A 56,280-nucleotide genomic window follows, 5' to 3' on the forward strand; every position below is an offset into this window, starting at 1 on the left:
GGCGCCTTCGCGTCCGACGTGACCGCGGTGTGCGTCGGATCGGTGACGGCGGGGCCGCTGACGCGGCTCGGTGTGCCCACGGTGCAGCCCGAACGGGCGCGACTCGTCGCGCTCGCGGACGCCGTGGCCGCCGCGCGTGGCTGACGGACCACCGGATCGTCTCGAGCTGGTCAGATGATCTCGAGTGGCGTCGCGCGTGTCGGTGGCGGAAAGAGCCGGTCGAGTTCGGCGAGGACGTCCGTGCCGAGGTCGAGGTCGAGGGCGCGCGCATTGTCGGCGACATGTTCGATGCTGCCCGCCTTCGAGATCGCCAGGACGTGTCCGCTGCGGATCACCCACGCCAGCGCGAGGACCGCTGCCGTGACACCGAGTTCGCCCGCCACACGCTCGATTTCGGGGTGGGCGAGTACACGCCCCTCGTCGACGGGGGAGTACGCCATGGCCGGGATCGCGCGGTCCGCCAGTGCGGGCAGCAGATCGAACTCGGGTCCGCGGCGCAACAGGTTGTAGAGGATCTGGTCGGTCGCGGGCGCGGTGGGCAGGGCGTCGAGGCCGTCGAGGTCCACATTGCTCACACCCCAGTCGCGGATCGAGCCGTCCGCGACGAGCCGGTCGAACCCCGCGACGGTCTCCTCGATCGGGACGTCGCCGGGCCAATGCAGCAGATACAGGTCGAGGTGATCGGTGCCGAGCCGGTCGAGGCTCGCGTGGCACGCCGCACGGACCCCGTCGGCCGTGGCGTGCGACGGCAAGACCTTGCTGACGAGGAACACGTCGTCGCGCCTGCCGCGGAGCGCGTCGCCCACGAGTCGTTCGGACGCACCCGAGCCGTACATCTCGGCGGTGTCGACGAGCGTGAGTCCGGCGTCGAGACCGGCGCGCAGCGCGGCGATCTCGTCGTCGCGTCGTGCCGGATCGTCGCCCATGTGCCACGTGCCCTGACCGAGCGCGGGCAAGGTGATACCGGACGGGAAATCCACGGTGCGCGTCATGGTGTCAGTGTGGTCGATACGGCGGCGCGTGCGCCAGCGGGCACCCGGGTCACCGGGCCGGGGTGGCGGGTACGCCTGCCGCCGCGGCCGCGTCGCGGAGCACCTGCTCGAGCATCTCGGAGGTGAGCCGGCCGGTGAACGTGTTCTGCTGGCTCACGTGGTAGCACCCGAACACGTGCAGCGGTTCGGACACGGTGCCGGAGTCGTCGGGGTCGAGCACCACGTGCGTGCCGTGGCCGAACTTCGGCCGCGGCCGCGGGATATGCCAGCCCGCCCGGTCGAGAACGGGAAACAGTGCCTGCCAACCGAATCCACCGAGAACGACGACCGCGCCCAGGCCCGGGGACAGGAGGTCGAGCTCCGACGCGAGCCAGTGGTTGCAGTTGTCGCGCTCGGCGGGAGTGGGTTTGTTGTCGGGCGGCGCGCAGTGCACGGGCGACGTGACACGGGTGCCGAACAGTTCGAGGCCGTCGCCGATCTCGACCGCGGTGGGCTGGCTCGCGAGCCCCACGGCGTACATCGCGGCGTAGAGGAAGTCGCCGCTGCGATCGCCCGTGAACATGCGGCCGGTGCGGTTGGCGCCGTGCGCGGCGGGTGCGAGCCCGACGACGGCGAGTCGCGCGTCGTGCGGGCCGAAGCCGGGAACCGGCCGCGCCCAGTAGGTCTGGTCGCGGAATGCGGCGCGTTTGACGCGGCCGACCTCTTCGCGCCACGCCACCAGGCGGGGGCATGCGCGGCAGTCGACGAGGTCCGCGTCGAGCGCCGGGATGGTCGAGTACTCGGCGGGTCGTTCGCGAGGCGTCACGGTCGCCCCCAGCGGTCGGTGGCGCCGGGGGTGACCGCCTCGACGAGGGACCACGCATCGTCGGCGGGCAGGTCGACGACACGGTAGCTGCCGGTACCCGCAGGCGTCGCCGCGACAACGGTCGCAACGCCTGCGCGGCGCTGGAACAGCGACTGCCGTACGGTCCAGCCGATGATGCCGTCGGCGTCGAGGCTGTCGCGGGTGCGGTCGAGCGAGCCGTTGCGCGTGACGAGCCAACCCGGCGCGACGGCATGGCCCAGACCGCGGTACCGGTCCCACGCGAGCGCCGCGCCGCCCGCGAACAGCACGCCGGTCGTGATCCACACCGCTGCGGGCGGCGGGCCGGAGAACACCGTGTATCCGAGCGCGACGGCGAGCGCGAGTGCCGCGGGCGCGAGTGCCCGGACGAACCGCCGCCGGGCCGCGGCGCGGCCGTGTCGCACCAGCGGCATCGCGGGCTGCCGGCCGCCGCCGATCACGATGTTCATGACGCGCGCCGCCTCCGCCGCGGGGCCCTGCGGCAACAGCAGCGACGACTGTCCCTTCGACGCGCTCACACCGGTCATGATCGCATCGAGCCGGGCGCCGCCGACGAGCCGCAGCAACAAGGGTTCCTTCAGCGTCGCGCCGCGCAGTCGGTCGCGAGTGAGCGTCACCTGACGGGTCTTGACGAGGCCGTGCGAGACCACGATCGTGCGCCCGTCGTCGACGACGGTCATGTTCCCGAAGGCCACGAGGTAGGCGACGCACGCGACGACGCTCGCCGCGACCCACAGGGCGACCAGACCCGCCGCCACCGCGACGGCGACACCGAGGCTGCGGACGGCGTCGAGTCCCGAACCGATCGTCCCCGATTCGAGGAGCCGCTCGCCGAGCCCGTACTGGAACAGCACGCCGATCAGTGCGCCGATGGTCACGAGGCCGGTGAGCGAGAACGGCGCGTAGCGCACCCAGCCGGGGGACCAGTGCCCGATCTCGAGGCCTTGCTCGGCAGGTGCGGCGTCGCCGTCGAGCGGCTCGTGGGGGTCGCCCTCGTGGGGACCACCGTCGAGCAGAGCGCGGCGCAGCGCGGGCACGACGGCGGTGCCCAGTGCGTCGAGTTCGAAGGTGGACGCGCCGCGCGCGGCGCCTGCGTGCCTGCCCGTGCCGATGCGGACCACGGACAGGCCGAGCAGTCGGTGCAGGGCGGTCGCCTCGACGTCGACAGACCGGATCCGGCTGCGCGGCACCGACAGTGTGCGTCGGCGCAACAGGCCACGGCGCAACTGCACATGCACCGGTCCGATCCGGTAGGTCGTGGTGAACCAGCGGCTCAGGCCGAGCGCCACCAGCACCGCCAGCGCGACGAGGCCCCACGTGTGGTTGCCGCTCTGCGACCCGACGACGACCGAGACGACCAGGACCGGCAGCAGTTTCACGGCCTCGGTGACCGGATGCACCAGGAGCATGCGGGCGTCGAGTCGTCGCCACGGCAGTTCGGCCTCGGCGGCGAGCGATTCGGGGGTCTCGTCTCGGCGCGGTGCGACGGGCGGGAGGTGCTCGGTGCTCATGTCGCGTCCTCCCCGGTGCCTGCCGCGACCGCGGTGAGGTCGGCCACGACGCGGTGCGCGGTCTCGACGTCGAGTGCGGTGATCTCGACCGCGCCCGCAGCGGACGCGGTCGTGACGGTGACCGTCGCGAGGCCGAGCAGGCGATCGAACGGCCCGCGTTCGGTGTCGACGGTCTGGATGCGGGAGATCGGGGCGATGCGATGTTCCTGCACGAACCACCCGGTGCGGGTGTAGACGGCGGTCGCACTCACGTCCCAACGGTGCACGCGATATCGCCACACGGGCACGACGACGATCGCCACCGCGGCGGCCGCCACCGACACCGCGAGCACGACCGCGAAGATCCAGCGCGGCCACCGTTCCAGTGCAGGCAGTGCGCTACTCGTCGCGGCCACCGTGAGAGCCACCTCCACGACGAGGACAGGTACCCACACCGACGCCGCGGTCAGCGCCCACAGTCGGGGCGCACGCGGGCTCGGACGCCGTCGGGGCTCGTCCATTCGCATGTTCACCGTCTCGCTTCTCGCGCACGCCGCGGTCGGATACTCGGCCCCGTACGCGGTCGCCCGCGCGGGTCCCCGATCAACGCTATCGTGGGGTCACGACCCGCAACCGGAAGGAGTGCAGTCATGTCCTTTCCCGATTCGCTCGGTGCTGCCGACGTGCCGCCCGACGAGGTGCTCGAGGCGCAGGCGGAGGCCGACGAGGAGAAGCAGGTCAGTGAGTCCGACGAGGTCGCGTCGTCGGTGGCCGACATCGACATGACGTCGAAGGAGGCGAACGCCGCCGACGTCCTCGAACAGCACCGCGAAGTTCCGGTGGACGAGGACTATCCGCATGAATGAGGCGGGTGGCGACGGCTTCGCCCGATGGTCCATGATCGGGCTGTGATGTCCGACGGCTCCGGCGCCCCCACGATCCTGCCCGTCCCCGCGATGCCTCCCACTCCCGATATGCGGAGGTCGGGCGGGCGTGCGGGGCAGCGTCCCGACGCCGCTCGCGTCCGTGCCGCGCTCGACCGGGCAGCGGACGCGCACGCTCTCACGCTCGACGACACGACGACGTTGCTGCAGGTACAGGGCGACGATCTCGCCGAACTGTGCGCGCTCGCGGCCCGGGTGCGCGACGAAGGGCTCGACGCGGCGGGCCGTCCCCGCACGATCAGCTACTCGCGCAAGGTGTTCGTGCCGCTCACCCGGCTGTGTCGGGACCGATGCCACTACTGCACGTTCGTCACGGTCCCCGGCAAGCTGCGCGCCGCGGGCCAGGGCATGTACCTCGAGGCCGAGGAGGTGCTCGACATCGCACGCCGTGGCGCCGAATCAGGTTGCCGCGAAGCGCTCTTCACGTTGGGTGACCGGCCGGAGGCACGCTGGCCGGAGGCGGCGCGCTGGCTCGCCGACCGCGGCTACGCCTCGACTCTGGACTATGTGCGCGCGATGGCGCAGCTCGTCCTCGAGGACACCGGGTTGCTTCCGCACCTGAACCCGGGAGTGATGAGCTACGAAGAACTTTCGGTGCTCAAGCCGTACGCGCCGTCGATGGGCATGATGCTCGAGACGACGTCGAGGAGGCTGTTCACCGATCGCGGCGAGGCCCACTACGGCAGCCCCGACAAGGACCCCGCGGTGCGTCTGCGCACACTCGCGGACGCGGGGCGACTGGCGATCCCGTTCACCACGGGAGTGCTCGTCGGTATCGGCGAAACCGTCGCCGAACGCGCCGACTCGATCCTCGCGATCCGCGATATCCACGCCGAGTACGGCCACGTGCAGGAAGTGATCGTGCAGAACTTCCTCGCCAAACCCGACACCGCGATGCGCGACGCCCCCGACGCGGAGCTGGGCGAGTTCCTCGCGGCGGTCGCCGTCACGCGGCTCGTGATGGGCCCGGACGTGCGGGTGCAGTCGCCGCCCAATCTCGTGTCCACCCGCGAGTGCCTCGCGTTGCTCGGTGCGGGCGTCGACGACTGGGGTGGCGTGTCGCCGCTGACCCCCGACCACGTCAACCCCGAGCGGCCCTGGCCGGACCTCGAGGTGCTCGAGTCGATCACCGCGGAGGGCGGGTACACGCTCGTCGAGCGCACCGCGGCGCAGCCGCGCTACGTCCTCGAGGGCGAGCCGTGGCTCGACCCGCACATCGTGCCGTATGTCGAGGCGCTCAGCTCGCCCACCACGGGTCTCGCCCGCACCGACGTCCTTCCCTCCGGCAGACCGTGGGCGCGGGTGTCGTGAACGTCCGACTGTCCGACCACTCGGTCGCCACGGTCCTCGGCCGTGCGGCCGGGGGAGTCGAGCCGGTCCTCGACCTCATCGCGTCCGATCCGCTGCGGATCAAGGCACGGACGTTCTCGTCGCGCGATCCCGACCGTTCGGCGCTCGACGCGGTGCTCGACGCCGCCGCGGCAGTGCTCGACGCGTTCACCGTCCCTGGAACCGCGGCGTGGGAAGCCGCCGACGCGGATCGGCGGTCCCGATGGTGGGTCGCACGTCTCGGGGCACTCGGCACGCTCGCGGTCGCGTCGCCGAGCGTGTTCGGCGCCGCACTGAACCGGCTGCCGCTGCAGGACCTGTTGGCGCTCGCGAACCAGATCCTCGTCGTGGTCGCCGTGGCACGCGAGCACGGCGTGCGCGACCGCGACCGGCAGGTCACCCTGCTCGCGGCTGTGCTGCTGGATCGCGACGTCACGGACTCCGATGCCGACGTCACGGACTCCGATGCCGACGTCACGGACTCCGATGCCACTGTGGACGACGGGCAGGCGGCCCGCAGCTCGGGCCGCGCCTTCGCGGTTGCCCGCCTGCTGTGGCGCACCGCCCGTGCGGTACGCGCGCTGTCGGCCGAACTCGACCGTCGGCCGCGGCCGGGCCGCACGATGTCGCTGCTCGCCGCGATACCGGTCGTCGGTGTCGCCGCGCGCTATGTCGGCGAGTACGCGGCGCTGCGGCGCGCGGTGGGTGCGTCCGTCGAGCGAGCGCACTCGGCCGCGAGCCGATGATCTGCGCATGTGAGCTGACGACTAGTATTCGAGCCGGTCGCGGAGCCGCGTCGGCGCCGCCGTATCGACCGGTCCCCGTCGAGTTGCCGCGTCGAACGAGAAACCAGCGTCGAACGAAGAAAAGGGTGGACCGGTGACGTACACGATCGCAGAGCCGTGTGTCGACGTGCTGGACAAGGCCTGCATCGAGGAGTGTCCGGTCGACTGCATCTACGAGGGTGCGCGAATGCTCTACATCCACCCCGACGAGTGTGTCGACTGCGGCGCATGCGAGCCGGCGTGCCCGGTCGAAGCCATCTTCTACGAGGACGACGTCCCCGACGAGTGGTCCGAGTACACGAAGGCCAATGCCGACTTCTTCGACGACCTCGGCTCGCCGGGCGGGGCCGCGAAGCTCGGCAGGATCGACGCCGATGCACCGCTCGTGAAGAACCTCCCCCCGATGGGCGAGGAGTGACCGGAGTGGCTCGCACGCGCGTCGCGTCGGCACTGCCCGACTTCCCGTGGGACTCGCTCGAGGGCGCGAAGGCGACGGCCCTCGCACACCCTGGCGGCATCGTCAACCTGTCGGTCGGCACACCGGTCGACCCGGTCGATCCGTTGATCCAGGACGCGCTCACCGCGGCCGCCGCGGTGCCGGGCTACCCGGCCACCGCGGGCACACCGGAGCTGCGGGTCGCGGCGGCGCAGTCGCTCGACCGCCGCTTCGGCATCGCCGGTGTCGCACAGGACGCGATCCTGCCGGTCATCGGCTCGAAGGAACTCATCGCGTGGTTGCCACGCCTGCTCGGTCTCGGCGCGGACGATCTCGTGGTGATCCCCGAACTCGCGTATCCCACCTACGAGGTGGGCGCGAAGCTCGCAGGCACGCGTGTGCTGCGCGCCGACGGGCTCGGCCGGCTCGGACCCGAACGCGCGTCGCTCGTGTTCGTCAACTCGCCGTCCAATCCGACGGGCAAGGTGTTGCCGGTCGAGCACCTGCGCAAGGTGGTCGACTGGGCGCGCTCGCGCGGCGCGATCGTCGCGTCCGACGAGTGCTATCTCGGCCTCGCCTGGGACGCCGAGCCGGTCTCGATTCTCGACGAGCGGGTCAGCGGCGGCGACCACACGGGCCTGCTCGCGATCCACTCGCTGTCCAAGACGTCGAACCTCGCGAGCTACCGGGCGGGCTTCGTCGCGGGCGACAGGGCGCTGGTCGCCGAGTTGCTCGAGGTCCGCAAGCACGCAGGGATGATCGTGCCCTATCCGGTGCAGGCGGCGATGACGGCCGCGCTGTCGGACGACGTCCACGCGGACGCGCAGCGTGAGCGCTATCGCGCTCGCCGGGACGTGTTGCTCGCGGCCGTGCGCAGCGCCGGTTTCACGGTGTCCGACTCCGAAGCAGGCCTGTACCTGTGGGCGACGCGGGGCGAGAACGGCCGCGACACGGTCGCGTGGCTCGCCGAGCGGGGGATCCTCGTCGCACCCGGCGACTTCTACGGGCCCCGCGGGGTCGACCACGTGCGCATCGCGCTCACCGAGACGGACGAACGCATCGAGGAGGCCGCCGCGCGGTTGCGCGCGTGACCTCCACCTCCTCGTGCGTGATGTCGGCTCCTCGTGCGTGATGTCGGCGTGCGGGGACTCGTCGAGTGCTCACGAGGGGGAGCGGGTGAACTCGGGCTGATCGAGCACCCGCAGCCAGCTCCCGTCCGGTTGCCGACGCGCCACCTGGGCGCGGGCCCCGGTGCCGTCGCGCGGCGGTGTCGACGTCAGCGCGAGGTCGCCGCTCACGAGCGTCGGCAGCGGCGGTTCGGGCACGAACTGCGGCCGGTGCTCGAGCACCGACGCCCAGAGCTTCTCGATGGCCGCCCGGCCGACGGTGACCTCGCCCGGTGGGTACGCCATGACGGCGTCCTCGTCGTACAGCGCGGCGACTCCCGCCGCGTCGCCCGCATTGCTGCGCTCGACGAACAATCGTGTGAGGTCTTCGGGACGCAGCGCCTTCTCGCGGTGTGCGGTCATGGTCGGTCTCCTTCGGGCTCGGGTGTGGCTGGTGTGTGTTTGTCGCACCTTCGACGTTCGTCGCCCAGGGGCGAGAAGTCCAACAGATAGTTCGTATGAGAACTAGAATCTTCGATCATGGAACTGCGTCAGCTCGAGTACCTCGTCGCCGTCGCGGAGGAAGCGAACTTCACGCGCGCGGCGGAACGCGTGCACGTCAGCCAGTCGGGCGTGAGCGCACAGATCCGGCAACTCGAACGCGAGGTCGGTGCCGAACTGTTCGACCGGTCGAGCCGCGTGGTGGTGCCCACTCCTGCGGGCAAGGCGGCACTCGCGCACGCCCGCGCCGCACTCGGCGCGGTCCGCGAACTGACGGCCGCCGTCGACGACGTCACGGGGGCGGTACGCGGCGAGCTCGCCGTGGGCATGGTCACGGCCTGCACCGTCACCGGGCTGTTCGACGCGCTCGCCCGCTTCCACGCGGCGCACCCCGGAATCGAACTGACGGTCAGCGAGGACCACTCGTCGGTGCTCGTCGACGGTGTGCGCGACGGCGCGCTCGATGTCGCCCTCGTGGGGGTGCCCGGTGAGGTGCCTGCCGATCTCGAAGGTGGTGTGCTCGTCGACGAGCCGATCGCCCTCGCCGTGCCGTCCGCACACCCGCTCGCGGGCGCGGAGTCGGTCGCCCTCGCGGACGCGCTCGCGTACCCACTCGTCACGATGCCGCCGGGCACCGGTGTGCGCGACACCTTCGAACTCGAGTGCGCCGCACACGGACTCACTCCGACCGTCGCATGCCAGGCCAGCGCGCCCGACGCCGTGGCCGATCTGTGCGGGCGTGGCCTCGGGGTCGCGGTGCTCAGTGAATCGATGGTCGCTGCGTATCCGCTCGTGCGAGTCCGCGTCGCCGACGCGGCGCATCGCGCGCTGCTCGCGCTCGTGTGGCGCCCGGGAGCGGGCCTTGCGGTGCGCAGACTGGTCGACGAGTGCTGCACGGCCTTCCCCACGTTGCGGCTCTCCGCCGCGTGAGGACCTTCGGGGCCTGCGATTGTTAAAGTTCGACCATGTCGACGGGTCCCATGGCGAGTGTTCTGCTCGCCGTTGCGCTCGTGTCGTGCCTGTACGTCGGCGGTGCCCGTACGCTCGCCGACCTTCGGTTCGACGACGTTTCCCGTGCGGGCAAGGGCCTGTGCGCGGTCGTCGTCGCGGTGTCGATCGCGCAGTGGATCTTCCCCGTGCTCGGCACGTGGTTCGCGCGCGATCCCGTGCTGGTGCGCGACGGTCAGTGGTGGCGCGTCGTCACGTCGGCATTCGTCCAATCCGGGGGTGTCGTCGCCACCGTGCTCGGTCTCGCGGCGCTCGTCGTCGTCGTGCCGGTCGCCGAACGCGCGTGGGGCGCGCCGCGGGCCGCGCTGCTGCTCGTCGCGGGCCAGGTCGTGTTCGGTCTCGCGTCGACATTCGTGTTCACCGGTGCCTCGGGTGCGGGCACGGGAGTCGCGGGCGCGGTGGGTGCCCTCGCCGGCTCCCTCGTCGGGGTGGCCGCATTGTCGGGCCCGCCGCGTCGCACCGCGGTCGCCGCGATCGTCGCCTTCGCGATCGGGCTCGGACTCGTCGTCGCCGACGACGTGCGCGGGTTCGCGCTCCTCGCGGGCATCCTCCTGGGGGCGGCGCTCGCCACGGTGTCGCCACCCCGTCACGAACGGCTTCCGCAGGCGTGGCGAACGGCCCAGAGGGTGCCGCCGCAGGTGTGAGAAGGTGGAACGGTGCTGCTGAGGTCACTCGATCCACGGAACGCCGATTCCGCCGATGCGGTCGTCGTGGGCGACGAGACGCTGTCGCGCAGTGATCTCGTCGGGGCCGCGACTGCGGTCGCGGAACGCGTCGCGGGCGCCGAGCGGGTCGCGGTGTCGGCGACCCCGTCGGTGTCGACGGTCCTGGCCGTCGTCGGCAGTCTGATGGCGGGCGTGACGGTGGTGCCCGTGCCACCCGATTCCGGTCCGGCCGAGCGCGAGCACATCGTGCGGGACTCGGGTGCGGTCGCGTGGCTCGGCGCCGTCGACGCCGACCCGTGCGGGCTGCCGGTCGTCCCGGTGCGGGTGCACGCGCGCTCGTGGCACACGTTTGCCGAGCCGCCCGCGTCGCACACCGCCCTCGTCCTGTACACGTCCGGCACGACCGGCCTGCCGAAGGGTGTGCTGCTCTCCCGTGGCGCGCTCGCGGCGGGTCTCGACGCACTCGCCGAGGCGTGGCAGTGGACGCCCGAGGACCTTCTCGTGCACGGGCTTCCGTTGTTCCACGTGCACGGGCTCGTATTCGGGATGCTCGGCGCGCTGCGGGTCGGCTCACGTGTGCGGCACACGATCCGGCCCACCCCCGACGCGTACGCCGCCGCCGGTGGGTCGCTGTACTTCGGCGTGCCCACCGTGTGGAGCCGCATCGCCCGGGACGCGGAGTCGGCGCGGGCGCTCGCGTCGGCGCGCCTGCTGGTGTCCGGGAGCGCGCCGCTGCCGGTGCCGGTCTTCGAGCAGTTGCACGCGCTCACCGGCAGCGCACCCGTCGAGCGCTACGGCATGAGCGAGACACTGCTGACCGTCAGCACGCGTGCCGACGGCGAACGCAGGCCCGGCTGGGTCGGCACACCGGTCCGTGGAGTCGAGACCCGCTTGCGCGGCGAGTACGGCGCCCCCGTGCCGCACGACGGCGAGTCGATCGGCGGGCTCGAGGTTCGCGGCCCGATGTTGTTCGACGGCTACCTCGGTCGCCCGGACGCGACGGCGCAGGCGTGGACCGACGACGGGTGGTTCCGCACCGGCGACGTCGCGGCGATCGAGGGGGGCGGCTTCCACCGGATCGTCGGCCGCGAGTCCACCGATCTCATCAAGACCGGCGGATTCCGGGTAGGCGCAGGCGAAGTCGAGTCGGTCCTGCTCGCACATCCCGACGTGCGCGAGGTCGCGGTCGTCGGCGTGCCCGACGACGACCTCGGGCAGCGCATCGTCGCCTTCGTCGTGGGCGAGCGCACGTCCGCGTCGACGCTCACGGACCATGTCGCCACGGTCCTGTCCGTGCACAAACGCCCCCGCGAGATCCGTTTCGTCGAGTCGCTGCCGCGTAATGCGATGGGCAAGGTGCAGAAGACTCTCCTGTCCTGAAGACGTCCCGGCACCGGCCGGGCCGAGAGAACGAGTAGGTGTCCCATGAGTGTTCAGAGCACACGGATCGTCCTGGCGTCGAGGCCCGACGGCGCGCCCACGCGCGACAACTTCCGGCTCGAGGCGGCCACCCTCCCCGACCTGCGGGAGGGGCAGGTACTGCTCCGCGTCGTCTACCTGTCGCTCGACCCGTACATGCGCGGCCGGATGAGCACGGCCGAGTCGTACGCCGACCCGGTGGAGATCGACGACGTCATGGTCGGCGGCACGGTCGCCGAGGTCGTCGAGTCGCGCTACCCGGACCTCGCGCCGGGCGACTACGTGCTGTCGTACTCGGGGTGGTGCTCGCACGCGATCGCCGACGGCGCATCGCTGCGCACTCTCGGTCGCGACCGGCCGCTGTCCACCGCGCTGGGCGTGCTCGGCATGCCGGGCTTCACGGCCTACGCCGGTCTCGAGAAGATCGGCAAACCGCAGCCCGGCGAGACACTCGTCGTCGCGGCCGCCACCGGCCCGGTCGGGTCGGCGGTCGGACAGATCGCGAAGGCCCGTGGCGCGCGCGCCGTCGGTATCGCGGGCGGGCCGGAGAAGTGCGCGGCGCTGATCGACGAGTTCGGTTTCGACGCCGCGGTCGACCACCGGGCGCCCGACTTCCGGGACCGGCTGCGCGACGCGGTGCCCGGCGGCATCGACGTGTACTTCGAGAACGTCGGCGGGCGGGTCGCCGAGGCGGTGCTGCCGCTGCTGAACCTCTACGCGCGAATCCCGTTGTGCGGCTTGGTTGCCCAGTACAACCTGACGGGGGCTCCGGAAGGTGTCGACCGGCTGCCCGGCTTCTTCACCCGGATTCTGGTCAAGAGCCTCACGGTGCGCGGGTTCATCCAGTCGGAGTTCGTGTCGGAACTGTATCCGCAGTTCCTCGAGGAGATGGTGCCGTGGGTGCGCGACGGCGTCGTGCGCTACCACGAGGACGTCGTGGACGGCCTCGAGAACGCGCCCACTGCGTTCATCGATCTGCTCGAGGGAAAGAATTTCGGCAAGCGGATCATCCGCGTCGGTGAGGAACAGACGGGCGTCGACGCTGCCGGCGAAATCGACTGATCGAGTCCCCCTCGCACCTGCATGGTGACGTGCCGCACCCGGTCGGCTACCATGTGCGGCCGATCACAGTGCGGTCTCGGCCGCGGGCGGACAGGGGCGGCACGTGGGGCGACATCTCGACACCGAACGGCATCAGGCGGCGGGAGAGACACCGGGGCGGTCGAGGTGGCTGGCGGCCATCACGGTCGGCGCGATCACCCTCGTCGCGATCGGTGCGGGAGCGGCGTGGGCGCTGGACCCGTTCGCGCCCTCGTGCGACACGGTCGAGGAGTACACCCTTGCGGCGGACGGCGCGATCGTCCCGGCGTTGGGGCGTGTGTTGTCCGACGCGGATCCGCACGCGCTCGGCTGCGCGAGCTTCGAGATCTCGGCAGCGGGCGCAGGTGACGTCGCCGGCCGGCTCGGCAAGGGTGCCGATGCCCCCGACCTGTGGATTCCGGACTCGTCGTCGTGGGTCTCGCGCGCGGCGCTCACGGCCGCGGGCGCGGTCGACGTCCTGTCCGGAGCGGTCGCCACGAGCCCCGTCGTGCTCGCGGCGGCGCCGGGCTCGCTCCCGGTGCCGCAGTCGTGGACCGACGCGCTGCGCCTGGACGGGCTGCGGCTCGGCAATCCGCTCGACACCGGGCTCGCCCAGGGGCCGATGAAGTCTGCGCTCGCCGAGGGGCCGCAGGACGAGGCGGCATTCGCCGAGGTGCGCGGCGCGCTCGTGCCGCTGGCGCAGGCCGAGAGCGCGCGTGCCGATGCCGAGCCCACGGGATCCGCGCTGCTCGACGAGGTCGTCCGCGACGGATCGGTCGCGGTCACCACCGAACAGCAGGTCCTGGACTACGGGAAACGGCACGGCGACGCGCTCGCACCGGTGGTGCCCGCGACGGGGACGCACCTGCTGGACTACCCGCTCGTGGTCACCTCGCCCGCCCCCGACCGGCACTACAAGGCGCGCGAAGCAGCCCGCGCGCTCGACGCCGCACTCCGTGCCGGGCCCGCGCAGGCGATACTTCGGGACGAGGGCTTCCGGCCGCCGTCGGCCGCATCGTTCGCGTCCGGTCGGGGCGTCGGCTCGGTCACGGCATTGCGCGCAGCGGACCCCGATGCCGAGGCCCGCGCGCTCGGATCGTGGGCGCTCATGGCATTGCCGATCCGCACCCTCGTCGCGATCGACACGTCGGGGTCGATGGAGTACCGCGAGGGCGACCGTTCGCGCATGGAACTCACGGTCGAGGCCGCGATCGCGGGCAGCAGACTGTTCCCGGACAGTGCGCAGTGCGGCCTGTGGGCGTTCTCGACCGGCCTGGGCGGAGGTTCCCAGGACTACCTGCCGCTCGTGCCGATACGCCGGATGAACGAGATCGTCGACGGCAAGACACAACGGGAGACGCTCGTCGCGCAGGCGCCGCGCACTGGCGAACTGGTGGGTGGGGGCACCGGACTCTACGACACGACGCTCGCGGCCTTCCGTACGGTGCAGTCGAGCTACGACCCTCGGGCGGTCAACAGCGTCATCGTGCTCACGGACGGCGAGAACGAGGACGTCGACTCGATCAGCGAGCGGCAACTGCTCGACACGCTGGCACGCGAGCAGGATCCGGCACGCCCGGTGATCATCGTGACGATCGGGATCACGGACGACGCGGATGCGGCGACCCTCGCCGAGATCTCCCGCGTGACCGGCGGGTCGAGCTACGTCGCGAAAGAGCCTGCGGACATCGCCAATGTGTTCGTCAATGCACTGGCGCATCGCGGCGCCGGCGCGCGTTGAGCAACGACAGCACGCACAGCACGAGGAACAGCACGAAGGTCGCGATCAACTGCTGGCGGGCGTCGGTGTCGAACGCCATGAGCACGACGAATCCGCCGAGCATGGCCAGCGTGAGCCAGCTCAGGTACGGGAACCACCACATTCGCACGGTCAGCGCGCCTTCGCGTTCGAGCCGCGGCCGCAATCGCAGGTGTGCGACGACGATGAACGTCCAGATCACCAGCAGCGCCGCGCCGACGGCATTGAGGAGCAGACCGAGCAGCTGATCCGGCAGCCACCAGTTGAGCAGGACGCTCACGAAACCGAAGAACACCGACAGCAGCACGGCGGCGTAGGGGACGCCCGAGTTCGACAGCTTGGTGAGGAACTGCGCTCCGTCGCCGCGCCGTGACAGCGAGAACGCCATGCGCGACGTCGCGTAGATGTTCGCGTTGAATGCCGACAGCAACGCCACGACGACCACGAGTTCCATGAAGCCCGACACGCCGGGGATGTGCGCCTGGTCGAGAACGCCGACGAACGGGCCGCTCCCCTGATCGGCGTCGGCCCACGGCAGCAGCACCACCATGAGCAGCACCGAGCCGATGTAGAACACGCCGATGCGCCACACGACACTGCGCACCGCGGCGGCGATGGCGCGCTTCGGATCGTCGGACTCGGCGGCCGCGATCGTGACGATCTCGATGCCGCCGAATGCGAACGCGACCACGAGCAGACCCGCAGCGACACCCGCGAAGCCGTTGGGCATGAACCCGCCGTCGCCCAGCAGGTTCGACGTGCCCACCGGGTCGGTGTCGGGCAGCAGGCCGAACACGAGCAACACGCCGATGACGAGGAACGCGATGATGACCGCGACCTTGATCGCTGCGAACCAGAACTCGAACTCGCCGAAGTTCGCGACGCGCGCGAGGTTGATCGCCGCGAACACGACGACGAAGACGAGCGCGACCACCCACTGCGGCACCGACGGCAGCCACCCGTTGACGATCGACGACGCGCCGGTGATCTCGGCGCCCAGCACCATGATCAGCATGAACCAGTACAGCCACCCGCACACGAATCCGGCCCAGTCGCCGATGCCGATGCGCGCGTAGTCGGCGAACGAGCCGCTCGTCGGGATCGCGGCACCCATCTCGCCGAGCATGCGCATCACGAACACGACGACGATGCCGGCGAGCAGATACGACAGCAGCACCGCGGGACCCGCGGTGGCGATGCCGACGCCGGTGCCGAGGAAGAGCCCGGCGCCGATCGCCGAACCGAGACCCATCATCGTGAGATGACGGACCTTCAGGCCGTGGCCCAACGGGTCGCCGGACAGGCGGGCCGTGGGCGGAGTCGAGTCGGTCAACAGGTCAGTCGTTCTTGTGCAGGGCGGTGTTCAACTCGACACCGCCGGCCTTCCACGGCACGACCTCGACCGCGCCGGTGACCGAGTTGCGGCGGAACAGCAGGTTGGACTGTCCGCTGAGATCGCGGGCCTTGACGACCGTGCCGTCCGGGCCGGTGACCTTGGTGCCCGCGGTGACGTACGCGCCCGCCTCGACGACGCAGTCGTCGCCGAGCGAGATGCCCAGCCCCGAGTTCGCGCCGAGCAGGCAGCGCTCGCCGATCGAGATGGTCTCCTTGCCGCCGCCCGACAGCGTGCCCATGATCGACGCACCGCCACCGACGTCGGACCCGTCGCCGACCACCACACCCGCGGAGACGCGGCCCTCGATCATCGAGTGGCCGAGCGTGCCCGCGTTGAAATTGACGAAGCCTTCGTGCATCACGGTGGTGCCGGACGCGAGGTGCGCGCCGAGGCGCACGCGGTCGGCGTCGGCGATGCGCACGCCCGAGGGCACGACGTAGTCGACCATGCGCGGGAACTTGTCGACCGAGAAGACCGTGACGACGCCCTTGACGCGCAGCCGCGAACGGACCTGCTCGAAGGTGTCGACCGCGCACGGGCCGTAGTTCGTCCAGACGACATTGGCGAGCAGACCGAACTGGCCGTCGAGGTTGATCTCGTGCGGCTTGACCAGCCGATGAGACAGCAGGTGCAACCGGAGGTAGACGTCGTGCGCGTCGACCGGTGGAGCCGAAAGGTCGGTGACGGTGGTGCGCACGACGACGAGGTCGACTTCGCGGGCCTGGTCGGGACCGGCCGCGAGTGCGAGGTCGGTGGGGATGTCGGCGCCCTCGAGCACCTCGGTGCCCGGCTTGTCGTACTTGCCCAGCTCGGGGGCGGGGAACCACGTGTCCAGGACGACGCCACCGGTGGTGATGTTGGCGAGGCCGACGGCCGTTGCTCCCTGCAACTGTGCGGAACTGTCTGTACTCACGTGCATTGAGGTTACTGGGTGGACGACGCGGGGATGTGGGCGGTTCGTCCTACGCTGTGATCGTGAAGTCACTCGATCTGCATGCCGACCCCGTCGATCTCACGGCCGCGCTGGTGGACGTCCCGAGCGTGTCGCGCGACGAGCAGGCCCTCGCCGACGCGGTCGAGGCGGCGTTGCGCGAGCAGACCACGGGCTTCGAGGTCGTCCGCAACGGCAACGCGGTGCTCGCCCGCACCGACCGGGGGCTGCCCCGCCGCGTCGTGCTCGCGGGCCATCTCGACACCGTGCCGATCGCCGACAACGTCCCGTCGCGACGCGAAGGCGATCTGATGTACGGGTGCGGCACGGTCGACATGAAGTCCGGCGACGCCGTGTTCCTGCACCTCGCGGCCACGATCGCGGAGCCTGCGCACGACCTCACGCTCGTGTTCTACGACTGCGAGGAGATCGCGGCCGTGTACAACGGCCTCGGCCGAATCGAACGCGAGTTGCCCGAGTGGCTCGCGGGAGACGTCGCGATCCTCGGTGAGCCCACCGCGGGGCTGATCGAGGCAGGCTGCCAGGGCACCCTGCGCGTGCGCCTCACCGCCGACGGCGTGCGCGCGCACTCGGCGCGCTCGTGGCTGGGCGACAACGCGATCCACAAGTTCGGCGAGGCGCTCACGCGGCTGTCGTCGTACGACGCCCGTTCGGTCGACATCGACGGGTGTGTGTACCGCGAGGGCTTGTCGGCCGTGCGCATCGAGGGCGGCGTCGCAGGAAATGTCGTCCCCGACGAGGCGACCATGGACGTCAACTTCCGGTTCGCGCCCGACCGCTCCACCGATCAGGCCGTCGAACACGTGCGCGAGGTGTTCGACGGACTCGGACTCGGCTTCGAGATCACCGACCTGTCGCCGGGCGCGCTGCCGGGCCTCGGTGCGCCTGCCGCTGCGGATCTCGTCGCCGCGGCGGGCGGACGCGTCCGCGCGAAGTACGGGTGGACCGACGTCTCACGGTTCGCGGCGCTCGGTATCCCCGCCGTCAACTTCGGTCCCGGCGACCCGAATCTCGCGCACACCCGCGACGAAAACGTTCCGGTCGGCCAGATCACCGAGGTCGCGTCGGTGCTGCGCAGTTACCTGACGGCAGGCGCGGCCGGCTGACGGGTGAGGCGGCCACCTGATCGAGTGGGGAACTCGCGGCCGGCTCATTAGCCTGGTGCGCATGCCCTCCCCAGAAGATCGCACCGGTCCCACGCGCGGCGTCCGGCAACGCGGCCCGATCCAGATGCGCGGCGATCGGGCCGAACGCACCACCACCGACCAGCGCCTCCTCGACACCCGCGGCCCGACCGACTGGGTGCACACCGATCCGTGGCGCGTGCTGCGGATCCAGGCCGAATTCGTGGAGGGATTCGGGGCGCTGGCCGATGTGCCGCGGGCCGTCACGGTGTTCGGGTCGGCGCGCACGCCGCACGAACACGCCGAGTACACCGCGGGGCGGGAGATCGGGGCGGCGCTCGCGAAGGCCGGCTACGCGGTCATCACGGGTGGCGGTCCCGGCATCATGGAGGCCGCCAACCAGGGCGCATGCGACGCGGAGGGCTTCTCGATCGGGCTCGGTATCGAGTTGCCGTTCGAACAGCGGCTCAACGACTGGGTCGATCTGGGCATCAACTTCCGCTACTTCTTCGCGCGCAAGACGATGTTCGTCAAGTACTCGCAGGCGTTCGTGTGCCTGCCCGGCGGGTTCGGCACGCTCGACGAGCTGTTCGAGGCGCTCACTCTCGTGCAGACGCACAAGATCACGCGGTTCCCGATCATCCTCGTGGGCACCGAGTTCTGGGGCGGACTCGTCGAGTGGATCCGTACGACCGTCGCCGCCCAGGCGAAGATTTCCGCTGCCGATCTCGAGCTTCTGCATGTCACGGACTCGGTCGAGGACGTCGTCGCGATCATCGAGAAGTCGCAGCGCGGCCTCGACGAGAGCGCGCTGATCGGCACCGAGGACGCATGGTGACGCGCGGGCCGTTCTCGGTGTGCGTGTACTGCGCGTCGGGCCCGGTCGCGGACGAGTACCTCGCGCTCGCGGCGGATCTCGGCACCGCGATCGGTGCTCGCGGGTGGCAGCTCGTGTCGGGTGGCGGCAATGTGTCGATGATGGGCGCTGTCGCGCACGCGGCGCGGGCCGCCGGAGCACACACGCTCGGCGTGATCCCGAAGGCGCTCGTGCACCGCGAGGTTGCGGACGTCGACGCGGACGAACTCGTCGTCACCGACACGATGCGTCAGCGCAAGCAGGTCATGGAGGATCGCGCGGACGCGTTCGTGGCACTGCCCGGCGGTATCGGCACCCTCGAAGAGCTGTTCGAAACCTGGACGGCGGGCTGTCTCGGGATGCACGCCAAGCCCGTCGTGCTGCTCGACCCGGTAGGGCACTACACGGGGCTGCTCGACTGGCTGACGTCGATGCCCCGCGGCTTCGTGTCGCAGCGTTCGCTCGACGCGCTGGTGGTCACGACGACGGTGGACGGCGCGCTCGGTGCGTGCGCGGGCGGCGGAAAAGCCGCCGACAGTGAGTGTGACGACCGTTGTTACTCTGAAGTAAGGTGTTCTGACTCATAGCCACGTCGAAGGGGATTCATATGGGCGCGCAGGCACGCGGGGCTGACAAGGTGGGGGCACGCACGACCGTCGGCGTCGTGGACCTGGCGAAACAACTGCCGAGCCTGATACCCGACCTGCCGATCATGGCCAAGGGTGCGCTCGGATTCCTGCGCAAGCCCACCGCCCACGAGTCCATCGGTCACATCTTCCAGAAGGCCGCGCACGCGCATCCGGAACGCCCCTTCGTGCGGTTCGAGGGAAAGACCCTCACGTACGGCGATGCCAACGACCGTGTCAACCGATACGCGCACGCCCTCGAGGGCCTCGGTACCTCGCGCGGCGGAGTCGTCGGAATCCTCGGCAAGAATGCGCCCGAGACGCTGCTGCTCGCCCTCGCCGCCGTCAAGCTCGGTGCCGCCGCGGGCATGCTCAACTACAACCAGCGCGGCGACGTCCTCGCGCACAGCATCGGCCTGCTCGACGCCCAGGTGCTGGTGGTCGGCGAGGGCTGCGCAGAGGCGATCGACTCGCTGGACGGGGCGCCCGCCGCGCGCACCACCGTCACGCTCGCCGACCTCGACAAGCTCGCCGCCGACGAGTCGTCCGCCGATCCTGCGGTCACCGAGCAGATCCTCGCGAAGGAACGCGCCTTCTACATCTTCACGTCGGGCACCACGGGCATGCCGAAGGCGAGCCTCATGAGCCACTTCCGATGGCTCAAGTCGATGTCCGGGCTCGGCAGCCTCGGTGTGCGGCTGCACTCGGACGACGTGCTGTACTGCGCGCTCCCGCTGTACCACAACAACGCGCTCACGGTGTCGCTGTCGTCGGTGCTCGGCTCGGGCGCCGCGCTCGCGATCGGCAGGCAGTTCTCGGCATCCCGGTTCTGGGACGACATCGCGCTCAACGGCGCCACCGGATTCACGTACATCGGCGAGTTGTGCCGGTACCTGCTCAACCAGCCGGCCAAGGCGACCGATGCCGACAACTCGGTGCGCGTGATCGTCGGCAACGGCCTGCGCGCCGAGATCTGGGACGAGTTCAAGGCCCGCTTCGGTATCGACCGCATCGCCGAGTTCTACGGCGCGAGCGAGTGCAACATCGCGTTCATCAACGCGATCGGCGTCGACCGCACCGCCGGCGTGTGCCCGCTGCCGCACGCCGTCGTGGAGTACGACGAGGACTCCGGAGCGCCGCGCCGCCACCCCGACGGCCGCCTGCGCAAGGTGTCCTCGGGCGAGGTCGGGCTGCTGCTGTCCAAGGTCACCGACCGTGCCCCGTTCGACGGCTACACCGACGCCGACGCCACCGACCGCAAGCTCGTGCGCGACGCATTCGGCGACGGTGACTGCTGGTTCGACACCGGCGACCTCGTCCGCAAACAGGGCTGGATGCACGTCGCGTTCGTCGACCGTCTGGGCGACACCTTCCGGTGGAAGGGGGAGAACGTCGCGACCACCGAGGTCGCGGGTGCGCTGGCGATGCACCCGAGTATCGACGACGCCGTCGTCTACGGCGTGCAGATCCCCGGCACCGACGGGCGCGCCGGAATGGCGGCGGTCACGCTGCACGACGGCGAGAAGTTCGACGGCGGCGACCTCGCGCAGTTCCTGTACGACCGGTTGCCGTCGTACGCGGTTCCGCTGTTCGTGCGCATCGTCGATTCGCTCGAGCAGACCTCGACGTTCAAGAGCGTCAAGGTCGCGCTGCGCAACGAGGCCTACGACGTCGACGACCCGTCACGCCTGCATGTCCTGGCCGGCCGCAGTCCCGGCTACGAGCCCGCGTACGACGGCTACGTCGACAAGGTGTCGGCGGGCGCGGTTCCGCGCGGCTGACCGGTCCGCGCGAGCGGCGGGTCGCGTGTCGGCCGCGCTGTGCCTCCCGACGCGGGGGAGTGCAGAATCAGGGCATGGCTGCCTCCCACGAGATCCCCGGCACCGCCGTCCGACCTTCTCCGCAGCCCGCGCCCACGCTGTGTGGCAGGCCCGTCGCGACCGACCGCGCGCTCGTCATGGCGATCGTCAACCGCACACCCGACTCGTTCTACGACCGCGGCGCGACCTTCGGGGACACCGAGGCGATGGCGGCGGTCGCGCGTGCGGTCGACGAGGGTGCCGACCTCGTCGACATCGGGGGCGTCAAGGCGGGACCGGGCGCGGTGGTCGACGAACCCGAGGAGATCCGCCGTGTCGTGCCGTTCGTCGAGGCGATCCGAGGCCGCTATCCCGATCTGCTCGTCAGCGTCGACACGTGGCGCAGCGGGGTGGCCCGCGCGGCGTGCGGTGCGGGTGCCGACCTCGTCAACGACACGTGGGCGGGCGCGGACCCCGAACTCGCGGCCGTCGCCGCCGAACTCGGGGCGGGCATCGTGTGCTCGCACACGGGCGGCGCGCAACCGCGCACGCGGCCGTACCGGGTCCGGTATGCGGACGTGGTCGCGGATGTCGTGACGGAAGTGGTGGGAGCTGCCGAACGCGCCGTGGCGCTCGGCGTCGATCCCGACTCGATCCTGATCGATCCGACCCACGATTTCGGGAAGAACACGTATCACGGGCTCGAACTGTTGCGGCGAGTGGACGTTCTTGTAAACACCGGGTGGCCAGTGCTCATGGCGCTGAGCAACAAGGATTTCATAGGGGAGACTCTGGGTGTAGAACTCGAACAGCGGTTGGAGGGAACATTGGCAGCAACAGCTATGGCCGCCGCAGGGGGAGCCCGCGTCTTCCGCGTGCACGAGGTCGCTCAGACACGCCGCGTCGTCGACATGGTCGCGGCGATCACCGGCACCCGCCGCCCGATGCGCACCGTGCGGGGGCTCGCATGACCATCGCGGGGGCTGCGATGCCCCCCACCGTCTCGCCCGAGGGCTGGGCCGACGCGAACACCTGGGACCAGCCGTCGTGGACGCTCGGCGAACTCGAGCGCGCGAAGCGCGGCCGTACGGTGTCGGTCGTGCTGCCCGCGCTCAACGAGGAGGCCACCGTCGCGGGCGTGCTCGACACGATCCACCCACTGCTCGGCGGGCTCGTCGACGAGCTCATCGTGCTCGACTCGGGTTCGACCGACAGCACCGCGGAGCGGGCGCGTGCGGCGGGAGCCACCGTCGTCACGCGCGAGGACGCGGTGCCGTCGCTCGAGCCGCGGCCCGGCAAGGGCGAGGTGCTGTGGCGCGCGGTCGCCGCGAGCACGGGTGACCTCATCGCGTTCGTCGACTCGGATCTCGTCGATCCCGACCCGGCGTTCGTGCCCAAACTGCTCGGTCCGCTGCTCACGGCCGACGGCATCCACCTGGTCAAGGGCTACTACCGGCGTCCGCTGCGGCTCAGCGGCGCCGAGGAGGCACACGGCGGCGGCCGGGTCACCGAGCTCGTGGCGCGTCCGCTGCTCGCGGCGCTGCGTCCCGAGCTCACCAGCGTGCTGCAACCGCTCGGCGGCGAGTACGCGGGCACGCGCGAGTTGCTCTCCGCGGTGCCCTTCGCACCCGGCTACGGCGTCGAGATCGGGCTTCTCCTCGACACCTACGACCGGCTCGGGCTGTCCGCGATCGGTCAGGTCAATCTCGGAGTCCGCAAGCATCGCAACCGTCCGTTGTCCGAGCTCGGCGTCATGAGCAGGCAGATCATCGGCACGCTCTTGCGGCGCTGCGGCATCGACGACTCGGGCGCGGGGCTCACCCAGTTCCTGGTCGACGGCGACAGCTTCGTCCCGGCCACCACCGACGTCGCGCTCGCCGACCGGCCGGCGATGAACACCGTGCGGCCCTAGCCGTGGACGGCCCCCGATCCGTGACAGGATCGGGGGCATGATCACCGCCGTGCTGTACCTGCTCGTCATGGTCGTGGTGGGCGCACTGCTGTTCTTCGCCGCGTCGGCGGTCTTCGGACGCTCGGAGCAGGCGGCTCCCCTCCCGCCGGGTACCACGGCCACCGTGCTGCCCGCCGACGACGTGTCCGGGGAGGACGTGCGGGCGCTGCGGTTCCAGCAGGTGCTGCGCGGTTACAAGGCGTCCGAGGTCGACTGGGCACTCGATCGCCTCGCCCACGAACTCGACGCGACGCGGCTGCGTGCCGAACGGGCCGAGGACCAGGTGCGCGCACTCACCCGGAAAGGCGAGTCGTAGCGACGCGACTCGTCGGAATCGGGCATCTGCACGAATCGGACACCCGCGGGGGCTCCGGTTCCCGGTTTCGTCACGGATAGGGAACAATGGAGTTACTACCTCGTCGACCGTGGCGGGGCGGTCACACATTGTCGAGGCGCTTGCAGGCAGCGCAGATCTGGAGGGAGCAGAGGATGGCGGCCATGAAGCCCAGGACCGGAGACGGTCCCCTCGAGGCAACCAAAGAAGGGCGAGGAATCGTCATGCGGGTCCCGCTCGAGGGTGGTGGACGCTTGGTCGTCGAGCTCACGCCGGACGAGGCCGCCGCGCTGGGCGACGAGCTCAAGTCGGTCACGAGCTCCTGATCCAGTGACGGACGCCTTCGGGCCCCGCTGCCGCTCCCGGCGCGGGGCCCTTCGCGTGCAGCCGATCCGGCGAGTCCCTCGTGCCTGCTGACCTCCCGCTCGACACGGTGCTCGACGTGCTCGCCTGCCCGGTGTGCGGCGCCGTGCTGTCCCGAACCCACCGCACGCTCACCTGCCCGCACGGGCATGCCTTCGACCTCGCCCGGCAGGGTTACGTGACTCTCGTGTCGGGCGCAGGCAGCCGCTTCGACGGCGACGACGCGGACATGATCGCGGCGCGCGAGCGCTTCCTCGGCACCGGCTGGTTCGCGCCCCTCGCGGACGCGCTCGCCGACGAGGTCGTGCGCACCACGCCTGCCGGTGACGCGGGCACCGTCGTCGAGGTGGGGGCGGGCACGGGCTACTACCTTGCGCACGTCCTGGACCGGCTCGACGCGCGCGGCGGCGGCGTTCCGGCCAGCCGAGGCGTCGGGCTCGACGCGTCGCGGTACGCCGCCCGGCGGATCGCCCGAGTGCACGAGCGTGTGGGAGCCCTCGTCGCGGACGGATGGTCGCGGCTGCCACTCCGCGAAGGCGCCGCGACGCACATGCTGAGCGTGTTCGCGCCCCGCAATGCCGCGGAAGCCGACCGCGTGCTCACCGACGAGGGCGTGATGGTGGTGCTCGCGCCGACCCCGCGCCATCAGCGCGAGCTGATCGAGCCGCTCGGCCTCGTGCACGTCGACGCACACAAGGACGAGCGTCTCGATGCGGCTGTCGCGGGCCGGTTCGTGCGCGACACGCAGCGCAGCGTCGAGTACGCGGCGGCGCTCAGCCGCTCCGACGTCGCGGCGCTCGTGGGTATGGGGCCGTCCACGCGCCACCGCACGCGCGACGAACTCGCCGCCGCGATCGACGCGCTACCCGATCCGCTCGACGTGACCGCGTCGGTCACCCTCTCGACGTTCCGTCGCGCGTGACGCCGGCTCAGCGCCGGGACAACACACTCTCGTAGACGGCGATCGTCTCGCGCGCGATCTGCGCCCAGGAGAACTCGCCGATCGCGCGCAGCCGCCCGGCCCGGCCCATCGCGGCCGCCCGCGCGGGATCGCCGCACAGCGCGTCCACCGCGTCGGCCAGGGTGCGCTCGAACTGTTCCGGCTCGTACGAGTTGTAGTGCACGAGCGTGCCGGTGACCCCGTCCTCGACGACCTCCGGGATGCCGCCGACATCCGACGCGACGACAGCCGTCTCGCATGCCATCGCCTCGAGATTGACGATGCCGAGAGGTTCGTACACCGACGGGCACACGAATACCGTCGCGGCCGCGAGGATTTCGCGGACGTGCTCGGGCGGCAGCATCTCCTGGATCCAGAACACGTTGCCGCGCGCGGCGGTGAGCTCGGCGACCGCACGCTCCGTCTCGGCCGCGATCTCCGGGGTGTCCGGGGCGCCCGCGCACAGCACGAGCTGGATGTCGGGGGCGAAGCGGTGGGCCGCGGCGACGAGATGGCCGACGCCCTTCTGCCGCGTGATGCGCCCGACGAACGCCACGATCGGGCGCTGCGGGTCGATACCGAACCGGGTGAGGACGCCGTGCGTCCCTGGGCCCGGGTGCCACTGCGCGGTGTCGATGCCGTTGCGCACGACGTGGACCCGCGCGGGATCGACGCTCGGATACGCGTCGAGGACGTCGAGTCGCATGCCGTCGCTGACCGCGACGACCGCGTCGGCGTGCTCGACGGCATTGCGTTCGGACCAGGACGAGATGCGATAGCCGCCGCCGAGCTGTTCGGCCTTCCACGGGCGCCGCGGCTCGAGCGAATGCGCGGTGAGCACGTGCGGGATGTCGTACAGCGCGGACGCGAGATGGCCTGCGAGCCCGGTGTACCAGGTGTGCGAATGCACGACGTCGACACCGTGCGCCGCGTCCGCCATACGCAGCTCCGCCGACAACGTGCTGATCGCCGGATTCGCCGTGAGCAGCGCGGGATCGGGCTGGTGCACGTACACGCCGGGCCGGGGGACACCCATGCAGTGCACGTCGACGTCCCACAGTGCGCGCATCTGCTCGACGAGCTGCGTGACGTGCACGCCGGCACCGCCGTACACCTCCGGCGGATACTCCCTGGTCATCATCGCCACCCGCACCCGCTCAAACTATCCGATCGTCGCGCGGGGTGCGGCCCGTCGCCGCCCACCCGCGCGGCGCGCCGTTCGTGCGCTTCGCGTGCGGCTGGTCGTGGCGCCCGATAGGTTTGACCCGTGAGGAGCCAGCCCCATGTGCTTGGAATCGTGCTCGCCGGTGGCGAGGGCAAACGCCTGTACCCGCTGACCGCCGATCGGGCCAAGCCCGCCGTGCCGTTCGGCGGCGCCTACCGGCTCATCGACTTCGTGCTCAGCAATCTGGTCAACGCGGGATACCTGCGGATCTGTGTTCTCACGCAATACAAGTCGCACTCGCTCGATCGTCACATCTCGCAGACCTGGCGGCTGTCGGGGTTCACGGGCGAGTACATCACGCCGGTGCCGGCGCAGCAGCGCCTCGGTCCACGCTGGTACACCGGTTCGGCCGACGCGATCCTGCAGTCGCTCAACCTGGTGTACGACGAGGATCCCGAGTACATCGTCGTCTTCGGCGCCGATCACGTGTACCGCATGGATCCCGAGCAGATGGTGCAGCGGCACATCGAGTCGGGCGCGGGGGTCACCGTCGCAGGCATCAGGGTGCCGCGCAGCGAGGCATTCGCGTTCGGCTGCATCGATTCGGACGAGCAGGGCCGCATCACGCAGTTCCTCGAGAAGCCCGCGCACCCGCCCGGCACCCCCGACGATCCCAACTCGACATTCGCGTCGATGGGCAATTACGTGTTCACCACCAAGGTGCTCGTCGACGCCATCCGGGCCGACTCCGAGAACTCCGACTCCGATCACGACATGGGCGGCGACATCATCCCGGCGCTCGTCGCGGCGGGCGAGGCGCATGTGTACGACTTCGGCGACAACGTCGTGCCGGGCGCCACCGACCGCGACCGTGGTTACTGGCGCGATGTCGGCACCATCGACGCCTTCTACGACGCACACATGGATCTGGTGTCGGTGCACCCGATCTTCAACCTCTACAACCGCCGCTGGCCGATCCGGGGCGAGACGGAGAACCTGCCGCCCGCCAAGTTCGTGCAGGGCGGGCTCGCTCAGGAGTCGATCGTCGGTGCGGGTTCGATCCTGTCGGCTGCCACGGTCCGCAACTCGGTGCTGAGTTCCAACGTCATGGTCGAGGACGGTGCCACCGTCGAGGGCAGCGTGCTCATGCCGGGCGTGCGCGTCGGCAGGGGCGCCGTGGTGCGCAAGGCGATCCTGGACAAGAACGTCGTGGTGGGCGACGGCGAGATCATCGGCGTCGACCTCGAACGCGACCGCCGGCGATTCGCGGTGAGCAAGGGCGGGGTCGTCACGATCGGCAAGGGCATCTGGATCTGACACAGGCCGCGTCGGATCGTCGGGATACGGGCCGCGTCAGATCTTTGCCGCGCAGAGCAGGCCGTCGCCGAGCGGCACGTGTACTTCGATGAGCGCTTCGTCGTCGGCGAGCGCGCGTGCGGCTTCGCGGACCGCGACCGTGCCGGGGTCGCGTTGCGACGCGTCGCCGATCCGGCCGCCGTTGCCCGCGTGGTGCAGCACGATCAGACCGCCCGGACGCAGCAGCCGTACGCCCTCCCGCACGTAGTGGGGGTGGTCGACGGGTGCGGTGTCGACGAACACCAGGTCGTACATGCTGTCGGCGAGCCTCGGCAGAACATCGAGCGCGCTGCCGTTGATCAGCCGGGTGCGTGCGGGCGCGACGCCGTGCGTGCGGAACGAGTCCTTCGCGGTGCGCTGGTGCTCGGGCTCGGCGTCGATGGTGGTGAGGACGCCGTCGTCGCGCATGCCGCGCAGCAGCCACAGGCTGCTGACCCCCGCGCCGGTGCCGACCTCGACGACAGCTTTCGCGTCGAGCATGCGGGCGAACATCGCGAGCGCAGCCCCCACGGCAGGCGACACCGGATCGGCACCGATGTCGACGGCGCGATCGCGGACGACTCCGAGGGCCTCGTCTTCCTGGATCGCGCCCTCCGCGTAGGCGAGAACCCGTTCGGCATTTGTGTGCACGTGAAGAGGCTAGCGTCGCGTCGCGGCGCGCGCTGCCAGGCGCGGCCGAAATTCTCAGGCGGAGCTCAGGTTGTTCACACCACTGCCACACGCGAAGCGAGCAGAGTATTCGCTACACCGGTCCCGAATTTCGATCGGTGACGTCATCGGAGACTACGCCGGGCGGGAACAACCGTCACATCCCGACGGTTGAACCGACCGAACTGTACTCGCCGGTCCGATCAGGAGGATCCACACATTTCGATGGTGAACGACACCAGCGACCCGAACACCACCCACGAGGTGGAGGGCGACGCCGGGCCGCTCTCGGGCACGGCCGCGTTCGATGCCACGGGTGAGCGGTCCGCGATGCCGTCGTGGGACGAGCTCGTCCGCGAGCACGGCGACCGTGTCTACCGCCTCGCGTACCGGCTTTCGGGCAACGCCCAGGACGCCGAGGACCTCACACAGGACACGTTCATCCGCGTGTTCCGATCGCTGTCCGAGTACCAGCCAGGCACGTTCGAGGGCTGGCTGCACCGCATCACGACCAATCTGTTCCTCGACATGGTGCGCAGGCGCAATCGCATCCGCATGGAGGCATTGCCCGAGGACTACGACCGGGTGCCCGGCGACGGGCCGGGTCCCGAGCAGATCTTCCACGACGCTCGATTGGACGCAGATCTGCAGGCCGCGCTCGATTCGCTGGCCCCGGAGTTCCGCGCCGCGGTGGTGCTGTGCGACATCGAGGGACTGTCGTACGAGGAAATCGGTGCCACACTGGGGGTGAAGCTCGGAACGGTGCGCAGCCGGATCCACCGGGGCAGACAGGCCATCCGGGATCACCTGGCGGCGCACGGAAAGTTCGACTCCGATCAGGTCGGAGTTGCGTAAGGATCAGGAGGACGGATGACGCAGGGGCGCATACCTCGCGAGTTCGGCTCCACGGAGCACCTGGCGAGCGAGGCGATTGCCGCCTACGTCGACGGCGAGCTCCGCATGAATGCGTATCTGCGCGCAGCGCATCATCTCGCCCTGTGTCCGTCGTGTGCGGCCGAGGTGGAATCGCAGCAGGAGGCGCGCCGCGCGCTTCGATGCAGCGGCGAACTCGCGATGCCCGCCGCTCTCCAGGGTCTTCTCAACCAGATCCCCAGCTGTCAGCCCCCCGCGGCCCGATCCGACGCGGCGGGCTCCTCGCCGTCGGTGCTCGGTCACGCGGGCAGGCGATGGTCTCGCCGACGCCGCCGTCCCACCGATGAGTGATACTCGTTCGTACATGGACGAGACAGCACGGGCGCGCACGGGCGCGCGAGACGAGGGGGAGCGGCCAGCGTGACGGGATCGACCGACGACAGCGCGGAAGGCACCGGTAGCGCGGAAGGCGCCGGTACGGTGCCGCGTCCGGACGACGCGCCCCGGCTGGAGCCGCGCCCGGTGCAGCGGCCCCGCATCGACGACGCGTCGGCGCACACCTTCGGGCGGCCGTCCGGTGTCAGCGGCTCGTTCGCGCCGGATGCGCACTCGTCGCGCACCGCATCGATTCCGGTCGCCCCGCCTGCCGACCCTGTTCTCGCGGAGGCGTTCGGTCGGCCGCCGGGCGCCGTCGACACCTTGCAGCGCGATCCGGATGCTGCGTCCGATCACGCCGCCGAGCCGGAACAGCCCGCAGATCCGTGGCGCGACCCGGACTCGTCGGTCACGCTCGGCGCCCCCGTCGACGCGCCCCCCACTGCCCCCGAGCCACCCGCGCGCAGGCTTTCGGTGCGCGACGTCCTGCTGGGCGGCGCCGTCGCGCCGCGCTCGCTCGCGGCTCTCGCCGGCGTGGCCCTGCTGATCGGCGTCGTGGGCGGGCTCGTCGCAGTCGCCGCGACGGCCGACCGTGGCCAGCTCACGAGTCAGCGTGTGAGTCTCGTCCAGAACGACGACGGCGACATGGGCGACTCGCCGGTCGCGCAGGTGGCCGACGCGGTGTTGCCGTCGGTCGTGTCGATCCAGGTCGCGGTCGGCGATCAGGGCAGTACCGGATCGGGTGTCGTGATCGACGGCGCCGGTTACATCGTCACCAACAACCACGTGATCTCCTCGGCGGCCAATGCGCCGGGCGATTCGTCGATCCAGGTGATCTTCTCCGACGGCACCAAGACGCGCGCCGAGATCGTCGGGCGCGACGTCAAGATGGACCTCGCGGTGCTCAAGGTGGCTGCCGACAATCTCACGGTCGCGCAGCTCGGCAAGTCCGAGGACATCCACGTCGGCGACAACGTCGTCGCGGTCGGCTCGCCGCTCGGCCTGTCGAAGACCATCACCGCGGGCATCGTGAGCGCGCTCGATCGGCCGTTGCGGTTGTCGGGCGAGGGCACCGACACCAATGCCGTCATCGACGCGGTACAGACGGATGCCGCGATCAACCACGGCAACTCGGGTGGCGCGCTCGTCGACGCGGAAGGCCGCGTCATCGGCATCAACACGGCGATGCTCAGCGAGAGCGGCGGTTCGGTGGGTCTCGGTTTCGCGATCCCGATCGACGAGGTCACCACCGTCGCACAGGCCCTCATCCGTGACGGCGAAATGCATCATCCCGACATCGGCGTCAACGCTCGCACGGTCGTCAACGACGCGACGAGTGGTGCCCAGGTGGCGAATGTGCGGGCCGACGGTCCTGCGGGGCAGGCAGGCATCGTCGAGAACGACGTCATCGTCCGGGTCGGCGACCGGCCGGTCACGAGCGCGGACGAGCTGGTCGTCGCGGTCAATGCGACGACGATCGGCGAACCCGTCACGGTGCAGCTGGTGCGCGACGGCCGCACCGTCGACGTCTCCGTCACGCCCGCCCGCGACTGACGTCCGGGCGCCGGCGCCTGGGTACCCGCTGTGAATTCGACGGCTCACGTGGCCGTCGGATCGAGCGGAGCGCTAGGCTTGCCGCGTGTTCGGCAACATCGGCTGGGGCGAGTTCCTCGTGCTCCTCATCGCGGCACTGGTCATTCTCGGACCGGAGCGGCTGCCCGGTGCCGTGTCGTGGGTCGCGAAGTCGTTGCGCCAGGTGCGCGAGTACGCGTCCGGCGCATCGCAGCAACTCAAGGACGAGTTCGGCCCCGAGTTCGACGATCTACGTCAGCCGTTGTCGGATCTCAACCAGCTGCGCGGCATGACGCCCCGATCGGTCATCACGAAGCATCTGCTCGACGGGGACGACTCGCTGTTCACCGGAAACTTCGACAAGCCGGCCGCGGGCCCCCAGCAGCCGCGTTCCGCCACCCCGCAGTCCGCTACGCCTCCGCCTGCCGCGGACCAGCGGCCCCCGATCGACCCCGACGCGACCTGATCAGGCCGCCGCGTCAGAGGTGACGCGTGGTGTCGATACCGAGGGACATGCCCGCGAGGCCGCGCTTGCGCACGGCGAGCTTGTCCGCGACGGCCTGCAACGCCTGTGCGGCGGGGGAGTCGGGCTTGCCGAGCACGATCGGCACACCCTCGTCGCCGCCTTCGCGCACCGACTGCTCGAGCGGGATCTGACCCAGCAGCGGCACCTCGGCGCCCACGGCCTGCGTGAGCCGGTCGGCGACGGCCTGGCCGCCGCCCGAGCCGAACACGTCCATGCGTGAGCCGTCGGGCATTTCCATCCACGACATGTTCTCGACGACGCCCACGATGCGCTGGCGCGTCTGCAGCGCGATCGCACCCGCGCGCTCGGCGACCTCGGCCGCCGCCTGCTGCGGAGTGGTGACGACGAGGATCTCGGCGCCGGGGATGAGCTGCGCGACCGAGATCGCGACGTCACCCGTGCCGGGCGGGAGATCGAGCAGCAGCACGTCCAGATCGCCCCAGAAGACGTCCGCGAGGAACTGCTGCAGTGCGCGGTGCAGCATCGGGCCGCGCCACACGACAGGTGTGTTGCCCTGCGTGAACTGCGCGATCGAGATCATCTTCACGTCGTGCGCGACGGGCGGCATGATCATCTTCTCGACCTGCGTCGGCTTGGCGTCGGTGCCGAGCATGCGCGGCACCGAGTGTCCGTAGATGTCGGCGTCGAGAACGCCGACCGACAGCCCACGCGCGGCGAGCGACGCCGCCAGGTTGACGGTGACCGACGACTTGCCGACGCCGCCCTTGCCCGACGCGACCGCGTACACACGGGTGAGCGAGCCGGGCTGAGCGAACGGGATGACCGGCTCGGCCGAATCGCCGCGCAGCGACTTGCGCAGCTCGGTGCGCTGTTCGTCGTTCATGACGTCGAGCTCGACACGCACGGCACCGACGCCCGCGACGTCGGAGACTGCCTTCGTGACGCGATCGGTGATCTCGGTGCGCATGGGGCAGCCGGCGGTGGTGAGATAGATGCCGATGTCGACGCTCGCGTCGTCGGCGATCGCCACGCTCTTGACCATCCCCAGCTCGGTGATGGGTTTGCGGATCTCGGGGTCCTGGACGCGCCCGAGTGCGCCGCGGACGTCGGATTCGCTTACTGCTGCCATGCGGTCAATGGTAGGTATCCCGGCGCGCGCGGGGGCGCGCGGGTCAGTGGATCGCGGGCAGGTCCGACTCGGACGGCACGATGCCGGTGGCGTAGCCGGTGGACCACGCGAGGACGTTCGCGACGTACGCGGCGGAATTGTTGTAGCGGTGTACAGCCTTCGCAGCCTGGGCGGGGTCGCGCATGTCGAGGCCGCCGTCGCACAGGTAGTTGCCGGTGGTGACGGCGGAGTCGAACACATTCTGCGGGTCGGCGAAGCCGTCGCCGTTGCCGTCCATCGCGTACCGGTTCCACGTCTCGGGCAGGAACTGGGTGGGGCCGACGGCGCGATCGTAGACGGCATCGCCGTCGAGGGCGCCTCCGTCGGTGTCGTGGATGACGGCATTGCCCGCGAGGCTGCCGTCGAGTACCGGGCCCAGCACCGGTTCGAGCATCGTGCCGGTGTCGTCGGTCTTGCCGTCGTACGCATGGGTCGACTCGACGCGGCCGATGCCCGCGATGAGTGTCCAGTACATGTTGCAGCCCGGGTTGGTGGTGGCCAGGATGCGCTCGGCGTTCTGGTACGCGCTGACGTTGACCGTGGGGATGCCGAGGGCGCCTGCCGCGAGGCTCGTCGGCAGCGGCGGGGTCTGCTGTACCGGTGCGAGCGGCGGCGGGGGTGGCGGTGCGGGTGCGGCAGGTTCGATGTCGATCTGCGTGACGGCGGGCTTGATCTCGGCGTCGCTCTTGCCGGTGTCGGCGGCGAGGTCGAGGGTGCCGGGCGTGCCGCCGACACCCGCTGCTGCGGCGGCGTGGTCGGGAACCGAGAAGAAGGGGAGGTGGGTGTCGGCGCCTGCCGTGTTGGCGGCGGCGACGGCTCCGACGGGAACCAGGCCGGCGAGTGCGATGACCGAGTTGCGGCGGAGCTGCGACTCCGACTTCCTGCTGTGCCGACCCACTGATACGCCTCCTGCATCCCCGACGATTCGGGGCGTCTCCGTTACGTGCCGGCATGAGGCTACACGATTCGAGACTCGGCCGTTACCCATCCGTGATCGGATTGGCCCGCAACGGGTCTGCGCTGTTACCGCATCGAGTCCTGTGAAAAGCGGTAATCCGCAGGTCGTTCCATGTGAGAGCGCGGCAGGGGCCGTCACGGCCGGAGGGGAGAAGGACGTGGGCGTCTCAGGGATTGGGCACGGCCGCACCGGCTCCGGACTCTGCCGGTACGGCGTCCGCCGCGGGATTGGGCGCGCAGAACAGCAGGCACGGCAGCGGCGGGAGCTGCGGAAGCTCGGGCAGCAGCGGTGCGAGCGGCTCGGGCACGAGGTCCTGACCTGGTGGCACGGGCTGCGGATCCGCGCCCGGCGCAGGGTTATCCGGTGTCGGCGCGGCGCCCATGCCGTCCTTGTCGGTCGCGAGTTCGGCGGGCGACGGCGACGAGGGTGCGGGCGGGCTGTCGGGCACCGTCCCGCGCGCGTACGCGTCGGACCAGCTGATGACGTTCGCCGCGTACGCGCCGGAGTTGTTGTAGCGCAGGACGGCCCGCTGCAGCTGGTCGGGCTTGCGGAGGTCCAGGTCGCCCGCGCACAGGTAACGGGCCGCGGCGAGCGATGCGTCGAAGATGTTGTTGGCGTCGGCGACGCCGTCGGCATTGCCGTCCGACGCCCAGTTGGCCCACGTGGACGGGATGAACTGCATCGGGCCCACCGCGCGGTCGTGCCGCGGGTCGCCGTCGATGCGGCCGCCGTCGGTGTCGGTGATGATCTCGTTGCCGGCGAGTCGCCCGTCGAGCACCGGCCCGAGGATGGGAGTGACCGTGGTGCCGATCGAATCGGTGCGCCCGCCGCTCGCGTGACCCGACTCGATGCGGCCGATGCCCGCGAGAACGTTCCACGTGACGCCGCAGCCGGGCTGATCCACCATGAGCTGGAGCTCGGCGGCGCGATACGCGTTGAGCACGATCTCCGGGATGCCGAGCGCGCCGAGCACGAGCGGCGCCGACACGAGTCCCTCACCCAGGCCGGTGGTGTCGGTCAGCGCCGCCGAGGCGCCCGCGGGCGGCGCCTGCGGCACGACCGGGGGAAGCACCGGGGGCGCCGAGCGCTGCGACCGTGGCACGCGCGGTTCGGGTTCGACGAGCACCGCGGGCGGCAGCACCGGTTCGGCTGCGCTCGCCGCGGCGTCGAGAGCGACGGATCCCGTGGGCCGCGGGGCGGGTGCGCCCGCCGCGACCGTGGACGAGACCGCGGTCGCGAGACCGCCCGCCACGAGGACGGCCGACGTCAGCACGGCTCGCAAACGCACCGTTCACACCCCCTGAAGTGAGCCCTGCCCCGGGCCGCATCTCCGACACGGAACGGGTGGGTCACCGTCTACATCTGTACACGACGTGACTCACGTTACATTTCGGTGACCGGATGTGAGTAACAATCACAACGACGCGCGTCCCGGGTCGCCGGTGCGGTCACGAAGACGTGTCGGTCGCGGGGGCGTGGTCGGCCGCGTCGTCCGGCGGCTCGTCGCGCTGGAGTTCGGCGAGCATCGCCTTGACGTCGTCGAGCTCGCGCCGCAGGTAGTCGCGGGTCGCGACCTCGCCGACCGCAATGCGCAAGGCCGCCAGCTCCCGGGCGAGGAACTCGGTGTCCGCCTTGGTCTGCAAGGCACGCGAGCGGTCCTCCTCGAGCGACACACGGTCGCGATTCTCCTGCCTGTTCTGCGCGAGCAGGATGAGCGGCGCCGCGTACGCGGCCTGCGTCGAGAACGCGAGATTGAGCAGGATGAACGGGTAGGGGTCCCACTGCAGGCCGACCGCGAACAGGTTGAGCGCGATCCACACGATCACGATGACCGTCTGGATCGCGAGATAACGCCCCGTGCCGAGGAAACGGGCGATCGACTCGCTGACGCGCCCCACGGCCTCGACGTCGTAGCTGAACCGGAAGCGACGCGCGCTGCGCGGAGTCTCGAGCCGCTGGCGCCCCTGCACATTGCGTGCGCCCAGGTTCGTGGACTTCTCACTCACCATCGGTCTCCTCCTCGCGCCAGTCCTCCGGCAGCAGGTGATCGAGGACGTCGTCGACGGACACCGCCCCCAGCAGGTGGTTCTCGTCGTCCACGACGGGGCCGCACACCAGGTTGTACGTCGCGAAGTACCGCGTGACGGCGGCGAGCGGATCCTCCGGCGAGAGCCGCGGCAGGTCGCTGTCGAGGATGCCGCCGACCAGCGTCGCGGGCGGCTCACGCAGCAGCACCTGCAGGTGCACGCAGCCGAGATAGCGCCCGGTGGGCGTCGCGGTGGGCGGGCGCACCACGAACACCATGCTCGCGAGCGCCGGGGTGAGGTCCGGATCGCGGACTCGCGCGAGCGCCTCGGCGACCGTCGTGGCGGCCGTGAGGATGACCGGCTGAGGCGTCATCAGGCCGCCCGCGGTGTCCGGCAGGTGCTCGAGCAGACGGCGCACCGGTTCGGAGTCCTGCGGGTCCATCAGCTGCAGCAGCGATTCGGCGTCGGTCTCGGGCAGCACGCCAAGCACGTCCGCCGCGTCGTCCGGATCCATCGCCTCGAGCACGTCGGCGGCGCGTTCGACCTCGAGGTGCAACAGCACGTCGGTCTGATCGTCGGCGGGCAGTTCCTGCACGACGTCGGCCAGGCGCTCGTCGTCGAGTGCACCGACCAGCTCGCGGCGCCGCTTCTCGGGCAGCTCGCGCATCGCGTTCGCGACGTCCGCCGCGCGCATGCCTTCGTACTGGCTCAGGAGCGCCGACACGCCCTGGTCGGGCATCGACAGCGCGCTCTGCGTCAGTCCGAGGACATGCTGCCAGTCGACGATGTGCACGGTGCCGCGCCGACCGAGCCGGCCGCGATGGCCGCGGACGGCGACCTTCGAGACGACCCAGTCGCGTGTGCGGGTCTGTTCGAGGCCCAGGTCGACGACTACGGTGTCGAGTCCGTGCAGGTCCTCGTGCTCGGGATCGTCCACGCGCACGCGCGAATCGAGCACCTGGGCGAGCGCGAGGACCTCGCCGGGCCGCTGCCGGAACCGGCGCAGACTCACATTGCCCGTACTGAGGGTGACCGACGCGGGCTCGATCGCCGTCACACGCAGGATCGGGACGAAGATCCGTTTGCGCGTGAACATCTCGACGACCAGGCCCAGCACGCGCGGTTGCTGCCTGCCCACCCGGGCGGTGATCACGACGTCTCGGACCCGGCCGATCGATTCGCCGTCCGGCCCGAGCACGACCAGGCCCGCGAGCCTGGCTGCGTAGACCTTGCTCGCTGCTGCCATGCCTGCCAGGCTAGAGCGTCCGGGTGCCCGGCACGGGACGGCACGGTGACATCCTGGGTTCGGACACCGACGAACTTGGGAGAGAACATGAACGGCGCATCCCCGATCGACGCACCCACGCCACGCAGGTCCGTCCTCGCGGTTCCTGGCAGCAGCCGCAAGATGATCGACAAGGCGAAGGCGCTGCCCGCCGACGAGATCTTCCTCGACCTCGAGGACGCCGTCGCACCGCTGGCGAAGGCGGACGCGCGGGCGCAGGTCGCCGCGGCGCTCACCGAGGACGGCTGGAACGGTCAGCACAAGGTCGTGCGGGTCAACGACTGGACGACTCCGTGGACCTACCGGGACGTGTCCGAGGTCGTCGGGCGCGCGGGGGCGCACCTCGACGACATCCTGTTGCCGAAGGTGCCCGACGCGTCGCACGTGCAGGCGCTCGATCTGCTTCTCACGCAGGTGGAGAAGGAACACGGGCTCGAACCGGGCCGCATCGGCATCGAGCCGCAGATCGAGAACGCCGTGGGGCTCACGAACATCGATGCGATCGCGACGGCGAGCCCGCGGGTGCGCACGCTAGTGTTCGGTCCCGCGGACTTCATGGCGAGCATCGCGATGCGCACGCTCGTCGTGGGGGAGCAGCCCGAGGGCTACGACCGCGGCGACGCGTACCACCACATCCTCATGACGATCCTGATCGCGGCGCGCACGCACGGTCTGCAGGCCATCGACGGGCCGTACCTGCAGATCCGCGACCTCGACGCATTCCGCCGCTCGGCACAGCGCACGGCCGCACTCGGTTTCGACGGCAAGTGGGTGCTGCATCCGACGCAGATCGACGTCGCCAACGAGGTGTTCAGCCCGCGGCAGGCCGACTACGACCGTGCAGAGCTGATTCTCGACGCGTACGAGTTCCATACGTCGGCGGCAGGCGGAAGCCGTGGCGCAGTCATGCTCGGCGACGAGATGATCGACGAAGCGAGCCGCAAGATGGCGCTGGTCGTCGCAGGGAAGGGTCGCGCCGCGGGCATGTCGCGCACCGAACGTTTCGTGCCGCCCACCGATTCCTGAGCGAAAACGGGCACAATAGACGCACGCGGTGTGCGGCGGACCCTGGTGGGTGCGTGGCGACGCGGCCGCCCGAACCGACGAGAGTGAGAAGGCGATGACGAATCCACTCGGAGCGAACACACCCCGCCGGGGCGCGCTGCCCGAGCCTCCCACGGGCTGGCCGATCGGGTCGTACCCGACCTACGCCGAGGCGCAGCGGGCGGTGGATTACCTGTCGGACCAGAACTTCTCGGTCGAGGACGTCACGATCGTGGGCGTCAACCTGATGCAGGTCGAGCGCGTTCTCGGCAGACTCACCTGGGCGAAAGTGATTGGCGGCGGTGTCGTTTCGGGTGCGTGGCTCGGCGTGTTCTTCGGTCTGCTGCTCGGCATAGTCACCGGCGGCTTCCTCGCACCGCTGATCGTCGGCATCGTCGGCGGCATCATCTTCGGCGTCATCTCCACCACGATCCCGTACGCGGCGACGCGCGGGACACGCGATTTCGCGTCCTCGATGCAGCTCGTGGCGGGCCGTTACGACGTGCTGTGTGCGCCCAGGACCGCCGAGGCCGCACGCGACCTGCTCGCCAAGCTCGCGCTCTGACGGCCGTGGCGCCGCGCGTACTGTCGGCGCGAGCGCTCGGCCGGGCGGGTGCTCGCCCGGCAGATGCTGCTCGAACGGGCGTCGATGCCGGCATTCGACGCGATCGGCCACGTCCTCGGCCTGCAGGCCCAGGCGCCGCTGCCGCCGTACATCGCGCTGTGGTCGCGCCTCGCCCGGTTCCACGCCGACGAGCTGTCGCAGCTCGTCGAGTCGCGCGCGGTGGTGCGCATGGCCGCGATGCGCGGCACCGTCTTCGCGATGACCGCGGCCGACGCCGCGCTTCTGCGCCCGTTCGTGCAACCGCTGCTCTCCCGCGATCTCGAGACGAACCCGCAACACCGCGAGGGCCTCGTGGATCTCGACCGCGCGGCACTCGTCGCTGCGGTGCGTGCCTTGCTCGCCGAGCGCCCGCTCTCGCAGGCCGAGCTGCGGCCGCTGCTCGCCGAACGATTTCCGGACCGCCCGCCCGCGGCGCTCGCACACGCGGCGCGGGGGCTGCTGCCGCTCGTGCAGGTCCCGCCGCGCGGGCTGTGGCGGCGATCGGGTCAGCCGCGCCTGGCGGTCTTCGACGACTGGACGGGGCGTCCGCTCGACGACGCGCCGTCGCCCGACGCGATCGTGTGGCGTTATCTCGCGGCGTACGGCCCCGCGACACCCGCCGACGCGCAGGCGTGGTGCGGGCTCACCGGACTGCGTGAGGTGTTCGAGCGGCTGCGTCCACGGTTACAGGTATTTCGCACCGAGACGGGTGCCGAGGTCTTCGACCTGCCGGACGCACCGCGGCCGGATCCCGGCACACCCGCGCCGGTCCGCATCCTGGCCCCCTACGACAACGTGCTGTTCGCGCACCGCGACCGCACACGCGTCGTCGCGGACGAGTACCGCAAGGCGATGGCGACGCCGAACGGGCTCGCGCCGCTCACGGTGCTCGTCGACGGCACGGTCGCCGCAGTCGCGCACGCGGAGGAGGACGGGCAGGCGGCGACGCTCGACGTGCGGCCCTTCGTCCGGCTGCCGGTACGGGTCCGTGATCGCGTCGAGGCGGAGGGTAGGCGGTTGCTGCGCTTCCGGTTCCCGGACGCCCAGTCGGTCGAGGTCAGGACCGGTGAGCCGTCGTCGTGACGGCGGATGATTGGATGACGGTGTGTCCGACAGCGTTGTGTCCGCGGTTCGTGCCCATCTGATCGAGCAGATCGGCGACGGCGAACCGAGCGCGGCCTCGGTCACCTTCCTCGGAGTCGAGGCACTCGACATCCTGCGCTTCGGGCCCGACGACCACGGCATGGTGCGTTACGCAACGCTCGGCTGCTCGCGGCATCCGATGGGCGACCCCAACGAGTCGGTGGCCGACCCGATGCGCGGCCCGCGCGCCGAGGTCGTGATGAGCGTGCTCGGCGGCTTCGGCCGGCAGTCGAAGATCGAGACCACCCTGGCGATCCTGGCGGCGTCGCCGTCGGTCGAGGGTGTCGTGCTCGTCCCCGACGCGCTGATCGATCTCGGGCAGCCGCTGTGGGTGGGTGCACCCTTCACCGCCGTCCTGCTCGGCGAGAGCGACCTCGACGACCTCGAGCTCGACGAGCCGATGGATCCCGTGCGCTTCCTGTCGGCGGTGCCGATCACCGGCACCGAGGCGGCGTGGGTGCGCCTGCGCGGTGCGGCGGCGCTGCGCGAGGCGTGGGTGGAAGCCGACATCGACGTCACCGACCCCCGTCGCGGCGCCGCGTCGCTCTGATCGGCCTCACAGCCACTTGTTGTGGCGGAAGGTGACGAACAGGCCGATCGCGACGGCTGCGATGACGCCCAGCACGCCGTAGTAGCCGTAGTGCCAGTCGAGTTCGGGCATGTGCCGGAAGTTCATGCCGTAGACGCCCGCGATGAGGGTGGGGGCGGCTGCGATCGCCGCCCACGCCGAGATCTTGCGCATGTCGGTGTTCTGCTGCACCTGGATCTGCGCGGCGACGGCGTCGACGAGCGAGCTGAGGATGTCGTCGAACTCGGAGATGCGTTCGCCGACGGTGACCTGGTGGTCGAGCACGTCGCGGAAGTAGTGCCGGATCGTCTTCGCGCCATCCGGCCCGAGCAGTGGATCGTTCTGGTCACGCGTGAGCCGGATCAGCGGATCCTGCAGCGGATTGACGGCGCGCCGCATCTCGACGACCTCGCGTTTGAGCATGTAGATGTGCTCGACCGTCACCTTGCTGCTCGGCTCGAAGACGGCCTCTTCGAGAGTGTCGACGTCCTCGCCGACCCGCTGGCTGACGTCGAGGTAGGTGTCGACGACGTGATCGGCCACCGCGTGCAGCACCGCGAGCGGCCCGATCGCGAGGGTCTTCGGCGCCGCCTCGAGCCCGCGTCGCACCTCGGTGAGCTTGCTGTGCCGTCCGAACCGCACGGTGACCACGAAGTCGGTGCCGAGGGCGATCGAGATCTCGCCGGTCTCGACGATGTCGCTCGCCGTCGTGACGTCGACGTGCGGGATGTAGCCGAGCGTGCGCATCACGGCGAACCAGTAGCCGTCGTAGCGTTCGAGTTTGGGGCGTTGGTGCGGCGAGAGCATGTCCTCGAGCGTGAGTGCGTGCAGCCCGGCGGCATCGCCGATCCGCGTGAGCACGTCCGACGACGGCCCGCACAGGCCGACCCACACGAACCCCTTGCCGCGCCGCCGCACCTCGGCGAGACCGGTCGCGAAATCGAAGTCGCCTGTGATGCGTTCGCCGTCGACGTACACGGCGCAGTCGACGACCTCCGGGGTGTCGGGGTCGCTCAGCCGCGCGATCGACACGACGCTCCTTTCCGCCGGCCACACGTCGTGACCGGATCCTGCCGCGATCGTACGGTCGCGACCGGGCATGCGTGTGGACGTGAGCGGTGGTCCGGCGCGTGCGTCGCACGGGGCGAACTCGCGCCTGCGAGACTGGCTGCATGCGCATCGACCTCCACACCCACTCGACGGCCTCCGACGGCACCGACTCGCCCGCCGAGTTGGTCGCCGCGGCGGGCGCTGCGGAACTCGATGTCGTCGCGGTGACCGATCACGACACGACCGCAGGGTGGTCCGAGGCCGTCGCCGCCCGGCCGTCGGGGGTCGCGCTCGTCCGCGGCATGGAGATGTCGTGCACCGGCCGTGGCGACGACGGCTTCCCCGTCGCGGTCCATCTGCTCGCGTACTTGTTCGACCCCTCGCATGACGCGTTCGCGGCCGAACGAGAGCGGCTCCGCGAGGAACGCGTGTGGCGCATCCTCGAGATGGCGGCCCGCATGAGCGCTGCGGGCCTGCCCGTCGACGGCGAACGCATCGTCGACGAGGCCGGACCGTCGGTCGGTCGGCCCCATCTCGCGCGGGCGCTGATCGATGCGGGCATCGTGCCGTCGATCGACGCCGCGTTCGCGGGTCCGCTGTCGCGGACGAGCCCGTACTTCGTCGACAAGCACGACACCCGGCTCAGCCGAGCGGTCGATCTCGTGGTCGCGTCGGGAGGCGTGGCCGTCGTCGCGCACCCACGCGCCCGTGCCCGAGGCCGGTTGCTCGCGGTCGCCGAGATCCGTGAACTCGCCGAACGCGGGCTCGGCGGTGTCGAGGTGTTCCATCCCGATCACACGGCCGCGGACGTCGACATGCTGGTGCGGCTCGCGCGTGAACTGGATCTGGTCACGACGGGTTCGTCGGACTATCACGGCACCAACAAGTCGGTCCGGCTCGGCGATTTCACCACGCCACCGGACCAGTTCGCCGCGATCGAGGCCGCCGCGACCGGCGTTCCCGTCGTCCGCTGAGGTGCGCGCATGGGATTCGACACGACCGTCTACCTGAGCCTGTTCGTCACGTTGCTCGTCATCATGGACCCGACGGGCGCGGTTCCCGTGTTCCTGAGCCTCGTCGGCCGCAAGGGCAAGGACGCCCGGTTGCGGGCGGCGTGGCAGGCACCCGCGGTGTCTCTGCTCGTCATCACGCTGTTCGCTATCGGTGGTCAGGCGATCCTCGGCTACCTGCACATCGGGATCCCGGCACTGCAGGGTGCGGGCGGGTTGCTGTTGCTGCTGATCGCGCTCGACCTGCTGCGCGGCCGCGGTGCGGGCGCGGGTGATCCGCAGGGCACGGAAGAGGTCAATGTCGCGCTCGTCCCGCTCGGCACGCCGCTCATGGCCGGGCCGGGTGCGATCGCGGCGGTCATCGTCGCGGTCGCGCAGGCCGACAGCGACGCGGGCGCGTACTGGGCGATCGCGGCCGCGATCGTGAGCATCCACATCGTCCTGTTCCTCGTGCTGCGCTTTGCGACGAGCCTCATCCGGTTCCTGGGTGAGAACGGGATCACCCTGATCGCGCGCATCGCGGGTCTACTGTTGGCGGCGATCGCGGTGCAACTGATCGCCGACTCGGTACTCGGTTTCGTCGACGGAAGGTGACTGTGGAACGGCAGACGGCGGGGGAACGGCAGACCCCGGGGCGATACGGCAGGTACGAGGCCCGGGACCCGATGGTGGTCCGCTCGGTGCGCGCGCTGAGCGGCGCGGTCGCAGCGGGCACGGTCGTGCTCGCGTGCGTCGCGGTGGGCGCGGCTTTCGTGGGCACCCGCGAGGGCTTCCCGGGGCCGGGCTCGACGACCGTCGCCGCGCATGTCGTCGCGGCCGTCGTGGCGGTGGCGGCGCAGTGGTGGACCGACCGGCGGTTCGGCGCGCAGGCGCTGCTCGGATCGCTCGTGGTCTTCGTGTCGCTCGGCACACTGGTGTGGACCCAGTGGTGGGGCTGACGCAGGTGCGCTACCCGTCGGTAGACCCGGGTTGCAGCCCGAGTCGGGCAGGTGCGAGACTGGGACGATCCCGCTGACGGTGCCACCGCCCGTCCGGGAGAGGATGGCGATTCGCTTCGGGCCCACCCGCCCACTCCATCTGTCCCCTCGCTGCCGCCGCATCGTGATCGCGAGCCGAGGTCGGACACCGATTCCGTGCGGAACCGTGCACAAGTCCGTTTTGTGACCTGCACGGTTACCTCTCAGTAACCATGCCCCGCGTGACGAGGGGTTTTCCAGGAGTGTCATCGTGTCACCTGTGTCTGAAGCCATAACGCGGAACACCGCGTCCGATACCACGACGGGCCCCGCCGCCCCTGCCCCGACCGGGCCCATCACCGACGAAGAAATCTTCGCCGGTCACGTCGGGGGCAAGCTGTCCGTCGAGACCACCGCGCCGCTCGTCACGCAGCGCGATCTGTCGATCGCCTACACCCCCGGTGTCGCGCAGGTCAGCCGCGCGATCCACGCCGACGAGACCCTCGCCCGCCGGTACACGTGGACCGAGCGTCTGGTGGCCGTCGTGAGCGACGGCTCCGCCGTGCTCGGGCTCGGCGACATCGGGCCGCGCGCCTCGCTGCCTGTCATGGAGGGCAAGTCCGCCCTGTTCAAGACGTTCGCAGGCCTCGACTCGATCCCGCTCGTGCTCGACACGAAGGATCCCGACGAGATCGTCGAGACGCTCGTGCGGTTGCGCCCCAGCTTCGGTGCCGTCAACCTCGAGGACATCTCGGCGCCGCGCTGCTTCGAGATCGAACGCCGCGTCGTCGAGGCCCTCGACTGCCCGGTGATGCACGACGACCAGCACGGCACGGCGATCGTGGTGCTCGCCGCGCTCAAGGGCGCGACCAAGGTGCTCGGCCGCGATCTCACGACCCTGCGCACCGTCATCTCGGGTGCCGGTGCCGCCGGCGTCGCGTGCGCCGACATCCTCCTCGCCGCGGGCGTCCAGGACGTCACGGTGCTCGACTCGAAGGGCATCGTCTCCGCGAACCGCAGCGATCTCAACGACGTCAAGGCCGATCTCGCCGCGCGCACGAATCCGGCGGGCCGCTCGGGCGGTGTCATCGAGGCCCTCGCGGGTGCCGATGTCTTCATCGGTGTCTCGGCGGGCACGATCCCGGAAGAGATCATCGCCTCGATGGCCGACAACTCGATCGTGTTCGCGCTGTCGAATCCCGACCCGGAGATCCACCCGGACGTCGCGCGCAATCACGCCGCAATCGTCGCGACGGGTCGCAGCGACTTCGCGAACCAGATCAACAACGTCCTCGCGTTCCCGGGCGTGTTCAAGGGTGCCCTCGACGCGGGTGCACGCCGCATCACCGAGGGCATGAAGCTCGCGGCCGCCGAGGCGATCCTGTCGGTTGTCGGCGACGACCTCGCAGCCGACATGATCGTGCCGAGCCCGCTGGACCCGCGCGTCGCACCCGCCGTCGCGGAAGCGGTCGCCGCGACGGCCCGCGCGGAAGGTGTCACCGACTGATCGGAGACTTCCCGCTTCTTCACGACACGACGCGACAGCGCCCCGCCATGCGGGGCGCTGTCGCGTATCCGGGACGAGTTCAGGTCCGGTGAGAGGGGGTGATCCGGGACGTCGCGAACCGGCCTGCCCCGAACCGGCCACCCGGCCGGAACAGGCGGGACAGCCGGCCGCTCCCGGGCACCGAGACCCACACGCACAGCGCGAGCACGCCGTCGAGTACGAGCGCGAGCGCCGCGACGAGGATCGCTCCCACGAGCACCCGGTCGTACTGGTAGAGCGCGAGCCCGTCGAAGATGTAACGGCCGAGGCCGCCGAGGTTCACGTACGCCGCGACCGTGGCCGTCGCGACCACCTGCAATGTCGCATTGCGCAGACCTCCGAGGACGAGCGGCATCGCGTTCGGGATCTCGACCCCGGTGAGGACCTCGCGTTCGGTCATGCCCATCGCTCGGGCCGCGTCGAGCACCGAGTCGTCGACCGACTGGACTCCCGCATACGTGCCGGCGAGCAGTGGCGGCACCCCGAGAACGACGAGCGCGAGGATCGGCGGCACGATTCCGAGGCCGAGCAGCAACACCAGGAAGGTCAGCAGGCCGAGCGTCGGTAGCGACCGCAGCGCGTTGACGACGCCGACGAGCACCACCTGACCACGACGGAAATGCCCCACCGCGAGGCCGAGTGGCACGGCCACGACGGCGGCCGCCGCGACCGCGAGGACGCTGTACCACAGGTGCTGGCCGAGCCTGCTCCAGATGCCGCCCGAGCCGGACCAGTTCGCCGGATCGGCGAGGAACTCCCACGCGCCGGAGAAGATCGTCATGGCCGGCCTCCCGAACGGCTGGTCCGCCCCGGCACGCCGCTCTGCCGCGTCCACGGCGTCGCGGCCCGCGTGAGCAGGTACAGCACGACGTCGACGACCAGAGCGATCACGACGATCGCGATGATGCCCGCGAGGATCTGGTCCGGATAGTCGCGTTGGTAGCCGGTGGTGAACAGTCGGCCGAGCCCGCCGATCCCGATGACCGAGCCGACCGACACGAGCGAGATGTTGGTGACCGCGACGACGCGCACGCTCGCCGACAGGACGGGCAGGGCGAGTGGAAGATCGACCGTCGAAACGCGGCGCAGCCACGAGTAGCCCATCGCTTCCGCCGAGTCGCGTACATCGTGCGGCACCGCGTCGAGCGCTTCCGGCACGGCGCGCACGAGCAGTGCCGCCGAGTAGACGGTCATCGCGATCACGACATTGAGCGGGTCGAGGATCGTCAGCCCGAACACCACGGGGATCGTGACGAACAGTGCGAGGGAGGGGATCGTGAACGCAATGCCCGCGATCGTGAGGGTGAGTCTGCGCAGCCACGACACCCCTCGCACCGCCGTCCCGACCGGTACCGCGACGACGAGACCGAGCAACAGCGGCACGAGCGACAGGTACAGGTGCGTGCGCGTGAGTTCGGCGACGACGCCGAAGTTGTCGATCAGCCAGCGCACGAGCGTCAGCCCTTCCGCGGTGCGTCGAGTGCGCGTGTGCGGTCCTCGGCGCGGCGCTGCTCGGCGAGCTGTGCGACGACCTCGGACGCCCGGACACCGCCGAGGACCGCGCCGTCCTCGTCGACCGCCACGCCCACTCCGGACGGCGACGAGATCGCGGCGTCGAGTGCCTGCCGCAGATCCGCGTGCCGCCCGTGCGACGACGGAGTGAACAGCGAACCGCCTGCCGCGGTGGCCTCCTCGACCGTGGCTCCCGCACGAGTGGCGGCGACGCCGGTCGCGTCGATCCACCCGCGGGGGCGTCGTCGATCGTCGACGACGAGTACCCAGTCGCCCGCGTCGAGCTCGAGCGACGAGATGTCCGACGCGGGCGCCGTGCGCACGTCGTGCAGCGGCACCGCGGACGCGTCGCGGAACGACAGGCCGCGATATCCGCGATCGCGGCCGACGAAATCGGCAACGAAATCCGTTGCGGGGGAGGCAAGCAGGGTCTGCGGGTCGTCGTACTGCTCGAGCGTTCCGGCCGGGCCGAACACGGCGATGCGGTCGCCGAGCGTGACAGCCTCGTCGATGTCGTGGGTGACGAAGACGATCGTCTTGCGCAGTTCGCTCTGCAACCTGCGCATCTCCCGTTGCAGTTCGTCGCGCACGACCGGGTCGACCGCGCTGAACGGCTCGTCCATCAGCAGGATCGGGGGATCGGCCGCGAGGGCGCGTGCGACGCCGACGCGTTGCTGTTGACCGCCCGACAGTTGCGCCGGATAGCGCCCGGCGAGCACTGGATCGAGTCCGACGCGCGCGAGGACGTCGAGTGCCGCGCGCCGCGCGCTGCGCCGCGAGGTGCCTTCGAGGACCGGGACCGTCGCGACATTGTCGACGACGGTGCGATGCGGCAGCAGCCCGCCGCTCTGGATGACATAGCCCATCCCGCGCCGCAGGCGCACGGCATCGACGTCGCGCACGTCGCGGTCGTCGACGAAGACCGTGCCGGACGTGGGCGTCACCATCCGGTTGATCATCCGCATCGCGGTGGTCTTGCCGCCGCCCGAAGGCCCGACGAACACCGTGAACGAACCGGCCGCGATCTCGAGATCGAGATCGCGCACTGCCACGGTGCCGTTCGGGAACCGCTTCGAGACGTCGGAGAACCGGATCACGTGCTCAGCCGACCGGCTCGTCGAGCCCCTTGGCGGCGACCCACTGTTGCGCCGCCTGCGCCGGCTCGGTCTTGGCGTCGCCGGACACCGAATCGTTGAGTGCGACGAGTTCGTCGGTGGTGAGCTGGGCCGACACCGCGTCCAGGGCCGCCTGCAATTTGTCCGAGGACTTGGCCGCGCGGATGACGGGCACGACGTTCTGGGCGGGGAAGTTGTTCTCCGGATCGGCGAGCACCACGAAGTCGTTCGCCGCGATCGCGGGGGACGTGGTGAAGATGTTCGCGGCGAGCACCTGACCCGACTTCAGCGCTTCGACGGTTGCCGGCCCGCCGCCGTCGGCGATCGGGACGAAGTTGTCCGACGAGACGTCGAGTCCGTACTTGTCCTTCAACCCGGGAAGGCCGACAGGGCGCTCCTGGAACTCGGCGGGGGCGCCGAAGGTGACGTCCGCGGAGTGCGGCGCGAGGTCCGCGATCGTGGTGAGATTCCATCGCTCGGCGGTCTCGCGCGTGACGACGACGGCGTCCTTGTCCTCCGCCGCGGCGGGGCGCGCGGTCGTGAGATCGGGCCCGAGTGCTGCGGGCAGCGCGGCCTCGACGTCGGCGGACGTCGAAGCGGTGGCCTCCGGATCGAGGTAGTGCAGCAGATTGCCCGTGTAGTCGGGGATCACGTCGATCGAACCGTCCCGCAGTGCGGGAATGTAGGCTTCGCGGCTGCCGATGTTCAGCTTGGTCGACACGTCGAATCCGTTGACCCGCAGCACCTCGGCGTAGATGCCGGCGACGGTCTCGGACTCCGGGAAGTTGGCCGAGCCGACCACGATCGCGTCGGGGTCGTCGCCCGAGCCTTCGCCGCCGCTCGACAGGGGATCGGATCCGCCGCCGCACGCCGTGAGGACGAGGGCGACCGCGGACGCGGCAGCCACTGCGGCGATTCGGCGACCGGCGCGCAGGGGAGTGCGCATGAGCATCCTTCCGTCGTCGCGGCGGAGCGGCCAGCAGGCCGTGCTGGGAGTCGTTGCCGCGCATCGGAGGCTCAGTGTAACGATAGGAACGGCGTGCATCGTGGAGGAAACGGCCGGTCGGCAGACGCGCGGGACAGGAGACGGACAGGGTGAGGATTCGGCAACGACGGGCGCGGCGCGGTGCGGCGGCACTCGTCGCGGCGGCAGCTGTGGGTGTGGGCGCCGCGAGCGGATGTTCCGCCGACAACTCGCTGCTCGATCCGCTCGCGGGCTCCGAGCCGCGGCCAGTCGTGATCGGCGCGGGGGACCGGCCCGAGAGTGTCGTGCTGGCGCACGTGTACGCGGCCGCGTTGCGGGCGGCGGGTGGGAGCGTCGAGGTCGTCACCGGGCTGGGGGACCGCGCCTCGGTGCTTGCGAAGCTCGATGCCGGTGACATCACGTTCGTTCCCGAGTTCAGTGGCGGGCTGCTCGGGGCGCTCGACCCCGATGCCGACGCGCGCACCCCGGAGGACGTGTATGCCGCGGTCAGTCGCGCACTGCCGCAAGGATTGTCGGTTTCCGACTCGGCTCCCGCCGAGGTGCGGCGGGTGCTCACGAGCGTCGAGCCCGGGACGGTCGCGGAACTCCTCCCGCGCTGCGGCGCAACGACACTCGTCACGACCGACGCGTGGGACGTCGCGCGGGCACCGGACGCGCTCGCCGACGGGGGCTGCCGGTTCGGGTCCGTGACGCCGCAGGGTGCGGCCGAGGCGGCGACCGGCACCGTGGTCGGGTCGACCACCATCGCCGAGCACGGCGACCTGACGCCGCTCGAGGACCCCGACTACGTGTTCGCGGCGCAGAATGTGGTGCCGCTGTATCGCACCGACTCGCTCAGCACCGCGCAGGTGAAGTCACTCGACGTCGTGGCGGGCGAACTCGGCACGGCGGACCTCGCCGACATGGTCGAGCGGGTCCGCCGCGGCGAGATCGATTCAGCTGCCGCTGCGGGAGACTGGTTCGCCGCGCGCGCCTGAGCGTGCGTGGGTGCCGAGGAAGCCGCCCAGCTCGCGCACCGCGTCGGCGGCCTCGCGCAGCAGCGACGCCTGCAGGTGCGCCACATGCCAGAGGTCCGGATACTCGGTGAGATCGACCTGCGTGCCGGCGGCCCGCATGCGTGCGACGAGCTCGGTGATCTGGCCGTACAGGATCTCGCTCGTGCCGACATGGACGAGAGTCGGCGGCAGGCCGGACAGATCGCCGTGCAGCGGTGCGTACCCGGGATCGGTGGGGTCGCCGTCGCCGAGGTACTTGTCGCCCGCGTCGTAGGCCCACCCCGTGTTGACCACGAGGTCGCGAGGGAACGGGGCCGCGCGGTCCGCGGGATCGACCCACGGCGAGATCAGGCCGAGTGCGGCGGGCCGGATCCCGAACCGATCGACGAGCCGCCGTCCCGTGGCGAGGGCGAGACCACCGCCCGCCGAGTCGCCTGCGAGCGTGACGGTGTCGGCGCTCCGCCCGTCGTCGAGCAGCGCCCGGAAGGCGGCGACCGCGTCGTCGAGGCCTGCCGGGAATGGATGCTCGGGAGCGAGTCGGTAGTCGAGCGTGTAAACCACCGACTGCGATTCGCGAGCCAGGTGCGCGGCAAGGGACCGGTGCGTCGCGAGCGAGCCGATCGTGTACGCACCGCCGTGCAGATAGAGCATCGCGGTGGGTCGTTCGGTCGCACCCACCGTGATCCGTTCGGCGGGCCGACCCGCGAGGCTCGTGCGCCGCACGACCGACCCGGCGGGCATCTGCTGCAGCGGCGCCGCGAGGTCGAGCAGCGCGCGCTGCACGCGGTACGGCAGCGCCGCGTTGAGCGCGAGCCGGTAGAACGGCCCGAGCCCTGCCGCCACCACCGGCAGCGGCAGGTGCCCGCCCGAGAACGGACCGATCATTTCGGCATCGCGCGCGGCACGACGGTCGCGACGACACGCTGGTACGACGACGCCACGATGCGCACCCACAGGTCGAGGAACTTGGCGTCCGCGCCGATCAGCACGCGCGCCTTGTTCTTTCGGACGCCGGTGGTGATCGTCTCGGCGGCATCCGTCGCGCTCGTGCGGGCGAGGCGGGTGTCGAAGAACTTGGCCACCTTGTCGAGATCCTCGTCCGGGCCGGTGACCGCATTGCGCGCGATCGCGGTCTTGATGCCGCCCGGGTGTACGCACGTGACGCGCACCGGGTGCTTCGCGACGATCATCTCCTGGCGGAGTGCCTCGGTGAACCCGCGCACCGCGAATTTCGCGGCGTTGTACGCGCTCTGCCCCGGGATCGACAGCAGGCCGAACAGGCTCGACGTGTTGACCACGTGGCCGTCGCCCGACGCGATGAGGTGCGGCAGAAACGCTTTCGTGCCGTTGACGACGCCCCAGAAGTCGACGTCCACGACGCGTTCGAAGTCCTTGAACTCGGAGCGCTCGAACGAACCGTGGTAGGCGATGCCCGCATTGTTGTAGACCTGGTTGACCTTGCCGAAGTGCGCGACCACGGCGTCGGCGTAGTCGAGCACCGCCTGGCGCTCGGTGACGTCGAGATGGTCGGACTTGACCTCGGCTCCGGTGGCCTCGACCTGACGCACCGTCTCGGCCAGCCCGACGGTGTCCATGTCGGACAGCGCGAGCTTGGCGCCCTTCGCCGCGAGATCGAGCGCGAGCGCCCGGCCGATCCCCGAACCTGCGCCGGTCACCACTGCGACCCGGCCTGCGAACTCGCTCATTCGGCTGCCACCTTCGTCATGTCGTCCGTGTTCTTGCGCTTGCCTGCACGCTTGCCTTTGCCGGTGCCCGCCGATTCGGCGGGGGGAGCCGGCAGGTCGCCCGTCGCGACGCTGTCGTACGCGATGAGATCGAACTTGCGGGTCTCGTTGCGGAACTCGAACGTGAACCCGGGCCACAGCGTCGTGTTGTTGCCGTGCTTGTCGAGGTACCAGCTGGCGCAGCCGCCGTTCATCCAGACGCTGCTCGCGAGCCGGTCCTGCAGGTCGGTGTTGTACCGGTCCTGGACGTCGCGGCGCACCTCGACGGTGCCGAGGTCGTAGCGGTCGATGGTGCGCAGCGCGTCCACGAGGTAGTTGAGCTGCGACTCGATCATGTACACCATCGACGTGTGGCCCAGCCCGGTGTTGGGGCCGACGAGGAAGAACATGTTGGGGAAGCCTGCGACGGCGGAGCCCTTGTAGCCCTGCTGGCCGCCTTCGTCGAACACCTCGGCCAGCGAACGGCCGCCCTTGCCGAAGATATGGGCGAAAGTGGGGGAGTCGGTGACGTGGAAGCCCGTCGCGACCACGATCGCATCGACCTCGCGGCGCGTGCCGTCCTTGGTGACGATCGAGTTGGCGGTGACCTCCTCGATGCCGTCGGTGACGACGTCGACATTCGGCTGCGCGAGCGCGGGGAAGTAGTTGTTCGAGATCAGCATGCGTTTGCAGCCGATGCGGAAGTTCGGGGTGACCTTCTTGCGCAGCACCGGATCCTTGATCTGCCTGCGCAGGTGGCGCTCGGCCACGAACTGCAACGGCTTCATGAAGATAGGGGCCTTCGCGAGGCCCACGACCTGCGTCTCGCGCATGAGGTAGATGCCGAGGCGGCTGAGCTTCTGGAAACCGGGGACGTACTTGAACGCGGCCTTCTCGAGCGGCGTGTACTCGCGGTCGGCGCGCGGCAGGATCCACGGTGCGGTGCGCTGGTAGACGTCGAGGTTCTTCGCGATCTTCGCGACCTGCGGCACGATCTGGATCGCGGACGCGCCGGTGCCGATGACGGCGACGCGCTTGCCCGTGAGGTCCGAGTCGTGGTTCCACTGCGCCGAGTGGAAGATCTCGCCCTGGAAGTCGCCGATGCCCTTGATGTCGGGCAGGTTGGGCTCGCACAGTGCGCCGACCGCCGACACGACGATCTTGGCGACGAACTTGCCCTTGTTCGTCTGGACGATCCAGCGGTGGCGAGCGGAATCCCAGTGTGCATTCTGCACGTCGCAGCCGAAGATGTGCCGGTCGCGGACCTTGTACTTGTCGGCCACCGACTCGATGTAGCGCTGGATCTCGGGCTGCGTCGAGAACGAGCGCGTCCAGGTCGGGTTGAGTGCGAACGAGTACGAGTACAGGTGCGACGGCACGTCGCACGCCGCGCCGGGGTAGCTGTTGTCCCGCCAGGTGCCGCCGACCTCGGTGCCGCGCTCGAGGACGACGAAGTCCTTGCGACCGGCCTGCGTGAGTTTGATGGCGGCACCCAGGCCCGCGAAGCCGCTGCCGATGATCAGGGTGTCGACCTCACGAACGCCCGGCGCGTCGCCCTTCGGCGCCGCCTGCTCGTGAGTATCTGTAACTGGGAGACTCATGTAAACGACCTTAGAGCTGTTACTGTGACGTAGTCAATAGCTTATTGACACTTACTCAGTAGTGACAGGTTTTCAGTACGGTCGAAGGATGGCAGTGGTTCAGGGGCAGAGATGGCGATGACGGCGGGGCGGAAGGTCGGCGCGGCGGCGACCGGCAAGCGCACCCGGCTCAGTCCGGGCGAGCGGCGCAGGCAACTCGTCGAGCTCGGCGTCGAGATGCTCGCCGAACGCACGCTCGACGGCATCTCGATCGACGAGATCGCCGATCAGGCGGGTGTGTCGCGCGGTCTGCTGTTCCACTATTTCGCGTCGAAGGACGACTTCCTGCTCGAGATCGTGCGCGAGGCGTCCGAGATGCTGTTGCAGCGGACCGATCCTGCGCTGGTCACCGACTCGACCGATCCGGCCGAGGTCCTGCGGGCGGTCATCGGGTCGTATGTCGACTACGCGGCCGAGAACAGCATCACCTATGTGTCGCTGCTGAGGGGCAAGGCCAGCGGGGATCCCGACATGGCGGCGCTGTTCGACCGCACACGGGTCACGATGATCGAGCGCACCCTCGCACAGCTGCCCGCGCTCGGCGTCGAGCGCAACCCGCGGCTCGAGATCATGGTGCGCGGCTGGATCGCGTTCGTCGAGGAAGCCACCATCACGTGGCTGCGCGACCCGCGCATCGGGCGCGACGAGCTCGTCGAACTCGACATCGCCGCGCTGCCCGGTCTCGCGTTGTCGGTCGCGCCCGAGCTCACACACGCGCTGCTCGACGGCCCCGCCGCGCCCCTGCCGTGAGCACTTGACGAGTCCGGGCACGCCGGTATCGCGCACAAGCGCTTCCGAGACAAGGGCATACGAGAACGGGCCGGCCCCACCGCGAGGTGGGACCGGCCCGTTCTGCTCAGCCGAAGGGCCGAGCTTCGGATGCTCAGCCGAACGCTTCGTTGATGATCTCTTGCTGTTCGACAGCGTGCACCTTGCTCGAACCCGAGGACGGCGCGGACATCGAACGACGGGAGATGCGCTTGATGCCGGTGAGCTTGTCGGGCAGCAACTCGGGCAGCGCGAGGCCGAAGAACGGCCAGGCACCCTGGTTCGCCGGCTCCTCCTGGACCCAGAAGAACTCGCGGGCATTCGGGTACTGGTCGAGGGTCGCGCGCAGGCGGCGGCTCGGCACCGGGTACAGCTGCTCGATGCGGACGAGGGCGACGTCGTCGCGGCCGTCCTTGTCCTTCTTGGCCTTGAGTTCCCAGTACAGCTTGCCGCTCACGAGCAGGACGCGCGTGACCTTGCTGCGGTCGGCCTCGTCCTTCTCGTACGCGGGCTCCTCGAACACCGAGCGGAACTTGCCGGTGGTGAAGTCCTCGACCTCGCTGACCGCGGCCTTGTTGCGCAGCATCGACTTCGGGGTGAAGACGACCAGCGGACGGCGGATGCCGTCGAGCGAGTGACGACGCAGCAGGTGGAAGTAGCTGGCAGGAGTCGACGGGACGGCGACCGTCATCGAGCCCTCGGCGCACAGCTGCAGCCAGCGCTCGATGCGACCCGACGTGTGGTCGGGCCCCTGGCCCTCGTGGCCGTGCGGCAGCAGCAGCACGACGTCCGAGAGCTGGCCCCACTTGGCCTCACCCGAGCTGATGAACTCGTCGATGATCGACTGTGCACCGTTGACGAAGTCGCCGAACTGCGCCTCCCACAGCACGAGCGCCTCGGGGTTGCCCACCGAGTAGCCGTACTCGAAGCCGACCGCCGCGAACTCGGACAGCGCCGAGTCGTACACCATGAACTTGCCCTGGTCGCCGCCCAGGTTCTGCAGCGGCGTGTACTCCGCACCGGTCTTGCGGTCGATCAGCACCGAGTGGCGCTGCGTGAACGTGCCGCGGCGCGAGTCCTGACCGGACAGGCGCACCGTGCGGCCCTCGTCGACGAGCGAACCGAACGCAAGGAGCTCCGCGAACGCCCAGTCGATCTTGCCGTTGCGCGACATCTCGTGACGCTTCTCGACGACCGGCTTGACGCGCGGGTGGATCGTGAAGCCCTCGGGCACGTCGACGAACGCGTCGCCGATGCGCTCGAGCACGGACTTGTCGACGGCCGTGGTGAGCTTGACCGGCAGGGGCTGGTCGAGCTCGACCGACTCGGACGGCTCGGGCTGGTACTTCTCGAGCTCGCGCACCTCGTTGAAGACCCGCTCGAGCTGGCCCTGGTAATCGCGCAGCGCATCTTCCGCTTCCTTGAGCGAGATGTCGCCGCGGCCGATGAGGGCCTCGGTGTAGCTCTTCCGGACGCTGCGCTTGGTGTCGATGATGTCGTACATCTCGGGCTGCGTCATCGACGGGTCGTCGCCCTCGTTGTGGCCACGGCGCCGGTAGCAGATCATGTCGATCACGACGTCCTTGCCGAACTTCTCGCGGAAGTCGACGGCCAGCTGGGCCACCCACACGCACGCCTCGGGGTCGTCGCCGTTGACGTGGAAGATCGGCGCACCGATCATCTTCGCGACGTCCGTCGAGTACTCGGACGAACGCGAGTGCTCGGGCGCGGTGGTGAAGCCGACCTGGTTGTTGACGACGATGTGCACGGTGCCGCCGGTGCGGTAGCCGCGCAGCAACGCGAGGTTGAGGGTCTCGGCCACGACGCCCTGACCGGCGAACGCGGCGTCGCCGTGCAGCATGAGCGGGAGGACCGTGAACCCGTCCTCGCCCTTGTCGAGGATGTCCTGCTTCGCGCGGACGAGGCCCTCGAGCACGGGGTCGACCGCTTCGAGGTGCGACGGGTTGGCGGTGAGCGACACCTTGATGTCGTTGTCGCCGAACATCTGGATGTACGTGCCCTCGGCGCCGAGGTGGTACTTGACGTCGCCCGACCCGTGCGCGGCGGCCGGGTTCATGTTGCCCTCGAACTCGGTGAAGATCTTCGAGTACGGCTTTCCGACGATGTTGGCGAGCACGTTGAGGCGGCCACGGTGCGGCATGCCGATGACGACCTCGTCGAGCGTGTGCTCGGCGGCCTGGTCGATGACGGCGTCCATCATCGGGATGACCGACTCGGCGCCCTCGAGTGAGAAGCGCTTCTGGCCGACGTACTTCGTCTGCAGGAACGTCTCGAAGGCCTCGGCGGCGTTGAGCTTGCTCAGGATGTACTTCTGCTGAGCGACCGTCGGCTTGACGTGGGGAGCCTCGACGCGCTCCTGGATCCACTGCTGCTGCTCGGGCTCGAGGATGTGGGTGTACTCGACGCCGATGTGGCGGCAGTACGCGTCACGGAGCACCGCGAGGACGTCGCGGAGCTTCATCTGCTCCTTGCCCTGGAAGCCGCCCACCTTGAACCGGCGGTCGAGATCCCACAGCGTCAGCGCATGCGTCGTGATGTCGAGATCCGGATGGCTGCGGAACTTGTCCTTGACGAACTGCAGCGGATCCGTGTCGGCCATCAGGTGGCCGCGGTTGCGGTAGGCCGCGATGAGCTCGAGCACGCGCGTGCTCTTGTCGATCGCGCCCTCGGGGACGTCCTTGCGCCAGCGGACCGGCTCGTACGGGATCTCGAGCGCATGGAACAGCTCGTCGTAGAACTCGTCGCTGATCAGCAGGTTGTGGATCGTGCGCAGGAAATCGCCGGACTCGGCGCCCTGGATGATCCGGTGGTCGTAGGTCGAGGTGAGCGTCATGAGCTTGCCGACGCCCATCTCGGCGATCTTCTCGTCGCTCGCGCCCTGGAACTCGGCGGGGTACTCCATCGCACCCGCGCCGATGATCGCGCCCTGGCCCTTGGTGAGCCGCGGAACCGAGTGCACGGTGCCGATGCCGCCCGGGTTGGTGAG

The 56,280-nt window shown here is 70.2% G+C and carries 57 protein-coding genes and 1 pseudogene (2 of these 58 cut by a window edge); 35 read left to right on the plus strand and 23 right to left on the minus strand.

Going from position 1 to position 56,280, the window contains the following annotated elements:
• Positions 1-144, plus strand: partial view of a uroporphyrinogen-III synthase gene (locus HCA44_RS13785; protein WP_169649249.1) — the 3' end only. The gene continues 678 nt to the left of window position 1, outside the view; 144 of the gene's 822 nt are visible here — the last part of the coding sequence; the start codon falls outside the window, past its left edge; it ends in the stop codon at positions 142-144.
• A gap of 26 nt (positions 145-170) precedes the next feature.
• On the opposite strand, the gene HCA44_RS13790 is transcribed toward HCA44_RS13785, so the two are convergent.
• From HCA44_RS13790 to HCA44_RS13805, 4 genes are read right to left on the minus strand one after another with little or no spacing between them, the layout of a single operon-like run.
• A complete protein-coding gene (locus HCA44_RS13790; protein WP_169649251.1) occupies positions 171-992 on the minus strand; it encodes an aldo/keto reductase in 822 nt (273 codons plus the stop codon).
• Positions 993-1,041: 49 nt separating this feature from the next.
• The gene (locus tag HCA44_RS13795) at positions 1,042-1,797 is read right to left on the minus strand and encodes a uracil-DNA glycosylase (RefSeq protein WP_169649253.1); all 756 of its coding nucleotides are present in this window, start codon (positions 1,795-1,797) and stop codon (positions 1,042-1,044) included.
• Positions 1,794-3,347 (minus strand): PH domain-containing protein, encoded by a 1,554-nt coding sequence (locus HCA44_RS13800; RefSeq protein WP_169649260.1) that lies wholly within the window; start codon positions 3,345-3,347, stop codon positions 1,794-1,796. The genes HCA44_RS13795 and HCA44_RS13800 overlap by 4 nt, the downstream gene beginning before the upstream one ends.
• The gene (locus HCA44_RS13805) at positions 3,344-3,853 is read right to left on the minus strand and encodes a PH domain-containing protein (protein WP_240945527.1); all 510 of its coding nucleotides are present in this window, start codon (positions 3,851-3,853) and stop codon (positions 3,344-3,346) included. Before HCA44_RS13805 ends, HCA44_RS13800 begins: the two co-directional genes overlap by 4 nt.
• A 123-nt stretch (positions 3,854-3,976) precedes the next feature.
• Between HCA44_RS13805 and HCA44_RS13810 the strand changes: the two genes are divergently transcribed.
• From HCA44_RS13810 to dapC, 5 genes and pseudogenes are all read left to right on the plus strand, one after another.
• A complete protein-coding gene (locus HCA44_RS13810; protein WP_169649272.1) occupies positions 3,977-4,192 on the plus strand; it encodes a hypothetical protein in 216 nt (71 codons plus the stop codon).
• 24 nt (positions 4,193-4,216) lie between these two features.
• Positions 4,217-5,566, plus strand: a pseudogene (gene cofG, locus HCA44_RS13815) (7,8-didemethyl-8-hydroxy-5-deazariboflavin synthase CofG); the annotation flags it as partial.
• An 11-nt stretch (positions 5,567-5,577) separates the two neighbouring features.
• Entirely contained in the window at positions 5,578-6,345 is a 768-nt protein-coding gene (locus tag HCA44_RS13820) for a hypothetical protein (protein ID WP_169649276.1), read from the plus strand.
• Positions 6,346-6,478: 133 nt separating this feature from the next.
• Entirely contained in the window at positions 6,479-6,802 is a 324-nt protein-coding gene (gene fdxA, locus HCA44_RS13825) for a ferredoxin (RefSeq protein ID WP_169649278.1), read from the plus strand.
• Between the two features lie 5 nt (positions 6,803-6,807).
• Positions 6,808-7,911: a succinyldiaminopimelate transaminase gene (dapC, locus tag HCA44_RS13830; protein WP_169649280.1), complete on the plus strand. Its 1,104-nt coding sequence runs from the start codon at positions 6,808-6,810 to the stop codon at positions 7,909-7,911.
• 69 nt (positions 7,912-7,980) lie between these two features.
• Here the strand turns inward: dapC and HCA44_RS13835 are convergent, their stop codons facing one another.
• On the minus strand, positions 7,981-8,349 hold the full coding sequence (locus HCA44_RS13835; protein ID WP_169649282.1) for a nuclear transport factor 2 family protein: 369 nt from the start codon (positions 8,347-8,349) through the stop codon (positions 7,981-7,983).
• Positions 8,350-8,466: 117 nt separating this feature from the next.
• Between HCA44_RS13835 and HCA44_RS13840 the strand changes: the two genes are divergently transcribed.
• The 5 genes from HCA44_RS13840 (at position 8,467) to HCA44_RS13860 (ending at position 14,340) form a co-directional block, all read left to right on the plus strand.
• Positions 8,467-9,357 carry a LysR family transcriptional regulator gene (locus HCA44_RS13840; protein WP_169649284.1) on the plus strand — a complete coding sequence of 297 codons (891 nt, stop codon included), beginning with the start codon at positions 8,467-8,469 and terminating at the stop codon, positions 9,355-9,357.
• Between the two features lie 35 nt (positions 9,358-9,392).
• Positions 9,393-10,079, plus strand: coding sequence for a rhomboid family intramembrane serine protease (locus HCA44_RS13845; protein WP_169649296.1), 687 nt, complete (start codon positions 9,393-9,395; stop codon positions 10,077-10,079).
• 12 nt (positions 10,080-10,091) lie between these two features.
• Positions 10,092-11,480: an acyl-CoA synthetase gene (locus tag HCA44_RS13850; protein WP_169649297.1), complete on the plus strand. Its 1,389-nt coding sequence runs from the start codon at positions 10,092-10,094 to the stop codon at positions 11,478-11,480.
• A 45-nt stretch (positions 11,481-11,525) separates the two neighbouring features.
• On the plus strand, positions 11,526-12,581 hold the full coding sequence (locus tag HCA44_RS13855; protein WP_169649299.1) for an NADP-dependent oxidoreductase: 1,056 nt from the start codon (positions 11,526-11,528) through the stop codon (positions 12,579-12,581).
• Between the two features lie 103 nt (positions 12,582-12,684).
• The gene (locus tag HCA44_RS13860; RefSeq protein WP_169649301.1) at positions 12,685-14,340 is read left to right on the plus strand and encodes a substrate-binding domain-containing protein; all 1,656 of its coding nucleotides are present in this window, start codon (positions 12,685-12,687) and stop codon (positions 14,338-14,340) included.
• Here the strand turns inward: HCA44_RS13860 and HCA44_RS13865 are convergent.
• Both HCA44_RS13865 and dapD read right to left on the minus strand, forming a co-directional pair.
• On the minus strand, positions 14,303-15,613 hold the full coding sequence (locus tag HCA44_RS13865; RefSeq protein WP_169649468.1) for an amino acid permease: 1,311 nt from the start codon (positions 15,611-15,613) through the stop codon (positions 14,303-14,305). The genes HCA44_RS13860 and HCA44_RS13865 overlap by 38 nt on opposite strands.
• Positions 15,614-15,695: 82 nt before the next feature.
• Positions 15,696-16,667, minus strand: a complete 972-nt coding sequence (gene dapD / locus HCA44_RS13870; RefSeq protein ID WP_346764712.1) for a 2,3,4,5-tetrahydropyridine-2,6-dicarboxylate N-succinyltransferase — start codon at positions 16,665-16,667, stop codon at positions 15,696-15,698.
• Between the two features lie 56 nt (positions 16,668-16,723).
• On the opposite strand from dapD, the gene dapE reads away from it, so the two are divergent.
• From dapE to HCA44_RS13915, 9 genes are all read left to right on the plus strand, one after another.
• Positions 16,724-17,812, plus strand: a complete 1,089-nt coding sequence (dapE, locus tag HCA44_RS13875; RefSeq protein WP_169649305.1) for a succinyl-diaminopimelate desuccinylase — start codon at positions 16,724-16,726, stop codon at positions 17,810-17,812.
• Positions 17,813-17,873: 61 nt separating this feature from the next.
• The gene (locus HCA44_RS13880; protein WP_169649307.1) at positions 17,874-18,668 is read left to right on the plus strand and encodes a TIGR00730 family Rossman fold protein; all 795 of its coding nucleotides are present in this window, start codon (positions 17,874-17,876) and stop codon (positions 18,666-18,668) included.
• Entirely contained in the window at positions 18,662-19,273 is a 612-nt protein-coding gene (locus HCA44_RS13885; protein ID WP_169649309.1) for a TIGR00730 family Rossman fold protein, read from the plus strand. Before HCA44_RS13880 ends, HCA44_RS13885 begins: the two co-directional genes overlap by 7 nt.
• A gap of 20 nt (positions 19,274-19,293) precedes the next feature.
• Positions 19,294-21,093 carry a long-chain-acyl-CoA synthetase gene (locus tag HCA44_RS13890; protein ID WP_169649311.1) on the plus strand — a complete coding sequence of 600 codons (1,800 nt, stop codon included), beginning with the start codon at positions 19,294-19,296 and terminating at the stop codon, positions 21,091-21,093.
• Positions 21,094-21,167: 74 nt separating this feature from the next.
• Positions 21,168-22,082: a dihydropteroate synthase gene (gene folP / locus HCA44_RS13895; RefSeq protein ID WP_169649313.1), complete on the plus strand. Its 915-nt coding sequence runs from the start codon at positions 21,168-21,170 to the stop codon at positions 22,080-22,082.
• Complete coding sequence (locus HCA44_RS13900) at positions 22,079-23,023, plus strand: glucosyl-3-phosphoglycerate synthase (RefSeq protein ID WP_169649315.1); 945 nt, start codon at positions 22,079-22,081, stop codon at positions 23,021-23,023. Before folP ends, HCA44_RS13900 begins: the two co-directional genes overlap by 4 nt.
• A 37-nt stretch (positions 23,024-23,060) precedes the next feature.
• On the plus strand, positions 23,061-23,378 hold the full coding sequence (locus HCA44_RS13905; protein ID WP_169649317.1) for a DivIVA domain-containing protein: 318 nt from the start codon (positions 23,061-23,063) through the stop codon (positions 23,376-23,378).
• 173 nt (positions 23,379-23,551) lie between these two features.
• Positions 23,552-23,722 carry a DUF3117 domain-containing protein gene (locus HCA44_RS13910; RefSeq protein ID WP_169649329.1) on the plus strand — a complete coding sequence of 57 codons (171 nt, stop codon included), beginning with the start codon at positions 23,552-23,554 and terminating at the stop codon, positions 23,720-23,722.
• Positions 23,723-23,802: 80 nt separating this feature from the next.
• On the plus strand, positions 23,803-24,681 hold the full coding sequence (locus tag HCA44_RS13915; protein WP_346764713.1) for a putative RNA methyltransferase: 879 nt from the start codon (positions 23,803-23,805) through the stop codon (positions 24,679-24,681).
• Positions 24,682-24,688: 7 nt separating this feature from the next.
• Here the strand turns inward: HCA44_RS13915 and glgA are convergent, their stop codons facing one another.
• Complete coding sequence (gene glgA / locus HCA44_RS13920; protein WP_169649331.1) at positions 24,689-25,852, minus strand: glycogen synthase; 1,164 nt, start codon at positions 25,850-25,852, stop codon at positions 24,689-24,691.
• Between the two features lie 114 nt (positions 25,853-25,966).
• Between glgA and glgC the strand changes: the two genes are divergently transcribed.
• Entirely contained in the window at positions 25,967-27,181 is a 1,215-nt protein-coding gene (gene glgC, locus HCA44_RS13925; RefSeq protein ID WP_169649333.1) for a glucose-1-phosphate adenylyltransferase, read from the plus strand.
• 36 nt (positions 27,182-27,217) lie between these two features.
• On the opposite strand, the gene HCA44_RS13930 is transcribed toward glgC, so the two are convergent.
• Complete coding sequence (locus HCA44_RS13930; RefSeq protein ID WP_169649335.1) at positions 27,218-27,850, minus strand: O-methyltransferase; 633 nt, start codon at positions 27,848-27,850, stop codon at positions 27,218-27,220.
• A gap of 243 nt (positions 27,851-28,093) precedes the next feature.
• On the opposite strand from HCA44_RS13930, the gene sigE reads away from it, so the two are divergent.
• The 4 genes from sigE (at position 28,094) to tatB (ending at position 31,154) form a co-directional block, all read left to right on the plus strand.
• Positions 28,094-28,723 carry an RNA polymerase sigma factor SigE gene (sigE, locus tag HCA44_RS13935; protein ID WP_169649337.1) on the plus strand — a complete coding sequence of 210 codons (630 nt, stop codon included), beginning with the start codon at positions 28,094-28,096 and terminating at the stop codon, positions 28,721-28,723.
• 15 nt (positions 28,724-28,738) lie between these two features.
• The gene (locus HCA44_RS13940; RefSeq protein ID WP_240945517.1) at positions 28,739-29,092 is read left to right on the plus strand and encodes an RNA polymerase subunit sigma-70; all 354 of its coding nucleotides are present in this window, start codon (positions 28,739-28,741) and stop codon (positions 29,090-29,092) included.
• A gap of 129 nt (positions 29,093-29,221) precedes the next feature.
• Positions 29,222-30,670, plus strand: a complete 1,449-nt coding sequence (locus HCA44_RS13945; protein ID WP_346764727.1) for a trypsin-like peptidase domain-containing protein — start codon at positions 29,222-29,224, stop codon at positions 30,668-30,670.
• Between the two features lie 85 nt (positions 30,671-30,755).
• Positions 30,756-31,154 (plus strand): Sec-independent protein translocase protein TatB, encoded by a 399-nt coding sequence (gene tatB, locus HCA44_RS13950; protein ID WP_169649341.1) that lies wholly within the window; start codon positions 30,756-30,758, stop codon positions 31,152-31,154.
• Positions 31,155-31,167: 13 nt separating this feature from the next.
• Here the strand turns inward: tatB and HCA44_RS13955 are convergent, their stop codons facing one another.
• From HCA44_RS13955 to HCA44_RS13975, 5 genes are all read right to left on the minus strand, one after another.
• Positions 31,168-32,304 (minus strand): P-loop NTPase, encoded by a 1,137-nt coding sequence (locus HCA44_RS13955; RefSeq protein WP_169649343.1) that lies wholly within the window; start codon positions 32,302-32,304, stop codon positions 31,168-31,170.
• Positions 32,305-32,347: 43 nt separating this feature from the next.
• On the minus strand, positions 32,348-33,241 hold the full coding sequence (locus HCA44_RS13960; protein ID WP_169649345.1) for a lytic murein transglycosylase: 894 nt from the start codon (positions 33,239-33,241) through the stop codon (positions 32,348-32,350).
• 226 nt (positions 33,242-33,467) lie between these two features.
• Entirely contained in the window at positions 33,468-34,589 is a 1,122-nt protein-coding gene (locus tag HCA44_RS13965; protein ID WP_346764714.1) for a lytic murein transglycosylase, read from the minus strand.
• Positions 34,590-34,749: 160 nt separating this feature from the next.
• Positions 34,750-35,307, minus strand: coding sequence for a DUF1003 domain-containing protein (locus HCA44_RS13970; protein ID WP_346764715.1), 558 nt, complete (start codon positions 35,305-35,307; stop codon positions 34,750-34,752).
• Positions 35,300-36,574, minus strand: coding sequence for a CBS domain-containing protein (locus HCA44_RS13975; RefSeq protein WP_169649349.1), 1,275 nt, complete (start codon positions 36,572-36,574; stop codon positions 35,300-35,302). The genes HCA44_RS13970 and HCA44_RS13975 overlap by 8 nt, the downstream gene beginning before the upstream one ends.
• 87 nt (positions 36,575-36,661) lie before the next feature.
• Here HCA44_RS13975 and HCA44_RS13980 point away from each other — a divergent pair, with 87 nt between their 5' ends.
• The 4 genes from HCA44_RS13980 (at position 36,662) to HCA44_RS13995 (ending at position 39,954) form a co-directional block, all read left to right on the plus strand.
• Positions 36,662-37,639 (plus strand): CoA ester lyase, encoded by a 978-nt coding sequence (locus tag HCA44_RS13980; protein ID WP_169649351.1) that lies wholly within the window; start codon positions 36,662-36,664, stop codon positions 37,637-37,639.
• A 94-nt stretch (positions 37,640-37,733) separates the two neighbouring features.
• Complete coding sequence (locus tag HCA44_RS13985; protein ID WP_169649353.1) at positions 37,734-38,222, plus strand: general stress protein; 489 nt, start codon at positions 37,734-37,736, stop codon at positions 38,220-38,222.
• A 48-nt stretch (positions 38,223-38,270) separates the two neighbouring features.
• Positions 38,271-39,344: a winged helix DNA-binding domain-containing protein gene (locus tag HCA44_RS13990; protein WP_346764716.1), complete on the plus strand. Its 1,074-nt coding sequence runs from the start codon at positions 38,271-38,273 to the stop codon at positions 39,342-39,344.
• A 22-nt stretch (positions 39,345-39,366) separates the two neighbouring features.
• Positions 39,367-39,954 (plus strand): suppressor of fused domain protein, encoded by a 588-nt coding sequence (locus HCA44_RS13995; RefSeq protein ID WP_169649355.1) that lies wholly within the window; start codon positions 39,367-39,369, stop codon positions 39,952-39,954.
• Positions 39,955-39,960: 6 nt separating this feature from the next.
• On the opposite strand, the gene HCA44_RS14000 is transcribed toward HCA44_RS13995, so the two are convergent.
• Positions 39,961-41,004 (minus strand): magnesium and cobalt transport protein CorA, encoded by a 1,044-nt coding sequence (locus tag HCA44_RS14000; RefSeq protein ID WP_346764717.1) that lies wholly within the window; start codon positions 41,002-41,004, stop codon positions 39,961-39,963.
• A 140-nt stretch (positions 41,005-41,144) separates the two neighbouring features.
• Here HCA44_RS14000 and HCA44_RS14005 point away from each other — a divergent pair, with 140 nt between their 5' ends.
• The 4 genes from HCA44_RS14005 to HCA44_RS14020 all read left to right on the plus strand — a co-directional run bounded on the left by HCA44_RS14005 (position 41,145) and on the right by HCA44_RS14020 (position 44,495).
• Entirely contained in the window at positions 41,145-41,996 is an 852-nt protein-coding gene (locus tag HCA44_RS14005; RefSeq protein ID WP_169649359.1) for a PHP domain-containing protein, read from the plus strand.
• A 9-nt stretch (positions 41,997-42,005) separates the two neighbouring features.
• Complete coding sequence (locus tag HCA44_RS14010; RefSeq protein ID WP_169649361.1) at positions 42,006-42,626, plus strand: MarC family protein; 621 nt, start codon at positions 42,006-42,008, stop codon at positions 42,624-42,626.
• A 2-nt stretch (positions 42,627-42,628) separates the two neighbouring features.
• Positions 42,629-42,970: a hypothetical protein gene (locus HCA44_RS14015; RefSeq protein ID WP_346764718.1), complete on the plus strand. Its 342-nt coding sequence runs from the start codon at positions 42,629-42,631 to the stop codon at positions 42,968-42,970.
• 373 nt (positions 42,971-43,343) lie between these two features.
• Positions 43,344-44,495 (plus strand): NADP-dependent malic enzyme, encoded by a 1,152-nt coding sequence (locus HCA44_RS14020; RefSeq protein ID WP_169649477.1) that lies wholly within the window; start codon positions 43,344-43,346, stop codon positions 44,493-44,495.
• Between the two features lie 79 nt (positions 44,496-44,574).
• Here the strand turns inward: HCA44_RS14020 and HCA44_RS14025 are convergent, their stop codons facing one another.
• The 4 genes from HCA44_RS14025 to HCA44_RS14040 are packed head-to-tail and all read right to left on the minus strand — an operon-like array spanning position 44,575 to position 48,107.
• Complete coding sequence (locus HCA44_RS14025; protein ID WP_169649363.1) at positions 44,575-45,315, minus strand: ABC transporter permease; 741 nt, start codon at positions 45,313-45,315, stop codon at positions 44,575-44,577.
• A complete protein-coding gene (locus tag HCA44_RS14030; protein ID WP_169649365.1) occupies positions 45,312-45,986 on the minus strand; it encodes an ABC transporter permease subunit in 675 nt (224 codons plus the stop codon). Before HCA44_RS14030 ends, HCA44_RS14025 begins: the two co-directional genes overlap by 4 nt.
• Positions 45,987-45,991: 5 nt before the next feature.
• The gene (locus HCA44_RS14035) at positions 45,992-47,143 is read right to left on the minus strand and encodes an ATP-binding cassette domain-containing protein (protein WP_169649375.1); all 1,152 of its coding nucleotides are present in this window, start codon (positions 47,141-47,143) and stop codon (positions 45,992-45,994) included.
• A gap of 4 nt (positions 47,144-47,147) precedes the next feature.
• Positions 47,148-48,107 carry an ABC transporter substrate-binding protein gene (locus HCA44_RS14040; protein ID WP_169649377.1) on the minus strand — a complete coding sequence of 320 codons (960 nt, stop codon included), beginning with the start codon at positions 48,105-48,107 and terminating at the stop codon, positions 47,148-47,150.
• 149 nt (positions 48,108-48,256) lie between these two features.
• On the opposite strand from HCA44_RS14040, the gene HCA44_RS14045 reads away from it, so the two are divergent.
• Positions 48,257-49,123 carry a glycine betaine ABC transporter substrate-binding protein gene (locus tag HCA44_RS14045; RefSeq protein WP_169649379.1) on the plus strand — a complete coding sequence of 289 codons (867 nt, stop codon included), beginning with the start codon at positions 48,257-48,259 and terminating at the stop codon, positions 49,121-49,123.
• Here HCA44_RS14045 and HCA44_RS14050 read toward each other — a convergent pair.
• The 3 genes from HCA44_RS14050 to HCA44_RS14060 are packed head-to-tail and all read right to left on the minus strand — an operon-like array spanning position 49,082 to position 52,466.
• The gene (locus HCA44_RS14050; protein ID WP_169649381.1) at positions 49,082-50,026 is read right to left on the minus strand and encodes an alpha/beta hydrolase; all 945 of its coding nucleotides are present in this window, start codon (positions 50,024-50,026) and stop codon (positions 49,082-49,084) included. The two genes, HCA44_RS14045 and HCA44_RS14050, sit on opposite strands and share 42 nt — an antisense overlap.
• Positions 50,023-50,847, minus strand: coding sequence for an SDR family oxidoreductase (locus HCA44_RS14055; protein WP_169649383.1), 825 nt, complete (start codon positions 50,845-50,847; stop codon positions 50,023-50,025). Before HCA44_RS14055 ends, HCA44_RS14050 begins: the two co-directional genes overlap by 4 nt.
• A complete protein-coding gene (locus tag HCA44_RS14060; RefSeq protein WP_169649385.1) occupies positions 50,844-52,466 on the minus strand; it encodes an NAD(P)/FAD-dependent oxidoreductase in 1,623 nt (540 codons plus the stop codon). Before HCA44_RS14060 ends, HCA44_RS14055 begins: the two co-directional genes overlap by 4 nt.
• Before the next feature lie 117 nt (positions 52,467-52,583).
• Here HCA44_RS14060 and HCA44_RS14065 point away from each other — a divergent pair, with 117 nt between their 5' ends.
• Entirely contained in the window at positions 52,584-53,255 is a 672-nt protein-coding gene (locus HCA44_RS14065; protein WP_169649387.1) for a TetR/AcrR family transcriptional regulator, read from the plus strand.
• A 133-nt stretch (positions 53,256-53,388) separates the two neighbouring features.
• On the opposite strand, the gene HCA44_RS14070 is transcribed toward HCA44_RS14065, so the two are convergent.
• Positions 53,389-56,280, minus strand: the 3' portion of a protein-coding gene (locus tag HCA44_RS14070) for a multifunctional oxoglutarate decarboxylase/oxoglutarate dehydrogenase thiamine pyrophosphate-binding subunit/dihydrolipoyllysine-residue succinyltransferase subunit (RefSeq protein ID WP_346764719.1). Its footprint extends 894 nt past the window's final position; the window shows 2,892 of its 3,786 coding nt (coding positions 895-3,786); the start codon falls outside the window, past its right edge — the gene reads right to left on this strand; its stop codon occupies positions 53,389-53,391.

The organism is Rhodococcus sp. HNM0569, assembly GCF_012726205.1.
GTDB lineage: Bacteria > Actinomycetota > Actinomycetes > Mycobacteriales > Mycobacteriaceae > Rhodococcus_F.

Excerpts from the sequence above, each read along its gene's own strand:
- HCA44_RS13880 (WP_169649307.1), top strand. The coding sequence starts at position 17,874 with ATGCCCTCCCCAGAAGATCGCACCGGTCCCACGCGCGGCGTCCGGCAA.
- HCA44_RS13955 (WP_169649343.1), bottom strand. The coding sequence starts at position 32,304 with ATGGCAGCAGTAAGCGAATCCGACGTCCGCGGCGCACTCGGGCGCGTC.
- HCA44_RS13900 (WP_169649315.1), top strand. The coding sequence starts at position 22,079 with ATGACCATCGCGGGGGCTGCGATGCCCCCCACCGTCTCGCCCGAGGGC.
- HCA44_RS14055 (WP_169649383.1), bottom strand. The coding sequence starts at position 50,847 with ATGAGCGAGTTCGCAGGCCGGGTCGCAGTGGTGACCGGCGCAGGTTCG.
- HCA44_RS13865 (WP_169649468.1), bottom strand. The coding sequence starts at position 15,613 with ATGATGGGTCTCGGTTCGGCGATCGGCGCCGGGCTCTTCCTCGGCACC.
- HCA44_RS13800 (WP_169649260.1), bottom strand. The coding sequence starts at position 3,347 with ATGAGCACCGAGCACCTCCCGCCCGTCGCACCGCGCCGAGACGAGACC.
- HCA44_RS13845 (WP_169649296.1), top strand. The coding sequence starts at position 9,393 with ATGTCGACGGGTCCCATGGCGAGTGTTCTGCTCGCCGTTGCGCTCGTG.
- HCA44_RS13985 (WP_169649353.1), top strand. The coding sequence starts at position 37,734 with ATGACGAATCCACTCGGAGCGAACACACCCCGCCGGGGCGCGCTGCCC.
- HCA44_RS13855 (WP_169649299.1), top strand. The coding sequence starts at position 11,526 with ATGAGTGTTCAGAGCACACGGATCGTCCTGGCGTCGAGGCCCGACGGC.
- HCA44_RS13840 (WP_169649284.1), top strand. The coding sequence starts at position 8,467 with ATGGAACTGCGTCAGCTCGAGTACCTCGTCGCCGTCGCGGAGGAAGCG.
- HCA44_RS14005 (WP_169649359.1), top strand. The coding sequence starts at position 41,145 with ATGCGCATCGACCTCCACACCCACTCGACGGCCTCCGACGGCACCGAC.
- HCA44_RS14065 (WP_169649387.1), top strand. The coding sequence starts at position 52,584 with ATGACGGCGGGGCGGAAGGTCGGCGCGGCGGCGACCGGCAAGCGCACC.
- sigE (WP_169649337.1), top strand. The coding sequence starts at position 28,094 with ATGGTGAACGACACCAGCGACCCGAACACCACCCACGAGGTGGAGGGC.
- HCA44_RS13805 (WP_240945527.1), bottom strand. The coding sequence starts at position 3,853 with ATGCGAATGGACGAGCCCCGACGGCGTCCGAGCCCGCGTGCGCCCCGA.
- HCA44_RS14025 (WP_169649363.1), bottom strand. The coding sequence starts at position 45,315 with ATGACGATCTTCTCCGGCGCGTGGGAGTTCCTCGCCGATCCGGCGAAC.
- HCA44_RS14010 (WP_169649361.1), top strand. The coding sequence starts at position 42,006 with ATGGGATTCGACACGACCGTCTACCTGAGCCTGTTCGTCACGTTGCTC.
- HCA44_RS14040 (WP_169649377.1), bottom strand. The coding sequence starts at position 48,107 with ATGCGCACTCCCCTGCGCGCCGGTCGCCGAATCGCCGCAGTGGCTGCC.
- HCA44_RS13885 (WP_169649309.1), top strand. The coding sequence starts at position 18,662 with ATGGTGACGCGCGGGCCGTTCTCGGTGTGCGTGTACTGCGCGTCGGGC.
- HCA44_RS13890 (WP_169649311.1), top strand. The coding sequence starts at position 19,294 with ATGGGCGCGCAGGCACGCGGGGCTGACAAGGTGGGGGCACGCACGACC.
- HCA44_RS13905 (WP_169649317.1), top strand. The coding sequence starts at position 23,061 with ATGATCACCGCCGTGCTGTACCTGCTCGTCATGGTCGTGGTGGGCGCA.
- HCA44_RS13940 (WP_240945517.1), top strand. The coding sequence starts at position 28,739 with ATGACGCAGGGGCGCATACCTCGCGAGTTCGGCTCCACGGAGCACCTG.
- HCA44_RS14050 (WP_169649381.1), bottom strand. The coding sequence starts at position 50,026 with ATGATCGGTCCGTTCTCGGGCGGGCACCTGCCGCTGCCGGTGGTGGCG.
- HCA44_RS13790 (WP_169649251.1), bottom strand. The coding sequence starts at position 992 with ATGACGCGCACCGTGGATTTCCCGTCCGGTATCACCTTGCCCGCGCTC.
- HCA44_RS13835 (WP_169649282.1), bottom strand. The coding sequence starts at position 8,349 with ATGACCGCACACCGCGAGAAGGCGCTGCGTCCCGAAGACCTCACACGA.
- HCA44_RS13980 (WP_169649351.1), top strand. The coding sequence starts at position 36,662 with ATGAACGGCGCATCCCCGATCGACGCACCCACGCCACGCAGGTCCGTC.
- folP (WP_169649313.1), top strand. The coding sequence starts at position 21,168 with ATGGCTGCCTCCCACGAGATCCCCGGCACCGCCGTCCGACCTTCTCCG.
- HCA44_RS13975 (WP_169649349.1), bottom strand. The coding sequence starts at position 36,574 with ATGGCAGCAGCGAGCAAGGTCTACGCAGCCAGGCTCGCGGGCCTGGTC.
- HCA44_RS13810 (WP_169649272.1), top strand. The coding sequence starts at position 3,977 with ATGTCCTTTCCCGATTCGCTCGGTGCTGCCGACGTGCCGCCCGACGAG.
- HCA44_RS13910 (WP_169649329.1), top strand. The coding sequence starts at position 23,552 with ATGGCGGCCATGAAGCCCAGGACCGGAGACGGTCCCCTCGAGGCAACC.
- HCA44_RS14060 (WP_169649385.1), bottom strand. The coding sequence starts at position 52,466 with ATGAGTCTCCCAGTTACAGATACTCACGAGCAGGCGGCGCCGAAGGGC.